Origin of the sequence: Streptomyces sp. NPDC052109, assembly GCF_040680195.1 — a bacterium.
GTDB lineage: Bacteria > Actinomycetota > Actinomycetes > Streptomycetales > Streptomycetaceae > Streptomyces.
The window spans coordinates 1-57,671 of record NZ_JBFAWF010000012.1; the positions used below are offsets into that span (position 1 = coordinate 1).

44 protein-coding genes and 1 pseudogene (1 of these 45 running past the window's edge) are annotated in these 57,671 nt (G+C 72.8%); 19 read left to right on the forward strand and 26 right to left on the reverse strand.

The genetic code is table 11. The features are described from left to right. Window positions 1–376: 376 nt before the first annotated feature. Window positions 377–826 (forward strand): PTS glucose transporter subunit IIA, encoded by a 450-nt coding sequence (locus AB0L59_RS23560; RefSeq protein WP_365586879.1) that lies wholly within the window; start codon window positions 377–379, stop codon window positions 824–826. Between the two features lie 80 nt (window positions 827–906). After that, complete coding sequence (ptsP, locus tag AB0L59_RS23565; RefSeq protein WP_365586882.1) at window positions 907–2,577, forward strand: phosphoenolpyruvate--protein phosphotransferase; 1,671 nt, start codon at window positions 907–909, stop codon at window positions 2,575–2,577. Between the two features lie 69 nt (window positions 2,578–2,646). Here ptsP and AB0L59_RS23570 read toward each other — a convergent pair whose 3' ends face one another. Beyond that, window positions 2,647–3,540, reverse strand: coding sequence for a hypothetical protein (locus tag AB0L59_RS23570; RefSeq protein WP_365586884.1), 894 nt, complete (start codon window positions 3,538–3,540; stop codon window positions 2,647–2,649). Between the two features lie 24 nt (window positions 3,541–3,564). Beyond that, window positions 3,565–4,770: an MFS transporter gene (locus AB0L59_RS23575; RefSeq protein ID WP_365586887.1), complete on the reverse strand. Its 1,206-nt coding sequence runs from the start codon at window positions 4,768–4,770 to the stop codon at window positions 3,565–3,567. Between the two features lie 127 nt (window positions 4,771–4,897). Between AB0L59_RS23575 and AB0L59_RS23580 the strand changes: the two genes are divergently transcribed. Then, window positions 4,898–6,217 (forward strand): aminotransferase class I/II-fold pyridoxal phosphate-dependent enzyme, encoded by a 1,320-nt coding sequence (locus AB0L59_RS23580; protein ID WP_365586889.1) that lies wholly within the window; start codon window positions 4,898–4,900, stop codon window positions 6,215–6,217. Between the two features lie 12 nt (window positions 6,218–6,229). On the opposite strand, the gene AB0L59_RS23585 is transcribed toward AB0L59_RS23580, so the two are convergent. Continuing rightward, window positions 6,230–8,206: an acetoacetate--CoA ligase gene (locus AB0L59_RS23585; RefSeq protein WP_365586892.1), complete on the reverse strand. Its 1,977-nt coding sequence runs from the start codon at window positions 8,204–8,206 to the stop codon at window positions 6,230–6,232. A gap of 215 nt (window positions 8,207–8,421) precedes the next feature. On the opposite strand from AB0L59_RS23585, the gene AB0L59_RS23590 reads away from it, so the two are divergent. Beyond that, window positions 8,422–10,782, forward strand: coding sequence for a glycoside hydrolase family 31 protein (locus AB0L59_RS23590; protein ID WP_365586895.1), 2,361 nt, complete (start codon window positions 8,422–8,424; stop codon window positions 10,780–10,782). 10 nt (window positions 10,783–10,792) lie between these two features. Here AB0L59_RS23590 and AB0L59_RS23595 read toward each other — a convergent pair whose 3' ends face one another. Next, entirely contained in the window at window positions 10,793–11,329 is a 537-nt protein-coding gene (locus AB0L59_RS23595) for an NUDIX domain-containing protein (protein WP_365586897.1), read from the reverse strand. A gap of 46 nt (window positions 11,330–11,375) precedes the next feature. Beyond that, window positions 11,376–12,185: a M15 family metallopeptidase gene (locus tag AB0L59_RS23600; RefSeq protein WP_365586899.1), complete on the reverse strand. Its 810-nt coding sequence runs from the start codon at window positions 12,183–12,185 to the stop codon at window positions 11,376–11,378. Between the two features lie 75 nt (window positions 12,186–12,260). Here AB0L59_RS23600 and AB0L59_RS23605 point away from each other — a divergent pair, with 75 nt between their 5' ends. The 5 genes from AB0L59_RS23605 to glpK all read left to right on the forward strand — a co-directional run bounded on the left by AB0L59_RS23605 (window position 12,261) and on the right by glpK (window position 18,406). Then, a complete protein-coding gene (locus AB0L59_RS23605) occupies window positions 12,261–12,707 on the forward strand; it encodes a zinc ribbon domain-containing protein (RefSeq protein WP_365586902.1) in 447 nt (148 codons plus the stop codon). Further along, window positions 12,704–13,894 (forward strand): lipid-transfer protein, encoded by a 1,191-nt coding sequence (locus AB0L59_RS23610; RefSeq protein WP_365586904.1) that lies wholly within the window; start codon window positions 12,704–12,706, stop codon window positions 13,892–13,894. Before AB0L59_RS23605 ends, AB0L59_RS23610 begins: the two co-directional genes overlap by 4 nt. Window positions 13,895–14,027: 133 nt before the next feature. Then, window positions 14,028–15,677, forward strand: a complete 1,650-nt coding sequence (locus tag AB0L59_RS23615; protein WP_365586906.1) for a GGDEF domain-containing protein — start codon at window positions 14,028–14,030, stop codon at window positions 15,675–15,677. A gap of 344 nt (window positions 15,678–16,021) precedes the next feature. Beyond that, window positions 16,022–16,771, forward strand: coding sequence for an MIP/aquaporin family protein (locus AB0L59_RS23620; protein WP_365586907.1), 750 nt, complete (start codon window positions 16,022–16,024; stop codon window positions 16,769–16,771). A gap of 114 nt (window positions 16,772–16,885) precedes the next feature. After that, window positions 16,886–18,406 (forward strand): glycerol kinase GlpK, encoded by a 1,521-nt coding sequence (gene glpK / locus AB0L59_RS23625; RefSeq protein ID WP_365586910.1) that lies wholly within the window; start codon window positions 16,886–16,888, stop codon window positions 18,404–18,406. Between the two features lie 85 nt (window positions 18,407–18,491). On the opposite strand, the gene AB0L59_RS23630 is transcribed toward glpK, so the two are convergent. From AB0L59_RS23630 to AB0L59_RS23645, 4 genes are all read right to left on the reverse strand, one after another. Continuing rightward, window positions 18,492–19,097 (reverse strand): ATP/GTP-binding protein, encoded by a 606-nt coding sequence (locus tag AB0L59_RS23630; RefSeq protein WP_365586912.1) that lies wholly within the window; start codon window positions 19,095–19,097, stop codon window positions 18,492–18,494. Between the two features lie 322 nt (window positions 19,098–19,419). Continuing rightward, complete coding sequence (locus AB0L59_RS23635; protein WP_365586915.1) at window positions 19,420–19,815, reverse strand: DUF742 domain-containing protein; 396 nt, start codon at window positions 19,813–19,815, stop codon at window positions 19,420–19,422. Between the two features lie 9 nt (window positions 19,816–19,824). Further along, on the reverse strand, window positions 19,825–20,259 hold the full coding sequence (locus AB0L59_RS23640; RefSeq protein WP_365586918.1) for a roadblock/LC7 domain-containing protein: 435 nt from the start codon (window positions 20,257–20,259) through the stop codon (window positions 19,825–19,827). Next, window positions 20,256–23,408: a nitrate- and nitrite sensing domain-containing protein gene (locus tag AB0L59_RS23645; protein ID WP_365586919.1), complete on the reverse strand. Its 3,153-nt coding sequence runs from the start codon at window positions 23,406–23,408 to the stop codon at window positions 20,256–20,258. Before AB0L59_RS23645 ends, AB0L59_RS23640 begins: the two co-directional genes overlap by 4 nt. Before the next feature lie 418 nt (window positions 23,409–23,826). Between AB0L59_RS23645 and AB0L59_RS23650 the strand changes: the two genes are divergently transcribed. Beyond that, on the forward strand, window positions 23,827–24,357 hold the full coding sequence (locus tag AB0L59_RS23650) for a hypothetical protein (protein WP_365586921.1): 531 nt from the start codon (window positions 23,827–23,829) through the stop codon (window positions 24,355–24,357). Between the two features lie 445 nt (window positions 24,358–24,802). Here the strand turns inward: AB0L59_RS23650 and AB0L59_RS23655 are convergent, their stop codons facing one another. From AB0L59_RS23655 to AB0L59_RS23670, 4 genes are all read right to left on the reverse strand, one after another. Next, entirely contained in the window at window positions 24,803–29,458 is a 4,656-nt protein-coding gene (locus AB0L59_RS23655) for a hypothetical protein (protein WP_365586923.1), read from the reverse strand. A gap of 66 nt (window positions 29,459–29,524) precedes the next feature. Beyond that, window positions 29,525–30,403, reverse strand: a complete 879-nt coding sequence (locus tag AB0L59_RS23660; RefSeq protein WP_365586926.1) for a hypothetical protein — start codon at window positions 30,401–30,403, stop codon at window positions 29,525–29,527. A gap of 130 nt (window positions 30,404–30,533) precedes the next feature. Beyond that, the gene (locus AB0L59_RS23665; RefSeq protein ID WP_365586927.1) at window positions 30,534–32,063 is read right to left on the reverse strand and encodes a hypothetical protein; all 1,530 of its coding nucleotides are present in this window, start codon (window positions 32,061–32,063) and stop codon (window positions 30,534–30,536) included. A 101-nt stretch (window positions 32,064–32,164) separates the two neighbouring features. Next, window positions 32,165–32,866, reverse strand: coding sequence for a GntR family transcriptional regulator (locus AB0L59_RS23670; RefSeq protein WP_365586930.1), 702 nt, complete (start codon window positions 32,864–32,866; stop codon window positions 32,165–32,167). Between the two features lie 112 nt (window positions 32,867–32,978). Between AB0L59_RS23670 and AB0L59_RS23675 the strand changes: the two genes are divergently transcribed. Continuing rightward, entirely contained in the window at window positions 32,979–33,818 is an 840-nt protein-coding gene (locus tag AB0L59_RS23675; protein WP_365586933.1) for a putative hydro-lyase, read from the forward strand. A 752-nt stretch (window positions 33,819–34,570) separates the two neighbouring features. Here AB0L59_RS23675 and AB0L59_RS23680 read toward each other — a convergent pair. From AB0L59_RS23680 to AB0L59_RS23700, 5 genes and pseudogenes are all read right to left on the reverse strand, one after another. Next, window positions 34,571–35,398, reverse strand: a pseudogene (locus AB0L59_RS23680) (SGNH/GDSL hydrolase family protein); the annotation flags it as partial. Further along, a complete protein-coding gene (locus AB0L59_RS23685; RefSeq protein WP_365586936.1) occupies window positions 35,395–36,570 on the reverse strand; it encodes a glycosyltransferase in 1,176 nt (391 codons plus the stop codon). The pseudogene AB0L59_RS23680 and the gene AB0L59_RS23685, both read right to left, overlap by 4 nt. Continuing rightward, a complete protein-coding gene (locus AB0L59_RS23690; protein ID WP_365586939.1) occupies window positions 36,567–37,694 on the reverse strand; it encodes a glycosyltransferase family 1 protein in 1,128 nt (375 codons plus the stop codon). The genes AB0L59_RS23685 and AB0L59_RS23690 overlap by 4 nt, the downstream gene beginning before the upstream one ends. A 186-nt stretch (window positions 37,695–37,880) precedes the next feature. Next, window positions 37,881–39,299 carry a HEAT repeat domain-containing protein gene (locus tag AB0L59_RS23695; RefSeq protein ID WP_365586941.1) on the reverse strand — a complete coding sequence of 473 codons (1,419 nt, stop codon included), beginning with the start codon at window positions 39,297–39,299 and terminating at the stop codon, window positions 37,881–37,883. Window positions 39,300–39,600: 301 nt separating this feature from the next. After that, on the reverse strand, window positions 39,601–39,993 hold the full coding sequence (locus AB0L59_RS23700) for an ankyrin repeat domain-containing protein (protein WP_365586944.1): 393 nt from the start codon (window positions 39,991–39,993) through the stop codon (window positions 39,601–39,603). A 311-nt stretch (window positions 39,994–40,304) separates the two neighbouring features. Between AB0L59_RS23700 and AB0L59_RS23705 the strand changes: the two genes are divergently transcribed. Together AB0L59_RS23705 and AB0L59_RS23710 are read left to right on the forward strand one after the other, a co-directional pair. Next, window positions 40,305–40,499, forward strand: a complete 195-nt coding sequence (locus tag AB0L59_RS23705) for a hypothetical protein (RefSeq protein ID WP_067046482.1) — start codon at window positions 40,305–40,307, stop codon at window positions 40,497–40,499. 44 nt (window positions 40,500–40,543) lie between these two features. Further along, window positions 40,544–42,268, forward strand: a complete 1,725-nt coding sequence (locus AB0L59_RS23710) for a hypothetical protein (protein ID WP_365586946.1) — start codon at window positions 40,544–40,546, stop codon at window positions 42,266–42,268. 144 nt (window positions 42,269–42,412) lie between these two features. On the opposite strand, the gene AB0L59_RS23715 is transcribed toward AB0L59_RS23710, so the two are convergent. After that, window positions 42,413–43,921, reverse strand: coding sequence for a PLP-dependent aminotransferase family protein (locus AB0L59_RS23715; protein WP_365586948.1), 1,509 nt, complete (start codon window positions 43,919–43,921; stop codon window positions 42,413–42,415). Window positions 43,922–44,023: 102 nt separating this feature from the next. Here AB0L59_RS23715 and AB0L59_RS23720 point away from each other — a divergent pair, with 102 nt between their 5' ends. The 4 genes from AB0L59_RS23720 (at window position 44,024) to AB0L59_RS23735 (ending at window position 47,513) form a co-directional block, all read left to right on the forward strand. Next, window positions 44,024–44,677 carry a hypothetical protein gene (locus AB0L59_RS23720; RefSeq protein ID WP_365586950.1) on the forward strand — a complete coding sequence of 218 codons (654 nt, stop codon included), beginning with the start codon at window positions 44,024–44,026 and terminating at the stop codon, window positions 44,675–44,677. Then, complete coding sequence (locus AB0L59_RS23725) at window positions 44,674–45,450, forward strand: glycerophosphodiester phosphodiesterase (RefSeq protein WP_365586953.1); 777 nt, start codon at window positions 44,674–44,676, stop codon at window positions 45,448–45,450. Before AB0L59_RS23720 ends, AB0L59_RS23725 begins: the two co-directional genes overlap by 4 nt. A 52-nt stretch (window positions 45,451–45,502) precedes the next feature. Further along, window positions 45,503–46,849 carry an MFS transporter gene (locus tag AB0L59_RS23730; RefSeq protein ID WP_365586956.1) on the forward strand — a complete coding sequence of 449 codons (1,347 nt, stop codon included), beginning with the start codon at window positions 45,503–45,505 and terminating at the stop codon, window positions 46,847–46,849. A 289-nt stretch (window positions 46,850–47,138) separates the two neighbouring features. Next, window positions 47,139–47,513, forward strand: a complete 375-nt coding sequence (locus AB0L59_RS23735; RefSeq protein ID WP_003977404.1) for an RNA polymerase-binding protein RbpA — start codon at window positions 47,139–47,141, stop codon at window positions 47,511–47,513. Between the two features lie 161 nt (window positions 47,514–47,674). Here the strand turns inward: AB0L59_RS23735 and fxsA are convergent, their stop codons facing one another. The 4 genes from fxsA to AB0L59_RS23755 all read right to left on the reverse strand — a co-directional run bounded on the left by fxsA (window position 47,675) and on the right by AB0L59_RS23755 (window position 51,803). Next, a complete protein-coding gene (fxsA, locus tag AB0L59_RS23740; RefSeq protein WP_365586957.1) occupies window positions 47,675–48,232 on the reverse strand; it encodes an FxsA family membrane protein in 558 nt (185 codons plus the stop codon). Between the two features lie 65 nt (window positions 48,233–48,297). Beyond that, entirely contained in the window at window positions 48,298–49,095 is a 798-nt protein-coding gene (locus tag AB0L59_RS23745) for a polyprenol monophosphomannose synthase (RefSeq protein ID WP_365586960.1), read from the reverse strand. A gap of 555 nt (window positions 49,096–49,650) precedes the next feature. Continuing rightward, a complete protein-coding gene (locus tag AB0L59_RS23750) occupies window positions 49,651–51,264 on the reverse strand; it encodes an amidohydrolase (protein ID WP_365586963.1) in 1,614 nt (537 codons plus the stop codon). A gap of 98 nt (window positions 51,265–51,362) precedes the next feature. Next, window positions 51,363–51,803 (reverse strand): Lrp/AsnC family transcriptional regulator, encoded by a 441-nt coding sequence (locus tag AB0L59_RS23755; RefSeq protein ID WP_365586965.1) that lies wholly within the window; start codon window positions 51,801–51,803, stop codon window positions 51,363–51,365. A gap of 244 nt (window positions 51,804–52,047) precedes the next feature. On the opposite strand from AB0L59_RS23755, the gene AB0L59_RS23760 reads away from it, so the two are divergent. Continuing rightward, complete coding sequence (locus AB0L59_RS23760) at window positions 52,048–52,482, forward strand: hypothetical protein (RefSeq protein ID WP_365586968.1); 435 nt, start codon at window positions 52,048–52,050, stop codon at window positions 52,480–52,482. Between the two features lie 22 nt (window positions 52,483–52,504). On the opposite strand, the gene AB0L59_RS23765 is transcribed toward AB0L59_RS23760, so the two are convergent. From AB0L59_RS23765 to AB0L59_RS23775, 3 genes are all read right to left on the reverse strand, one after another. After that, window positions 52,505–53,599, reverse strand: a complete 1,095-nt coding sequence (locus AB0L59_RS23765) for a phosphotransferase family protein (RefSeq protein ID WP_365586970.1) — start codon at window positions 53,597–53,599, stop codon at window positions 52,505–52,507. Between the two features lie 14 nt (window positions 53,600–53,613). Then, window positions 53,614–54,714 carry a hypothetical protein gene (locus AB0L59_RS23770; RefSeq protein ID WP_365586973.1) on the reverse strand — a complete coding sequence of 367 codons (1,101 nt, stop codon included), beginning with the start codon at window positions 54,712–54,714 and terminating at the stop codon, window positions 53,614–53,616. 346 nt (window positions 54,715–55,060) lie between these two features. Next, the gene (locus AB0L59_RS23775) at window positions 55,061–56,269 is read right to left on the reverse strand and encodes an acyl-CoA dehydrogenase family protein (RefSeq protein WP_365586976.1); all 1,209 of its coding nucleotides are present in this window, start codon (window positions 56,267–56,269) and stop codon (window positions 55,061–55,063) included. A gap of 348 nt (window positions 56,270–56,617) precedes the next feature. Between AB0L59_RS23775 and AB0L59_RS23780 the strand changes: the two genes are divergently transcribed. After that, window positions 56,618–57,671: the 5' portion of a glycoside hydrolase family 18 protein gene (locus AB0L59_RS23780; RefSeq protein WP_365586978.1), read on the forward strand. 179 nt of this gene lie beyond the right edge of the window; only the first 1,054 of its 1,233 coding nucleotides appear in the window; its start codon is at window positions 56,618–56,620; its stop codon lies beyond the right edge, outside the window.

Below are 57,671 nucleotides of genomic sequence, written 5' to 3' on the forward strand. Positions count from 1 at the left end.
TGATTTTTGGCACGCTGTTGAGTTCTCAAGGAACGGTCGCTTCCTTCGTACTCACCCTCTCGGGCTTTCCTCCGGGCGCTTCCCTTCGGTGTTTCAAACTCTATCAGGGTTTTTCCGTCTCTCTGACCACCCTCCTGCAGACATGCAGAAGCGGATCCAGAGATAGGATCTGACGAGTTTGGGTTCTGTTGAGTGGGGGCGCTTTCGCGTCCCTCTGCCCAAGCAGGAGTACGACTGTACACGGAGCCTCGAAGGGCGTGCAAATCCATGGGGTTGGTGGTCTAGACCACTAGCTGGTAGCTTCCATACGGAACCGCCACTTCACATGACATACGCTGCTGCTCAGTGCGCAGCTCCACTCCTCGGGAGGCTTCCCATGACCACCGTGACGTCCCCTCTTGCAGGACGTGCCATCGGACTGGCCGCAGTGCCGGATCCGGTCTTCTCCGGGGCCATGGTGGGCCCGGGCACCGCGATCGACCCTGTACGTGAGCCCTCCGAGGCCGTGGCGCCAGTGGACGGCGTCATCGTCTCCCTGCACCCGCACGCCTTCGTCGTCGTGGACGAAAGCGGGCACGGCGTGCTCACCCATCTCGGCATCGACACGGTGCAGCTCAACGGCGAAGGTTTCGAGCTGCTCGTCAACAAGGGCGACACCGTCACGCGCGGTCAGGCCATCGTGCGCTGGAACCCCGCCGTCGTGGAGGCCGCCGGCAAGTCCCCGGTCTGCCCCGTCGTCGCGCTCGAGGCCACGGCCGAGTCCCTCTCCGACCTCCGTGACAGCGGAGACGTGAAGGCCGGCGACAGCCTCTTCGCCTGGAACTGACCACAGTGCCGTCCACCGGACGGCGATTCAGGACAACCACCACGGCGGCGGGACCCGCCGCACTATCGGAGACGGGTGAGATGGAGACAACGCTGCGAGGCGTCGGCGTGAGCCACGGCGTGGCCATCGGCGAGGTTCGGCACATGGGTACGGCGGTGCTGGAGCCGCCGGCCAAGCAGATCCCGGCGGAGGAGGCGGAGCGGGAGCAGGGGCGCGCCCGCCAGGCCGTGGACGCCGTGGCCGCCGATCTGATGGCGCGCGGCAATCTGGCCGGGGGCGAGGCCCAGGCCGTGCTCGAGGCTCAGGCCATGATGGCCCAGGATCCCGAGCTCATGGCGGATGTGGAGCGGCGCATCGCCGTCGGCAGCACGGCCGAGCGCGCGGTGTACGACGCGTTCGCGGCGTACCGGGAGTTGCTGGCCGGCGCGGGTGAGTACCTGGCCGGGCGCGTGGCCGATCTCGATGATGTGCGGAATCGTATCGTCGCCCGGCTGCTGGGCGTTCCAATGCCGGGTGTGCCGGACAGCGACCAGCCCTACGTCCTCGTCGCGCGTGATCTGGCCCCTGCGGACACCGCGCTGCTGGACCCCTCGCTCGTGCTCGGTTTCGTGACCGAGGAGGGCGGACCGACCAGTCACAGCGCGATCCTGGCGCGGGCGCTGGGGGTGCCGGCGGTCGTGGCGCTGCCGGGTGCCGGGGAACTGGCCGAGGGCACGGTGATCGCGGTCGACGGCAGCACCGGAGACATCTTCGTGAACCCGAGCGACGAGAAGAAGGCGCGGCTGCGGGCCGCGGCCGCCGAGCGCAAGGCCGCGCTGGCCGCCTCGACCGGCCCGGGTGTGACCGCGGACGGGTACAAGGTGCCGCTGCTGGCCAACGTGGGCGGTCCGGCTGACGTACCGGCCGCCGTGGAGGCCGGCGCCGAGGGTGTCGGTCTGTTCCGTACCGAGTTCCTGTTCCTGGACGACAGCAAGAGCGCTCCTTCCGAGGAGAAGCAGGTGGAGGCCTACCGGCAGGTGCTGGAGGCGTTCCCCGAGGGCCGTGTGGTCGTGCGGGTGCTGGACGCGGGTGCGGACAAACCGCTGGACTTCCTGACCCCGGCCGACGAACCGAACCCGGCGCTGGGCGTGCGTGGTCTGCGCACCCTCCTCGACCACCCGGAGATCCTGCGCGCGCAACTGACCGCGCTGGCGAAGGCCGCCGAGGGGCTGCCCGTCTACCTCGAGGTCATGGCGCCCATGGTGGCGGACCGCGCGGACGCGAAGGCGTTCGCGGACGCCTGCCGTGAGGCGGGACTGCAGGCGAAGTTCGGCGCGATGGTGGAGATCCCGTCGGCCGCGCTGCGGGCGCGTTCGATCCTGCAGGAGGTCGAGTTCCTGTCGCTGGGGACCAACGACCTCGCGCAGTACACCTTCGCGGCCGACCGGCAGGTGGGCGCGGTGTCCCGGCTTCAGGACCCGTGGCAGCCGGCGTTGCTGGACCTGGTCGCGCTGTCCGCGGAGGCGGCCAGGGCCGAGGGCAAGAGCTGTGGGGTGTGCGGTGAGGCCGCGTCGGACCCGCTGCTGGCCTGTGTGCTGACCGGTCTGGGTGTCACCTCCCTGTCCATGGGTGCCGCGTCCATTCCTTATGTCCGGGCGACACTGGCGAAGTACACGCTGGCGCAGTGCGAGCGAGCCGCTGCGGCGGCGCGTGCCGCGGACAGCGCCGAGGAGGCGCGCGGCGCGGCTCAGGCGGTGCTGTCCGGCGAGTAGCCGTACCCGCGCTTTCGGTGTGCCGGGTCCAGGGGCGTCCCGCCTTCGGGTGGGGCGCCCCTGGTGCGTTCAGTGACGGTGGCCCGGTGTCCTGGTGTCGTCCCCGAGGTCGGGGGGCTCGCAGTAGTCGACGCCGGACTCCGGGGGGATGAGGTCGCCCGTTTCGGCGTCGGTGCAGTAGGCGTCGAACACTTCTGCGGCGGTGAGCGGTTCGAGATCACCGGAGCGCAGTCGCCAGCCGTAGACCCGGTCGGCCGTCTCCGGGGCGCTGATGCGCAGGACGAGTCCGCCGGGGCTTCGGGTCGCGAGGCCGAGTGCGAGGACGCTGGTGAGTTCCAGGGCCTCGGCCTCGTCGAGGTGCATGCCGCCGTGGCTGTCCTGGTCGCCGTGCAGGACGGAGAGCAGGGTTTCGGGGGGGCCCGAGACGCTGCACACGAGGTGCCGGTCGCCGGGTGGTGCGGTCTCGAGGATGCGGAGCAGGAGGTCGGAGGCGCGGGTGAAGGCCGCCCTGCCGATGTCCTCGCCACAGGTGGGGCAGGGGCCGAGGCGGGACAGCAGGATGCTGGCGTACTCCCACGTCGCCTGCCGTACGGCTTCGTCCACCAGGGCGGGTACCAGGGTGGCGAGGGGTCGGCCGTCGTAGGGGATGGTGGGGCCCGTGGCCGCGAGTTCCGCGGTGAAACGGGTCCGGCTGGCCGGGGCTTCCGGGTCGAGGCCGGCTTCCGCGCAGTAGGTGGCGTAGTCCTCGGGGTCGAACAGGGCGAGTGTGGTGTGGGTGCCCTGGGCGGCGCGTGCCCTGAGGACGGCCTCGACCTGGCGCAGGTAGGTCGCGTGGTCGTCGAAGCTGAAGCTGCGGTAGCGCCGCATGGCGCGGAAGTCGTGTTCGTCGGTGAGCAGACCGATGGTGCCGGCGATCTCGCGGCGCAGGACGCGTCGCATGGTCTGGTGGTCGGTGTGCGCCATGTTTCCCCCAAAGTGCGCGGTCGATCAATGCTCACTCACCGTAACCGGCAGCACTGACAACGGGCTCGTCCGGAGCCGGTCGCGGACCAGTCGGTGTTGAAGTGCGCAGGTCGCGGCGATGGTGGCGCCGAAGACGGTCCAGCCGAGCGGGCCGGTGGCGATGGCGGCGGTGGCGGCGAGCGGGCCGAGGCTGCGCTGGCCTGACTGGGCGAGGCCGTGGACGCCGAGGTAGGCGCCCTGGGCGCTGTCCGGGGCGAGGGCCAGGGAGAGTTCCCAGGACACGACGGCATGCAGCATCTCGGCCAGGGTGAACAGCGCGGCGGAGGAGGTGAGCAGGCAGATCGCCCGGGCGGTGCCGCCGGTGGCGGACAGGGCCAGGGTGACGCCGCCGGTGGCGGACGCGGCGGCCAGCGGGACGAGCAGTTTGCGGGCTGCCGCGGTGGTGGTGCCGTGGCGGGCGAGCGGTACCTGGAGGGCGACCACCATCACGTTGTTGAGTACGAGCAGCAGGGGCGCGAGGCCGTGCGGTACGCCCTGGGTGTGGGCGATCCACAGGGGCAGGCCGATCTGGAAGACGGAGTCGTCGAGGAAGAGGACCATGTCGGTCGCCACGTACGCGAGGTAGGTGCGGTCGCGCCAGGGGTTCGCCGGTCTGGCGCTGTGGGGTGTGGTGCCGGCGGCGGGGACGCGGCTGCTGGACGGGGGTTCGGCGCAGGTCAGGGTGAGGAGGGCGATGGCGAGGAAGGAGAGCGCGTCACCGGTGAGGAGCCACCGGTAGGCGGTGGTGGTGCCGACGGTGAGGGCGGCCGCGGCGGCGAGTCCGCCCAGGGCCCAGCCGGCGTTGGACGCGGTGCGGTTGACGGCCTGGTAGCGGACTCGGTCGGGTCCGGCGACGCGGGCGGCGTAGAGCTTGGTGAGGACGCTGGAGGCGCGGTCGCTGAGGCTGCCGACGGCGGATATCGCGAGGAGCGGGAGGTAGTGGCCGGTGGTGAGCAGGCCGAACGACGTGAGAGCGCGCAGGAGTTGGAGGACGATCAGGATCCGGGTGAGGGGGAAGCGGTCGGCGATGCGTCCGCCCAGGGGTGCGCCCGCGATGCCGACGGCGCCGGACACCGCGGCGAGGGTGCCGACCTGGGCGACGGAGAGGCCCGAGACGTAGGTGAAGTACAGGACGGAGACGGATGCCCACAGGCCGCTGCCGATGCGGTCGGTGAAGGTGATGAGGAGCATCCGGCGTCCGTCGCGGCCTCCTGGTATGCGCGACGGCCGGGTCGTGGCCGCGGACTTGGCATCCACTGTTCCCCCTTGGGTGGAGCTCGACTTGCTCCCGGTTATGTACTGATACATAATGGTCAACGTGGCAACACAATATGAGATCAGCGGTGCGACGGCCAAGGGGATTGCCGTGTCCGTCGAACGGGGCGTGGCCGAGGGAGCGTTGGCACCGGGGGTCGCGCTGCCGCCCGTACGGCGGCTCGCGGACGAGTTGGGGGTGAGTCCGGGCACGGTCGCCACGGCCTACAAGGAGTTGCGGCGGCGGGGCATCGTCGTCACGCGCGGGCGCGGCGGCACCGTGGTCGCTCCGGCCCCCGCCGTCGCCTCCCGGCGGCCGCCCAAGGTGCCCGAAGGGCTGCGCGACCTGGCGGGTGGACATCCCGATCCCGCGCTGCTGCCCGCTCTGCTGCCGCCGTCGCGCCTCTCCCCCGGCGCCCGCTCACATCGCTCCGCGCCCCGGCTGGAGCGGCTCGAGGCCGCGGTGCGCGACCGGCTGGGGGCGGACGGCGTCCCCGTGGAGCACGTGACGTTCGCGCACGGGGCGCTGGATCTGATCGGCCGCGTACTGTCGGTCGAGTTGCGTCCCGGTGACGGCGTGGCGATGGAGGATCCGGGCTATCACCATCTGCTGGATCTGGTCGCGGCGTTGGGGCTGCGCACTGTCCCGGTCGCCGTGGACGACGAGGGGATGCGCCCGGATGCGCTGCGCGGGGCGCTCGGGTCCGGGGTCCGGGCCGTGGTGTTCAGTCCGCGGGCGCAGAATCCGTACGGCGGATGTTTCTCCGCGGCGCGTCGCGATGCGCTGGCCGAGGTGCTGCGGGACGCGCCCGAGGTGCTGGTGGTGGAGAACGACCACGCCTCCGAGGTGGCCGATGCCGCGCTGCACACGGTGACGAGTGCGGGGCCGACGCGCTGGGTGCACGTGCGGACCGTGAGCAAGTTCCTGGGGACCGATCTGCGCTGGGCGGCCGCGGCCTGTGACCCGGTCACGCTCGCCCGGCACGACGGCCGGCTGCTGCTCACCTCGGGCTGGGTCAGTCACCTGCTGCAGGAGACCGTGCTCGGCCTCATGACGGACGCGGACACGCGTGCGTTGGTGGCACGCGCGCGTGAGGCGTACGCGCTGCGGCGCACGGCGCTGGCCGGCGAGCTGGCCGCACGGGGCATCGCGTCTCGCGCGGCGAGCGGGATGAACGTGTGGGTGCCCGTGCGCGACGAATCGGCGGTGGTGAACGGACTGCGGTCGTACGGCTGGTGGGTGGCGGCCGGTGCGCGGTTCCGGCTGGCTTCCGGGCCGGGCGTGCGGATCACGGCCGCGGGACTGGAGCCGGCCGACGCCGCGCGCCTGGCCTCGGACTTCGCCGCCGTGCTGGGCGAGTCCGAGGCCACCTATGGAGGGTGATGCCCTTGGGGGTCAGGCGCGCTTGCGGGCGAGTTCCTCGTAGAAGGCGAGCAGGGCGAGGTTGTCGATGGAGCCGGGGTTGACCGCCTTCTCCAGGGGTGTGCCCTGCAGGAGGCGCTTGACGGGGACCTCGATGCGCTTGCCCGTGAGGGTGTGGGGGACGCCGGGTACCTCGATGATCTCGTCGGGCAGGTGACGCGGCGAGAGCTGTTCCCGGATGGCCAGCCTGATCCGGTTCAGGAGGGCCTCGTCGAGTACGGCACCGGGCGCGAGGTGCACGAACAGCGGCATCCAGTAGCCGCCGTCGGGCTGCTCGACGCCGATGACGAGGGACTCCCTGATCTCGGGCAGTCGCTCGACGACCTCGTAGATGTCGGCCGAGCCCATGCGCACGCCCTGCCGGTTGAGGGTGGAGTCGGAGCGACCGTGGATGATCACGGTGCCGCGTGAGGTGACCGTGATCCAGTCGCCGTGCCGCCAGACGCCGGGGTACGTGTCGAAGTAGCTGTCGTGATAGCGGCTGCCGTCGGGGTCGTTCCAGAACCGGATCGGCATGGAGGGCATGGGGTTGGTGACGACCAGCTCGCCGACCTCGTCGATGACGGGCTTGCCGCTGAGGTCCCAGGCCTGCAGGTCGGTGCCGAGACCGGGCGCCTGCAGTTCGCCGGTGTACACCGGGAGGGTCGGCACACCGCCGGCGAAGCAGGAGCAGACGTCGGTGCCGCCGCTGACGGAGGCGATCCACAGGTCGGCCCCGCTCTCTGCGAACTCGTCGTGCAGCCACCGGAAGCCGTCGGGGGGCAGCGGCGAGCCGGTGGTGGCGACGCACTTCACCGCGGACAGGTCGAAGTCGCGCGCGGGGTGGACGCCGGCCTTGCGGCAGGCCATGACGTATGCGGCCGAGGTGCCGTAGAGGGTGGCACCGGTGCGTTCGGCGACCCGCCACTGGGCGCCGGTGTCCGGGTAGCCGGGGCTGCCGTCGTACAGGACGATCGTCGTGCCCGTGAGCAGGCCGGAGACGAGGAAGTTCCACATCATCCAGCCGGTCGAGGTGTACCAGAAGAAACGATCCTCGGGACCGAGGTCGCAGTGCAGGCCGAGCTGCTTGAGGTGCTCGACCAGGATGCCGCCCTGGGACTGGACGATGGCCTTGGGCAGGCCGGTGGTGCCGGAGGAGTACAGCACCCACAGCGGGTGGCCGAACGGGACCGGCTCGAAGACGGGCTCGGCGTCCCCCGCCGTCAGCGCCGACCACTCCAGGGCCCCCTCGGGTGCCTGTGTGCCGAGCAGCGGGATGTGGACGACGGCACGCACGGTGGGCAACTCGCGGCGCAGTTCGGCGACGATCTCGCGGCGGTCGTGCTCCTTGCCGCCGTAGCGGTAGCCGTCGACCGTGAACAGGACGACGGGCTCGACCTGCTGGAAGCGGTCGAGGACGCTGCGGGCGCCGAAGTCGGGGGCACAGGAGGTCCAGACGGCGCCGACGGCGGCCGTGGCGAGCAGGGCGACGACGGCCTGCGGGATGTTGGGCAGATAGCCGCTGACGCGGTCGCCGGGCCGGACCCCGAGGGCGCGGAGTTCGGCGGCGAGGGAGCCGACCTGGCGGCGCAGCTCGGACCAGGTCACCGGGCGCGGTTCGTGGGTCTCGTCGACGCAGAGGAGGGCCGGTTCGTCCGCGCGGTCGGCGGCGGCGCGCAGGGCGTGCTCCGCGTAGTTGAGCGTGGCGCCTGGGAACCACTGGGCGCCGGGCATGGCACGGTCGCCGAGCACGCGCGCGTAGGGTGCCGAGAAGCGGACTCCGAAGTACTCCGTGAGGGCCTTCCAGAAGGCCTCCAGCTGGTCGACGGACCACTGGTGGAGGGCGGGGTAGCCGCCGTCGGCCGGGGCGCCGTGGTGCTCGGCGGCCCACGCCTGGAACTGGGTGATGCGGGCCTGGGCGATCCGTTCGGGATCGGGCTGCCAGAGCGGCTGGGGGTTCGCGGTCGACATGGGGGCGGCTCCCGGGCTGTGCGCGTTGTGGGCGTCGGTGCGCGCACGGGCTGGGGTGTGCGCGTGACGCGGCTGACAGGGACGATGCCATGTGATCGACTTCTACACCAGGGTGCGCCCCACATAGTCCTTGTCGTGAAGATGTGCTCCCGGCAGGGGTGAACGGCAGTTGAACGACACGCGCGCGTGGGGTGCGCAGTGGCAGGGTGAGCAGCATGGACGGTCGTGACCTGGTGCGTTCGGTGAGTGTGGTCGGTTCGGGGAGGGCGGCGCGGGGGTTGCGTACCGTACGGGCCGCGTGGCGCAGGCGGCGGATCGACGCCGCCGGGTTGCCGCGGCGGGGTGCCGAGCGGGCGCGGGTTCCGGGCCAGGTGGAGAGCGTGGAGCCGGGGCCGGGTGGCGGGCTGATCCGGTTCGGGCGGTCCGAGCTGCGGATCACCGTTGCGGTGAACGGGGCGGTGTTCTGGGGATGGGACGGGGCGGGCCCCCAGCCGTCGTACGCGCTCGCGGGCAGCTGTCCGGAGCCGGATCCGCGTGCCGTGCTGGAGCCGGACAAGGACGGCGGCTGGCGGGTGGTCGCCGAGCGGGTGACGGTCACCGTCTCGCGGCACGGTGCGGTGCAGGTGTGCACGCCGGGCGGGGTGACCCTGCGGCGGGATCTGCCGCCGCGCTGGTGGGAGCCGGTCGGCGGGGGCACGGCACGGTGGATGCAGCGGTCGGAGGTGCCGGCCGACGCGCGCTTCTTCGGTCTGGGCGGCCGGGCCTCCGGGCCGAGGCTGCGCAACGGCACGTACCGGCTGTGGAACACCGACCCCGGCCGGGCGTTCGGCCCCGGCGACGATCCGCTGTACCTGACGATGCCGGTGCAGCTGGTGGTGGCCGACGCCGGCACGCATCTGGTGTTCCACGACACCACGTGGGACGGGACGGCGGTCCTGCGCGAGGGCGAGGAGGGCGCCGGATCGGGGCATGACCGGGCGGGGCGCTGCGAGGTGCGGATGGACGGCGGTCCGCTGCGCTGCTGGGTGATGGTGGGCACCCCCGCGCGCGTGCTGCACACCTGGGTCTCGCTGACCGGAGCGCCCGCGCTGCCGCCCGGCTGGGCGCTCGGCCACCAGCACGCGCGCTGGGGGTTCGGCAGCGAGCAGGAGGTGCGCCGGATCGTGGCGGGCTACCAGGAGCGCGGGCTGCCGCTGGACGCCGTGCACCTGGACATCGACCACTACGACGACCACCAGGTGTTCACCGTCGACCAGCAGCGCTTCCCCAAGCTGCCGCAACTCGCCGAGGAACTGGGCCGGGACGGGATCCGGCTGGTGTCGATCGTCGATCCGGCCGTGAGGCCGGCGCCGGGCAACGCCGTGTACGAGAGCGGTGCGGCCGTGGACGCGTTCGTGCGGGACGCCTCCGGGCGCACGGTGCGCGGTGTGGTGTGGGCCGGGGAGTCGGTCTTTCCGGACTTCACGCACACGCGCGTGCGCAAGTGGTGGGGCGGGTTGTACGAGGAGCGGCTGGGGCAGGGCTTCTCGGGCTTCTGGCACGACATGAACGAGCCGACGTCGTTCAACGCCTTCGGGGAGCCGACCCTGCCGCGCTCGGCCCGGCACGCGCTGGAGGGGCGCGGGGGCGATCACCGGGAGGCGCACAACGTGTACGCGCTCTGCATGGCCCGGGCGGGCTACGAGGGGCTGCGCGAGCTGTCGCCGGGGCAGCGGCCCTTCCTGTTCTCCCGGTCGGGCTGGGCGGGGATGCAGCGGTACGGGGGAACCTGGTCCGGGGACGTGGCGACGGGCTGGCCCGGGCTGCGGGCGTCGCTGTCGATGGTGCTGGGACTCGGGCTGTGCGGGGTGCCGTACTCGGGGCCGGACGTCGGCGGTTTCGACGGAAGTCCGTCGCCGGAGCTGTATCTCAGATGGTTCCAGCTCGGCGCGTACCTGCCGCTGTTCCGCACCCACGCGAGTCTGCGGGCGGGGCGCCGGGAGCCCTGGGAGTTCGGTGCCGAGGTGCTGGAGCACGCGCGCGTGGCACTGCGCGAACGGCGACGGCTGCTGCCGTACTTCGTGACACTGGCGCATCTGGCCCGGCGCACCGGCGCGCCCTATGTTCGGCCGCTGTGGTGGGGCGCGCCGGAGGACCGGGCGCTGCGGGACTGCGAGGACACGTTTCTGCTCGGGGACGGTCTGCTGGTGGCGCCGGTGCTGGACCCGGGGGCCGACCGGCGTGCGGTGCAGCTGCCGCGGGGCCGCTGGTACGACACGGTGACGGAGGAGGCGTACGAGGGGCCGGCGCAGGTCCTCGTCGAGGCGCCGCTGTCGCGGACGCCGGTGTTCGCCCGGGCAGGTGCGGTCATCCCCGTGCGCGGTGCCGGCGGCGGCCTGGAGCTGGAGGTGTGGGCACCCGCGCGTGGCCGGACGGGCGGCGGCCTGGTCGTGCCGGACGCGGGCGACGGGTGGGACGAACCGGAGATCGAACGCTACGTCGCCCGCCGGCAGGGCGGCGCGGTGGTGGTCACCCGGGCCCGGGAGGACGGGTCCGCCGAGCCGCCCTACCCGGTGCGGGTACGGGGGCTCGGCTGAGCCACGCCGCTCAGACGTACCGGCCCTCGAACCAGGCCCGCACGGCCACGGTGTGCAGCGGGAAGGCGAGCTCCTCGGGCCTGCGCAGCAGCTGCCAGCCCTCGGTCTCGTCCGTGGGGTCGGAGGGCGGGAGTCCGTCCACCGGGCGCTCCGGAAGGAGTCCGAAGAGCAGCAGGTGTCCGTCCGGCGAGCTCATGGCGTCCACGAGCCGCACATCGCGCGTGGCCGCGTCGATGCCGGTCTCCTCCTTGAGTTCGCGTACGACGGCCTGCTTCCAGTCCTCCCGGTCGTCGATGTAGCCGCCGGGCAGTGCCGTGCCCCCGCGCGCGGGGGCGATGGTGCGGGTGACGACCACCAGGGCCGTGCCCTTGGTGTCGTACACGGGCTGGAGCGCGATCGCGACCGGCAGCGGGTTGCGGTAGGCGACGGCACCGCAGGACGGGCAGGTGCGCGGCCAGCCGGAAACGCCCTCTCCGTAGGGCGCTCCGCAACGGGAACAGTGCGAGTCCGGTGCGGAGTTATCAGTTGGTTGTTGAGTTTCGGACACGCGCGGACTGTATCCGATCAGAGGAGGGACATCTTCCGTAGGTTGCTCAGTCGGCGTCGACGAGCGACCTCCAGGACACGGGGAAGTCGAAATAGGTGTCCGGGTAGGGCTCCGGCTTGTACGTGTAGTGCCACCACTCCTCGGCGAGGTTCACGAATCCGAGGCCCTCCATGGTGTTCTTGAGCAGCAGGCGGTTGGCGCGCTGTTCGCCCTGGATGCGCGGGTCGAGCGTGTGCGCAAGGGTGTCGAAGCAGTCGAATCCGGTTCCCATGTCCACGGAGTTGTCGGGGAATCGGTCGTTCTTGGGCGCGTAGCAGGGCACGAGGGGCTCTCCCGGGTGGTACGGGCGGGTCGGCCTCGCGGGGAGCTTCACGATCGTGAGGTCCATGGTCGAGCCGCGGCTGTGGCCGGATTTCTCCGCGATGTAGCCGTCCGCGAACAGACGGGTCTTGTCGACGTTCGGGTAGAACTCGCCCTTCATCGCCTGGTCGTCGAGGTCCTCGGCCCAGCTGACGAAGCGGTTCACGGCGCGCTGCGGCCGGTAGCAGTCGTAGACCTTGAGGGTGTAGCCCTTGCGCAGCAGTTGGACCTGTGCCCTGTGGAGGGCCTCCGCGGCGGGGCGGGTGAGGATGCAGATCGGCTGCTCGTAGCCGTCGATGCGCTCGCCGACGAAGTTGTGCGGGGTGAAATAGCGGATCTCCTGGATGATCGTCGGGTCCACCGTCGACAGGGCCACGAAGTCCTTGGGAGCCCTGGGTTCCGTCGTCGCGTGTGCGGTGGCGGACAAAGCGGTCACGGCCAGCAGGGCGGCGAGGGCGGTGACGAGACCGCGGACTGCACGGGTGAGTCGTCTCATGTCTCCGCCCTGCCCATTTCCGGATGCCCGTGACACACTTCTGACGAACCGTCAGGTCTCGTGGAAGGAGCGCCTGTGTCTCGGACACGTACACCTGCGGTCGCCGGCTGGTTCATCGGCGACGGGGACGGCTTCCGGCTGCTGGGCACCCGTTGCTCGTCCTGCGCCACGGTGTTCTTCCCACGCGAGGACGTCCACTGCCGCAATCCGCGCTGCGCCGGCGGCCTCCTGGAGGAGACACCTCTGTCACGGAGGGGACGAATCTGGTCGTACACGGATTGTCGATACCGGCCGCCGTCACCCTATGTGAGCAATCCGGAACTTCCGTGGGACCCGTACGCGTTGATCGCGGTGGAGCTGGAGGCCGAGCGGATCGTGGTACTGGGACAGGCGGCTCCCGGGGTCACCGTCGCCGATCTGACGGCGGGCATGGAGGTCGAGGTCGTCCCCGGCGTGCTCCACGAGGACGCGGAGACGACCTGGACGACCTGGCACTGGCGGCCGACGGGGGTGAGGGCGTGACGACCGACGTGGCGGTGCTCGGCGCGGGCATGCACCCCTGGGGCAAGTGGGGACGCTCCTTCGTGGAGTACGGGACGGCGGCGGCCCGCGCGGCGCTCGCGGACGCCCGTGTCGACTGGCGGGACGTCGGCTCGGTCGTGGGCGCGGACACGGTGCGTGGCGGTTATCCCGGGTATGTGGCGGGAGCGACGTTCGCCAAGGCCCTGGGGTGGCAGGGAGCCAGGGTCGCCAGTGTCTACGCGGCGTGTGCCTCCGGGGCACAGGCGATCGCAGCGGCCCGGGCGCAGATCCTCTCCGGGCTCGCGGACGTCGTCCTCGTGGTGGGGGCGGACGCGGCCCCCAAGGGGTTCTTCCGGCCCCCGGGCGGGGAGCGTCCCGACGATCCGGACTGGCTGCGCTTCCGTCTGCTGGGCGCGACGAATCCGACGTACTTCGGGCTGTACGCGCGGCGGCGGATGGCGGTGCACGGGGACACACCGGAGGACTTCGCCCTGGTGAAGGTGAAGAACGCCGCGATGGGCGCACTCAATCCGTACGCGCGTTATCGCAAGCGCGTCACCGCCGAGGAGGTCGCCGCCTCCGCGGTGGTCGCCGATCCGCTGCGGCTGCTCGACATCTGCGCCACCTCCGACGGCGGCGCCGCCCTGGTGCTGTCCAGCATGGACTTCGCGCACCGGCACGGCGTGGCCCGGCCGGTGCGGATCCGGGCGGTGTCGACGGTGACCCCGCGCTTCCCGAACACGGTGCTGGACCTGCCGGACATCGCCACGGACTCGACGGTGGCGGCGGACGCCCCCGATGAGACGTTCCGGGCCTCCATCGCCCGGGCAGCATACGAGGAGGCGGGCATCGGCCCCGAGGACTTGTCCCTGGCCGAGGTCTACGACCTGTCCACCGCACTGGAGCTGCAGTGGTACGAGGACCTGGGGCTGTGCGGCGAGGGCGAGGGAGCAAAGCTCCTGCGGGAGGGGGCGACGGCTCCGGGCGGCCGCATACCCGTCAACACCAGCGGCGGGCTGGCCTCCTTCGGGGAGGCGGTGCCGGCCCAGGCCATCGCCCAGGTCTGCGAGCTGGCCGGGCAGCTGCGCGGCACCGCCGGCGACCGGCAGATCGCCGGGGCGCGCGTGGGCATCTCGGCGAACCAGGGACTGTTCGGGCACGGATCGGCGGTGGTCGCGGTGGCATGACGAGACCGGGGAAGGGCACCCTGTGACAGCTGCGACCACAGAGGTTTCCCACGCTCTGTGACCGACCCGGAATCCTGTGTGAACGTCTCATGAACTGCGCCTGGGCGCACGCGGGCGGAGCCATCATGCTCCCGTGCACTCCTGGACGGACACTCTCCGCTTCGCCTTCCAGCCGGTGGTCAACCTGAGGACGGGCGCGGTCGCCGCCCTGGAGACGCTTGCACGCCCGGAGACCGGAGACATCCTGGCCGAGGCCCGCCGCGACCCCGAACTCGACGGAAGACTCACGGTGTTGGCGCTCCGGGCCGCGACGCAGAAGGAAACCCTGCTGCCGCTGCACCTCAACGTGTTCGCGGCCACCCTCGCCGACCTCGGCGGCCTCACCCCGCTGCACGACGCCGTGCGCGTGGCCGGGCGCCTGCCCTGGGAGGTGACGCTGGACGTGGTCCCGCCCTACACGCACGTACCGCAACGGGCGCTGCTGGAGGCCGTGGCCGTGCTGCGCGAGCAGGGGTTCCGGATCAGCGCCGACGGCATCGGGGACGGCGACGTACCGCTCAGACTGCTCACCGACCTCTCCCCCGACCTGGTCAAGCTCGACGCCTCGCTGCTGTCCCGGCCGGCCGCGGTGCGGGCGATGCGGACGCTGTGCGAGGAACTGGGCGCCCTGGTCGCGGTCGAGGGAGTCGAGACCGAACTGCAGTGTGCGGCAGCGCTGTCGGCCGGGGCGCAGCTGGCCCAGGGCGAGTTGTTCGCGCCGCCGGCCCGGATCCCCGCCGCGGACGTATACGTTCCACCCCGCTCCCCCGGCGCCGTCGGCTTGCCCCGGTCCGGTCCGTCGGTACGGGAGTTCGTACGTCCCGCGGCCGTGCTCCCGGTGACGGCCCCGGCCGGGCAGGTGCGGGCGCTGCTGACCGGATCGCCGGACGTGTCCGGTGTGCTGCTGGTGGACCAGGCCGGCAGGCCCGTGCGGTCGGTGCACCGCTCCCGCTTCCTGCTGTCCATGTCCGGCCGCTACGGACACGCTCTGTACGCCGACCGGCCGGCCTTCAAGCTGGGTGACGCGCCCCGCACCGTCGGCGTCGACGCCACCGCCTGGGAGGTGCTGGACGTCGTCGCGATCGGCGGCCGGGACCGGACCTCCGACGATGTCGCGGTGGTCGACAGGCACGGGCGATGCGTGGGCGTCGTACGGCTCGCGGACCTGGTGCGGGCCCTGGCCGAGAGCCGGGTCGAGGAGGCGGCCGGGCTCAATCCGCTGACCCGGCTGCCCGGTTCGGACAGCATCACCGGCGAGGTGGACCGGTGGATCGCGGACGGCCGCACCTTCACGCTCAGCTGGCTGGACATCGACCATTTCAAACAGGTCAACGACGGTGCCGGATTCGCCGCGGGCGACGAGCTGATCCGGTCGGTGGGGCGGGCACTGCAGCAGGCGGTCTACGGGCACGCGCGCGTGGGGCACATCGGCGGGGACGACTTCCTGGTACTGGCTGAGGAGGAGGCGCTCGATCCGCTGGTCGCCACGGTGCTCGACGCGCCCTGGTCGGCGGCGGGCCGGCCGGTCACGCTCTCCCTCGCGACGGTCGTGTGCGCGCCGGGAAGCGTGGGCGACCACCGCCAGGCCGCCGCCCAGCTGGCTCCGCTGAAGAAGGCGGCCAAGGCGCTGCGCGGCGCGAGCTGGGTGCTCGGGCGCGCCGGGCTGTCCGGCCACGAGGTCCGGCGCGGCGCGGGGGCGGCACCGGCACAGGCCGGATACGTGGCCGCCGAACCAGGGTGGTGAACGTCCTTCCCGAATATGCCCGTTGAAGCCGGCGGCGGGGCCGGGCCGCCGGGCGCCCGGCTGTCACCGTTGCCGTCGGCAACCTTGACGCCCCCGGAACGCCGGTGAACACTTCCCGGTGTCAGCCGACATCGCCGTACATTCTCGGCGTTATCAGGCACTGCGCCACGGGTCTGTCCTGCTCCACGGCCCGTCCCTGCCTGGCGATACGGCTGCGACGGCACGCTCGTCACGGACGCCGGGCGGGGCGCGGGGCCCCCTGTCCTCGGCCGACGTCGCCAAGGGAAATTCCTGCACGGACGGCCGGGGCTGAACCGCCCCCAACCGGCGCCAAGGGAGCCGCCATGAGCAACGGAGACATCTTCGTCGGCGAGGTCATCGGCACCGCGATCCTCATCCTGTTCGGCGCCGGTGTGTGCGCCGCCGTCACCCTCAGGTACTCCAAGGCGCGGGCCTCGGGCTGGGTCGTCATCGCGTTCGGCTGGGGCTTCGGCGTCCTGGCAGGCGCGTACACCGCCGCGCCCCTCTCCGGCGGCCAGCTGAACCCCGCGGTCACCCTCGGCATCGCCATCGACACCGGCAAATGGGGCAAGGTCTGGGTGTATCTGCTGGGCCAGCTCGTCGGCGCGATGCTCGGGGCCGTACTGACGTACCTGGTGTATCTCGCGCAGTTCCAGGCCAACGTCCGCACGGAGGGCACGACCGAGGGAACCGCCGAAGAGCCGGTGCCGACGCTCGGCATCTTCTCGACCATTCCGGAGATCCGGAATCCGCTCGCCAACCTCATCACCGAGATCATCGCGACCGTCGCGCTGGTGCTGCCGATCCTGGCCTTCGGGCTGACCAAGGGCCTCGGCGAGTCCGGCACCACCGCGCTGATCGTGTCGCTGCTCGTCGTGGGCATCGGGCTCTCCCTCGGCGGCCCCACCGGCTACGCCATCAACCCCGCCCGCGACCTGGGCCCGCGCATCGTGCACACCTTCCTGCCGATCCCCAACAAGGGCATCTCCGACTGGGGTTACGCCTGGATACCGGTCGTCGGCCCCCTGATCGGCGGGGCGCTCGCCGGCGCCATCTACAACGTGGCTTTCTGATCCCACCCGTGCGTCACTTCCGATCCCGTACGTCGCTCCCCATCCCGTACGCCGCCTTCACCCCTCACGCGCCCCTCTGACCAGCGACCCGACCCAGCCACCCAGGGGACAGCCATGACGGACACCGCCGAGAAGTACGTCGCCGCCATCGACCAGGGCACCACCTCCAGCCGCTGCATCGTCTTCGACCACAACGGCGCGATCGTCGCCGTCGACCAGCGCGAGCACCGCCAGATCTTCCCCAAGCCGGGTTGGGTGGAGCACGACGCGACCGAGATCTGGTCCAAGGTGCAGGCCGTGGTGGCCGGAGCGCTCGCCAAGGCCGGCCTGCGCGCCGACCAGCTCAGCGCGCTCGGCATCACCAACCAGCGCGAGACGACCGTCCTGTGGGACCGCGCCACCGGCAAACCCGTGCACAACGCGATCGTCTGGCAGGACACCCGCACCGCCGCCCTGTGCACCGAACTGGGCGGCGCGGACGGCCAGGACCGTTTCCGGGAGCAGACCGGGCTGCCACTGGCCAGCTATTTCTCCGGTCCCAAGGCGGCCTGGCTGCTGGACCACGTGCCCGGTCTCAGGGAACGGGCCGAACGCGGCGAGATCGCCTTCGGGACCATCGACTCCTGGCTGATCTGGAATCTCACCGGCGGCACAGAGGGCGGCCGGCACGTCACCGACGTCACGAACGCCGGCCGCACCATGCTCATGAACCTGGACACCCTCCAGTGGGACCCCTCGATCCTGTCCGCCATGAACGTGCCCGAGACCGTGCTGCCCGAGATCAGGTCCTCCGCCGAGGTGTACGGCACGGCGGTCGGACAGCTCGCCGGTGTGCCCGTGGCCTCGGCACTGGGCGACCAGCAGGCCGCCGTCTTCGGGCAGGCCTGCTATGACGTCGGCACCGCGAAGAACACGTACGGCACCGGCAGCTTCCTGCTGCTGAACACCGGCGACCGGCCCGTGCCGTCCAAGAACGGGCTGCTGACGACGATGGGCTACAAGATCGGCGGAGAGGCGCCGGTGTACTGCCTGGAGGGGTCCATAGCAATAACGGGCGCGCTGGTCCAGTGGTTCCGCGACCAGCTCGGGATCGTCCGTACCGCCGACGAGATCGAGACGCTGGCGGCGAGCGTGGAGGACAACGGCGGGGCCTACATCGTCCCCGCGTTCTCGGGCCTGTTCGCGCCCTACTGGCGCTCCGACGCGCGCGGTGTCGTCACCGGCCTCACCCGTTACGTCACGAAGGCCCATCTCGCGCGCGCCGTGCTGGAGGCGACGAGCTGGCAGACCCGGGAGGTCGTGGACGCCATGTATCAGGACTCCGGGGTGCGGATCACCACATTGAAGGTCGACGGCGGCATGACGAAGAACAACCTGCTCATGCAGCACCAGGCGGACGTCCTCGGCGTGCCGGTGATCCAGCCCCGGGTGTCGGAGACGACCTGTCTGGGCGCGGCGTACGCGGCCGGTCTGGCGACGGGAGTGTGGAACGACCTGGACGAGCTGAAGTCGCACTGGCAGCGGGACGCGGAGTGGACACCGGCGATGGAGGCGTCGGTACGCGACCGCGAGTACCGCAACTGGCGCAAGGCCGTGGAGAAGAGCCTCGGCTGGCTGGAGGAGGACGACGCGTGAAGGTGCGTGCCACGCGCGCGTGAGTGCTCCTCACCGGACCACGGCCCGTACCCCTGTCGGCGGGGGTACGGGCCGTGCCGGCCGGTCAGCCCAGGGCGGCCTGCCGGCGGTCGGCCGCGTGGTCCATCGCGTGCTGCACGACGCCGATGAGCACCTCCTTGACCGACTCCCGGTCACGCGCGTCGCACAGCAGGACGGGTACGCCGTCGTCCAGGTCCAGGGCCTGCCGGACGGAGTCGGCGGGGTAACGGGACGCTCCCTCGAAGCAGTTGACGCCGACGAGGAAGGGGATGGCACGCCGCTCGAAGTAGTCGACGGCGGCGAAGCAGTCCTCCAGGCGGCGGGTGTCGGCCAGGACGACGGCGCCGAGCGCACCCTCGGACAGCTCGTCCCACATGAACCAGAACCGTTCCTGCCCGGGCGTGCCGAAGAGGTACAGGACCAGGTCCTCGCGCAGGGTGATCCGGCCGAAATCCATGGCCACGGTGGTGGTGTGCTTGCCCTCCACACCGCTGGTGTCGTCGACCGGGCGCCCGGCCTCGGTGAGCAGTTCCTCGGTGCGCAGCGGCCTGATCTCGCTGACCGCGCCGACGAGGGTCGTCTTGCCCACGCCGAAGCCGCCGGCCACCAGGATCTTGAGCGTGACGGGCTCGACCAGGGGCTTGCCGCGCTCAGAACGCCCGAAGATCATCGGTCTCTTCTCCTGCTTGACGGTCCTGTTGGATGGGGTCGGGCGACGGCCGGACGTGACCGCCGCCGCCAGGGGTTTCAGTGCCGCGTACGCCGCCCTGCCCGGCGCCCGCCAAGCCGTTCGGGCCGCTGGGGCCGACGTCCGCCGGGCCGCCCGGGCGGCGGTCGGTGAGCGCACGGCCCGGCGGCCCCGCCCGGTCGGCGCCTCCGGTCCCCCGTCGGACGGGGAACTCCTCGGGACGGGCCCACGGCTGCCGGGCCCGTGACCCCGGCCCGTGCGGCGGGTGCCGGCCCGTCACGTCAGTGCTCCGTTCCCGAGCCGGTCACAGCGCTCGGAGACCGTTGATCACGTCGCGCAGAATGCTCTCGTCCGGCAGCTCGGCCGGGGGTACCGGACGCGTGACATGGACGAGCTCCGCGTGCACCAGGTCGCCGATGAGGACCCGCACCACACCGACAGGCAGGTCGAGTTCGGCGGCGAGCTCGGCGACCGACTGCGGTTCGTCACGGCAGAGCCCGACGATCTCCACATGCTCCGGCGCCAGCGTCGGATCCGATTCCTTGTCGCCCGCGTCGGGTTCCGCGGCGACCACCGCGATCAGGTCCAGCCGGTGCTGGGCCGGACTCGTCGTACGGCCGCGCGTCATGGCGTACGGACGTACGACCGGCCCGGCCTCGTCGTCGAACCAGTGGTTGCTTCCCTGACCGTCTCCGCTCATGTCATCCCACTACCCGCCTGCGGGCAGGTCGGTGCGCGGGGCGGTGCCCAGGTGCACACCGACCCGCTTGACCAGGAGCGTCATCTCGTAGGCAACCTGACCGACGTCGGAGTCGGCGTCGGACAGGACGGCGAGGCAGCTGCCGTCCCCGGCCGCGGTGACGAACAGGAAGGCGTCGTCCAGCTCGACCACCGTCTGCCGGACGCTGCCCGCGTCGAAGTGACGGCCCACGCCCTTGGCGAGGCTGTGGAAGCCGGAGGCGACAGCGGCCAGATGCTCGCCGTCCTCCCTTGTCAGGTCCGAGGACACCCCCGTCGGCAGTCCGTCGCCGGACAGGACGACGGCCTTGCGGATGCTCGCGACCCGGTCGACCAGGTCGTCCAGGAGCCAGTTGAGCTCCCCCTTGTTCGTCTCCGTGTGGCCGGTCGCCTTCGGTGCGGTCATCGACCGTCCCCCTTAGTCGTTCCTTGTGCTGTGCCGTGGTGGGCGCTGTCGCCCCCGGCGTTCTCCCGCCGGCCGCGCTGCCAGCCACGCTGGAGTGAGGCCATCCGGCTGCGGACCTCCTCGGCGTCGCGGTCGTCGGGCTGCGCGGCGCGCTCGGCACGCCGCGCGGTGTCCTGCTTGAGCTGTGGGGCCAGGCTGGCCTGGCGTACGCGCCGGGGCAGGGAACCGGTGGCCGGCTCGTTGCCCGTACCGGCGGCCGGGCTCGATGGAGCCGTGTCGTGTGCGGGCGTGACCTCGGCGCCGTGACGGGACGGGGTGGTGCCGGATACGACCGCCTCGCCGCTGACGCGGGTCGTCGGGTCGCCGGAGCGGACCGCCTGGTCGCCGGAGCGGTCCGCCGCGCCCCCCGACCCGACCGTGGGTCGAGGCGCGCCACGATCGGAGCGCGACGCCTCGCGGGCGGGCTCGGCGGCACCACCACGGGAACGGCCCCGCTCACCGGCGGGTTCGGCCGCACCGGCGCCGAAACAGGACCTCTCGCCCGTGGCCTCGAGGGCGCCATCCCCGACCGGAGTCCCCCCACCGGCAGACCCGGCCGCGCCGTCGGCCGACCTGCCCGTGGGGCCGGGGCCGTGGTCGGCCGGAGCCGCTTGCCGGGTGCGCCGGGGCAGCGGGGGGATGTCGGCCGCGGTGTCTGTGGTGCCGTCGGCGGGAGCCGTGTCGGGTTCCCCGACCCGGCCGAAGAGTTCGGTGGGGCGCCGGGAGGGCGCGGTGCGGCGGCGGGCCGGCAGCGGCGCCGGTCCGCCGGTATCGGAGCGGCGAGGGCCGGTGGAGGGCTGCTCGTCGGGCTCGTCGCGTCGGGTGCGCTGGTCGGTGACCGGCCTGCCGTGCGAACTGACCAGTTTGGGGGTGTGCCGGCGCGGCAGCGGTATGGGACCGCGGTCGCCGTCGTCGTCGCGTGCCACGTGGTCGGCGGCCGGCGAGGGTGTCTCGTCGTCGGCGCGGGAGCGGGAGCGGCGGTGCCGGAACAGTCCGCCCCGCTCGCTTTCCTCGTCCGCCAGGGCGCCGGGGAAGTCGTCGACGGCGTCGAGGTCCACGGGCGCCTCCAGCTCGACGGGGCCGTCCAGCAGCGACGTCGGCAGGCCGGGCAGCTGCGCCCGTGCGCCGGACCGCCCGGCGGCGCGGACCGCCGCCTGTCCGCTTCCCTTCCCGGAGCGGTCCCGGTCGAGGCGGAAGCCGAGACCGTTGGTGTCCGGTACGTCGTCGCTCAGCAGGGCGTCGGGGATGAAGACGACGGCGGTGGTGCCGCCGTAGGGCGACGGCTGCAGGGAGACCCGGACGTTCTGGCGCTGGGCGAGACGGCTGACCACGAACAGGCCGAGCCGGTCGGTGTCGGACAGTTCGAACTCGGGGGTCTCGGCGAGGCGCAGATTGGCGTCCAGGAGTGCCTCGGCCGTCATGCCGAGACCCCGGTCGTGGATCTCCAGCGTGAAGCCGTTGGCGACGCGCTCCCCGATGACCTGGACGGCCGTGTGCGGGGGCGAGAAGACCGTGGCGTTCTCCAGGAGTTCGGCCACGAGGTGGGTGAGGTCGGCGACGGCCGGGCCGGTGACGGCGACGCGGGGCAGGCGCCGTACCTCGATGCGTTCGTAGTCCTCGACCTCGGCGACGGCGGCCCGCACGACGTCCATCAGCTGCACCGGGCGGCGCCACTGGCGGGAGGGTGCGGCGCCGGAGAGGATCACCAGGCCCTCGGCGTGCCGGCGCATACGGGTGGTCAGGTGGTCCAGGCGGAACAGGTCGGCGAGCTCGTCCGTGTCCTCGGTGCGGCGTTCCATGGTGTCGAGGAGGGTCAGCTGCTTGTGCAGCAGCACCTGGCTGCGGCGGGCGAGGTTGACGAAGACCTCGGAGACGCCGGAGCGCAGTTCGGCCTGTTTGACGGCGGCCTCGACGGCGGCGCGCTGAAGGGTGTTGAGGGCGTGGCCGACCTCGCCGATCTCGTTCTTGTCGTACTCCAGCCGCGGTACCTCGGTCTCGACGTCGACCTGTTCCCCGGCGGACAGGCGGCGCATCACGCTGGGCAGCCGGACGCCGGAGGCCTCGTGCGCCTCCAGGCGCAGCTGGCGCAGGTCGCGGATGAGGCCGCGGCCGATCCGGACGGACAGGACGACGGAGAACACGAGCGCGAGGAGGCCGAGGAGGCCCGCGACGGCCGCCTGCAGGATGACGCTGACGGCCACGGGGCGGGTACGGTCCTGGAAGCGGTCGCCCGCCCGGTCGTCGAGGCTGCCCAGTTCGTGCAGGACACTCGCGGCCGTGGAGTCCCAGCTCTTCGCGGTGACGTCGCGCGGGGTGCCGGGGTCCGCGCCGATGACGCTCTGTTCGGCCGTGCGCAGTGAGGCGGTGGTGGCGTCCGTCCAGAAGCGCTCGTAGCGTGCGCGCTCGGCGGCGGGCAGCAGCGGCAGGCTGACGTCGTACAGAACGGTGCGCTGGGCGACGAGGTCGGAGATGCCGCGGGTCTCGTCGCGGGTGAGCCGGCCGACCACGAGGGAGGAACCGAGCAGCGCGTCCTCGCGGGAGAGCAGCTCGCGAGCTCGGCTGACGTTGACCAGCGCGCGGGCCTGGGCGTCCAGGTCGACGTCGTCGATGCCCTCGAGGGCGGCGAGCAGCGTGTAGCAGGGGTCGACGAGGCGGTCGTAGCGGTCGAGGGCCTGAGCGCGGGTCACCGTGCCGTGCTCGACGCTGCGCCGCAGGCTGCCGAGGCCGTCGAAGCCGTCCAGCGCGGCGGTGAGGCGCTCGCTGTCGCCGGAGTCCATGCCGTCGAAGACGTGAGAGTCGTCCGCGGTCTGCCGGATCCTGGCGATCGCCCGGTCGGTGGCGGCGCGGGTGCGCTGCAGCGCGGAGACGGCGTCGGCGGCGCGTGGGTCGGCGAGGTAGACGAGGGTCTGCCGTCGCTCCTGCTGCAGTGCGCGGATGGTGTCCTCGGCGGGGTAGCCGATGTCCTGCTTGACGTCCGACACCTGGAACAGCCGGGCGACATCGCGCCCTGTGAGTACCGTCGTGAATCCCCAGATGGCGGTCAGGGACACCAGCGGCACGAGAAGCAGCGCCACGATCTTCCGGCGGATCGACTTCCCGCGAAAGCGCATGGCCTCCCCCAGCTCGACCCCCGGCCGGGGGTGCACACGTCGGTCAACAAACGGCGCGAGCCTACTACCGCCCCACACCTAACTCGAAGACATGTCCGGAGGGTGAACTTCCGTTCCGGCGGCGAGACATGGCGAGTTGTCCGGTCATTGCGGGAGATTGCCACCGCGATCCGGGGCCCGGGTCCGACCGGACCGTGATCTCAATGACCGGGCGGTTGGCTGGTTTTTTTCGCAGGACGGGAATCTTCAGACGATCTCGTTCGTCCTTCTCTACGGGAAATGGGGGCGGAATGGGCCACAGGAGCCGCATCCCGCACCCCGGCGGCGTAAAGCAGCGCAAGCCGGGCAGCCACTGGGGAGCCGGAGTCTTGTGACGCCGGGGGCGAGCGGTCTGTTGGCGGTGGGGAGTGACACGGTGATGAGCACGACGGAGCGGCGCGAAGCGCCCGAGCAGAGTGTGGTGGGGTTCCCGGGGGCGCGGCGGGGCCCGGAGGCACCGGATCGCGACATTCCGGCGCGGGAGCGCCACAGGGAGGCCGCCGGACAACAGCAGCAGGACCATCGGCCGTTGTGGCTGGAGGAGCCCGCGAAACGGCACCCTATGCCGGATCCGGTGCGTACGGCGGCGGTCCGGGCGGTTCTGATCATCGCGGTGACGCTGATCCAGGCGATGGTGGCGTTCCTGTGCACGATGGCCGGGTCCTGGCTGGCCTTCCCCATGGTGATCAGCAGCGTGGCGAGCACGCTGGTGGCCACCTGGGCCGCGGTCGACGTGTGGGTGACCCGCCAGGTGTGGAACCAGCGGTACGGCGTCGTCTCCGAGCCGAGCAGCACGGCCCGGTCACTGCGCCGCGAGCGCCGCGCCCACCGGCGCCAGGAGCGGACCGGCCTGCGGGAGCAGGGGCGGATACGCCGCAGGGGCGGAGCCGGGCAGTTCTCGCACTCCTGAGGTGCCCGGGTTCGACGACGCCTTCACCCCCTTCGAACGGCACCGGCGGAAGGCCCGGCGACACTCACCGGGCTGCCCGGCGAACGCGAGGGGCGAGCCCGAGGACCGGCCCCTTCGCCGGCTTCCGATGGTCACGCCTTGGCGTACTCCCCGCCGCCGCGGCTACGCGGCGTGCCGATGGACATGCCCTGCGGACAGGCGCGGATCTCCGGGGTGGTGCCTTCCGCCCTCCAGGACGAACACCGACGCGGAGGCCGCGGCTGTCCCGAGCACGGTTGTCAGACGACGGTAGGGCGTGCGCGAGGCGGCGTTCCTCTCTTCGGACAACCGATCGGGCCTGAACCTGCCCTGAGCAGAGGGGAGTTCGTCGCTGGATCTCTCCGTGCCCGGCAAGTTCCACGCTCGAGGCGGGGGGCAGCCGCAGCGTGCCCGGCCGCGCCCCCGTTCATGGCGTGGCGGAGGCCGGGCGTTTGAACATCCGCGTCGCCGTGATCTCGCTGTGCACCGCCTCTCCGGCCTGGGGCTGCTGCGGCAGCCCCGGCCGGAGGTGTTCCTCCACGCTGATGTACTTCAGCCCCGCCCTGAGGTCGGCGTCGTTGCGCAGGCGGATGACCAGCGGGAACTCGGCCAGGGCGGTCGTGTCGAACAGGCCGGTCGTGTACAGCAGCTGCACACCGAGCGCGTCCGACACGGCCCGCTGGAGCTCCAGCAGGTAGGTGGCGTTGGCGCGGCCGATCGGGTTGTCCAGGAACAGCGTGCCGGCGTGCCGGTGCCTGTCCCTGCCCCGGTCGTTCGAGCGGAGGGCGGCCATCGTGCAGTACAGGGCGATCGCGGCGGTGAGCAGCTGACCGCCGGAGAAGACGTCGCCCATCTGCCCGACGGGGACGCGCTCGGCGCGCAGTACGGCGTCCGGCTTGAGGATCTCGACGGCCACGCCCTTCGGCTGCAGCGCCGCGGCGACTCCGCGCAGCAGCAGGGACATGCCGTCCCGGCGCAGGTCGGAATTCTTCTTCAGGGCCGCGCGCGTGGCCTCGTCGACGACCTCGCCGAGCCGCTCGGTGAGCGTGGCCTGGTCGGGTTCCTCGAAGCGGATGCGCAGGAACTCCTGTCCGGACCACTCGCCGAGGCCTTCGGGGAGGCGGGAGAGCCGCTGGGCGGAGCGCAGGGTGGCGAGGGCCGACTCGACCAGGCCCCGCAGGCGGTCCACGATCGAGTCGCGGTTGCGCTCCAGCTGGGTCAGCTCGTCGGTCAGGACACGGAGCCGGGGCGCGAAGGCGTCCGCCCACTTCTGCGCGTGCTCCGGCAGCGCGGACGCGGGCAGTTCGCGGATCTGCTGCCGGGCGGGGGTGCGGACCTGCTCGTAGCGCGTGGAGTTGGCGTGCCGGACGAGGACGTCGCTCGCCTCGCGCACGGCAGCGTCGGCGGCGGACAGGTCGGCGGCGCAGCCGCGCAGCGAGCGGCGGGCCTCGGCCGCGGAGTGCCGGGCCTCCTCGATGCCGCCGGGATACGGCTCCGGCTCCTCCTGCTCCTCCTCGGGGGCGTGCTCGCGCAGCAGGTCGCGGAGCATCGCGGCGATCTCGTCGAAGCCGCCGGCGGCGTCCTCGGCGGAACGGTGAGCCTCCAGCAGCTCGGCGTGGGCCTCGCGGGCCTCGGCCAGCGCCTCGGTGCGGGCGGCGAGTTCGCCGGTCGCGGTCCGCAGCAGGGCCTGTGCGTGCTCGGCGTCGCGGGGCACGAGTGCCTCGGGCAGCTCGGTGTGCGCCTCGCCGTCCTCGGGGGCGTGCCGCTCCGCCTCGCCGCGCAGCCGGCCGAGCTGCTCGCTCGCGCTGGACATGCGGGTCTCCAGGAGCTGGACCAGCTCCTCGGCGCGGGCGGCGGCGGCTTGTCGGGAGGGACCGTCGGAGCCGTCGGGCGACTGAAGCAGCTGCTCGGCGCGGGTGCGGACCTTGTTGCTGAGCCGGTCCAGTTCGGCGCGGGCGGCGCTCTCGTCGCTCTCGGCGCGGGCCTGCTCGGCGCGCAGATCGGCCCCGACGCCGACCTTCTCGTACACCTGGGAGGCGGCCCGGTAGGCCTCCCGGAGGGCGGGCAGGGACACCTTGGGGGCGTCCGTGTCCTCGACCGGTACGTCGTCGGGGGCGCCGGCGATCTCCGCGCGCTCGGCGCGCAGGGTGCGCGCGGTGCGCCGGGCGTCGTCGGCGGCGCGCTGGGCGGCGCGGCGGTCCTCGTCGGCGGCGCGGGCGCGCTCCAGACAGGCCTGGGCGCGGGCCTCGGACTCGGCGGCCTCGTCGGCGAGTTCGCGCAGTTTCACCTGCCAGCCGGCGCGCTCGCGGAGCCGGTAGGCGAGTCCGGCGAGGGCGTCCGCGGCGCGGCGGGCCTTCTGCGCGGCCTCCTGCCGCTCGTCGCGGATCTGTGCGGCCTCGGCGGCGGCCTCGTCGGCCTCCGCGCGCAGTGTGCGGGCCTCGGCCAGTTCGGCCTCGGCCTCCTCGGCGAACGCCCGGGTCTCCGCGGCGGTCCGGGCCAGTTCGCCGAGGCGTCCGGCGGGGCAGCCGGTGCGCCACGAGGCGAGCCGGGCGGCCAGCTCGCGGTCCTTGCCGAGCCGCGCGGCGAGGGCGCGGATCTCCTCGTCGCGCTCGGTGGCCCGGGCGCGCAGGGCCTGCCGTTCCTCGTCGGCGGCGTGCTCGTCGTGCATGGCGGGGTTCGGTGGCACGAGGAAGACGTCCGCGGAGGCGGCGCTGTCGGCGGGAGGCGGCGCGAGCAGGGCGGCGGCGGTGCCGACGGCGACGGCGGAGCGGGGCAGCAGGGCGGCGTCGCCGAGCGCCTCGCGGGCGCGCGCGTGCGTGTCCGGGTCGGTGATGATCACGCCGTCGACCAGTTCCGGGCGGGCGGCGAGCACGCGCGCGTGGTCGGCGGGGTCGACGGCCTGGGCGAGATAGCGCCAGCCGGGCAGTGCCGGGATGCCGTGTTCGCCGAGGAACTCCACTGTGGCCAGGACGTCCGGGCCCGGCGGCAGCAGTCCCCCGTCACCGAGCGCGCCGAGGATCCTGGAGTCGTCGGCGGCGGCGGTGCGCAGGTCGAAGAGGTGCCGTTCGGCGGTCGACACGGCGTCGTCGAGGAGTGCGCGCAACTCGTCCGCGAAGCGGTCGAGTTCCTCCGGGGCGAGCGGGCCCTCAGCGGGGACGGCGGAGTCGGTCGTGGCTCCCCCGCGCGTGTCGTCGCCCGGCTCCGTCCTCGGGGCGGGCACCCGCGCCCTGCTGGGCGCACCGGGCAGGCTGAGCAGTTCCGCGAGGCGCTCCTCGGCGGTCAGGGACTCGGCGAGGCGCCGCTCGGCCTCGTAGGCGCGCTCGGCCGCCGTCGCGGCGTCCGCCGCGCGGGCCGCGGTCAGTTCCGCGCGGGACTCCGCGGAGGCCGCCTCGCGCGCGTGCTCGGTGATCTTGCGGGCGGCCTCGCGGGCCGCGTCCCAGGCGGCCACGGCGGTCTTCTCGGCGTCGCTGGCGGCGAGCGCGGCGCGGGCCGGGTCGGCGTCCGGCGTGCTGTCGTCGAGCCAGCCCGCGCGGACGGCCTCGGCGGTCTCCTGCTCGACCTCGGCGAGGCGCTGGCGCAGATGTCCGGCCTCGCTGCGGGCGCGCTGTGTCTCGGTCGCGGCGGTGGTCGAGTCGCGGTAGGCGCAGTCACCGGCCTCCTGGAGGGCGGCGGAGCGCTCCTCCTCCTCGTTGGCGAGCGTTTCGGCGCTCTCGGCGGCCGTGTGGAGGGCCCGTACGAGGTCCGCGGCGGCCTTGGCGCGGGCCGCGAGCGCGGGCGCGGCATCCCGCTCGGCCTCCTGGATGGCGGCGGACACGCGTGCGACCCGGTCTGCGGCGGCGCGGTGGCGCAGCACGGCCTCGGCGGCCTGCCAGGCGGAGTGCAGGGTGCGGGCGTCGGCCAGCTCGCGCTTCTGCGCGGCGGCGGACTTCTCGGCGGCGGCGAGGGCCAGCGAGGCGTGCCGGTAGGCGAGTTCGGCGGCGATCAGGGCGCTGCGCTCGCGGGCGCCCTCCGAGTGCGTGACGGCGTAGGCGGCGGCCGTGACCCGCTGGGCGAGCTCGGCGGCCCGCACCCGCTCCTGCACGGCCCGCGCGGACAGCCGCCGGGCCAGGGTGCGGGTGCGGCGCTCGGCGCCGGCGTGGACGTCACGCGCGCGTGAGCGGGCCTCGGCGGCCTCGACGATCCGCCCGAGCAGGTCGACCGACCCGGCCGTGAAGTCGCGTTCGGCGATCAGCTCGGCGCGCCGGCCCAGCTTGTTGCCGAAACCGCTGACGAGGTCGGCGAGGCCGTCTGTGTCACGGGTGTCGGTGACCGCGCGCAGCAGCAGGTCGGTGAAGTCGGAGTCCTTCTTCACCGCGAAGAGACCGGCCGCCTCGCCCTCGTCGGCGTTCATCTCCCGCTGGTAGCGGAAGAGTTCGGGGTCGAGACCGAGGTCGCCCAGGTGCTCGATCCAGCGGTCGTGGATCTCCTCCCAGTGCACCTCCAGGTGCGGGTAGGCCTTGCCGGCCTCCGTGAGGGCGTCGCGGAAGCCCTTCATGGTGCGCCGGCGGCCCTGGGCGCCCGAGGTGCCCTCGACGGGCGGTCGTACGGCGGTGGACTCGGCGACGGGCAGGTTGTCCAGGCTCAGGCCGGGGCCGGGCCGGAACGAGTACCAGGCCTCGGCGAACTTCCGCGGGTCGTTGGACACCTGGCGCCCACGCCACTCGCTCACCTTGCCGACGACGACGCACTCGCCGGTCTGCACGTGCTGCCATTCCAGCGCCACGTGCCCGCAGTCGTCGGCGAGCAGGAACTTGCGCAGCACGCCGGAGCTGGCGCCGCCGAGGGTGTTGCGGTGGCCCGGCAGCATCACCGAGAAGATCAGCTTGAGCAGAACGGACTTGCCACCGCCGTTCTCCAGGAAGAGCACGCCCGCGGGCGCGGGCCGGCGCGGCGGCCCGGACGGCTCCTCCTCGAAGAACTCCGCCTGGGTGGGCGCCGGGTCGGGCACGGGCTCGCCGACACCCCGCAGGTCAAGCACGGTGTCGGCGTAGCGCGCACCGGCGGGACCGATGGAGTAGAGGCGGACCCGGGACAGCTCGTACATGGCGGACTCTCGTAAGTCTGGTGAAAGGTGCGGTGGTTCAGGGATCTTCGAGGAGCTCGGCGGCCCTCAGGAGTGGAACGGCAGCCCGGCGTCGGCCACCAGTTCCAGGTCCTCGGTGTCCTCGGCGGGCAGCAGGCTGGCCGTGCCGTCGGTCACCGGTACGACACCCAGCTCCAGCAGTTCGGCCATGGCGGCGCTGCCGGCCATGTCACGGACCTGGAGCTGGTAGCGGGCGGTGGTGCGGTAGGTGCCGCCGCTGTCGTCGCCGGTGCGCTGCAGGAAGCCCGAGTCGGTGAGGAAGGCCAGGGCCTTGGCCACGATCCCCGTGGTGGAGGCGGCCGGGCGGCGGGCGTCCTTGGTGGCACCGGTGGCGCTGCGTCTGGCCCAGATCCGCCAGGCGGCCTCCAGTCCGGGCGCGCCGGTCGCCGGGTCGGTGTTCTCGCCCAGTTCCTCGGCCCGCTCCTCCAGGCGCCGGCAGGCCTGTCGTACGAAGGCGTCGACGCCGTTGACGGTGACCCGGCCGATGTAGGTGTCGTCGGCCAGGTCCTCCGGACGGGGGAAGGCCAGTGCGGCCGCGGCGAGATGGGCGAGTCCGTGCAGGAAGCGGTCGCCGGAGTCGGCGGCGGTGCGACGCGCGTAGTCGCCCATGCGGACGGCGAAGACCGAGTCCTCGGCCGCCGTCACGGCCATCCCCGCGCGCGGGGACACCTCCAGCACGACGAGCCCCAGACCGGCGGCGACGGCGTCGGCGAGCCGCGCGAACGCCGGGTCGTCGCGGTAGCGGCGCAGCAGCTCGGCGTACTCCTGGTCCCGCGCGGGCTGCAGCTTGGGCTGCAGCCCGAAGGCGACGAGCCGCGCCGCGTCGGCGGCGTCGGCGGGGGTGACGGCGGCGGGCGCCGACGGCGCGGACGGCTCCGCGTCACTCCACTCGACGTGCTCGCTCACGACTGCAACTCCTCTTCTTGACAACGGGGCTGGGCACGCGGGCCCGTATGGGGCGCGGGGCGGTATGGACATGCGGCTCCGCCGCGGGGGGCGCGGCCGGCCACGACGGACGCGCAGCCGGCGTGCGGCATCAGGCCGCCTCCGTCCGGTCCGCCGCCATCCCCGCGGCATCCAGCAACGCGGTCCCCACGATCAGATCCGCCCCACCGAACTCGCGGTCGTCCAGCTCCGTGCCGTCGTCCACGGCGAAGAGCAGCTTCTCCTCGCCCTGCCGGTAGGCGGTGCCGACGGCGGGACTGGCCGCATGGACCGCCAACAGGGCCACCAGGTAGGCCAGATCGGGGTCACCGGTCCGCCGGGCCTCGGCCAGGAGGCCCGACAGTCTGCGCGGTGCGTCGGCCGGGAGGTCCAGCAGCTCCATGGCGGCGGCCAGTTGCTCCTCGCTGAACCGGCTGTCGTCCGGCGTCGCGATCAGATCCGGCTCCGGCATCTCCGCGCCCAGGTGCTCGCGCTCCACCGGCGGGGTCAGCAGTATGTCGACGAGGTCGGCCACGCGGACGGACACCGGCGTCCGCAGGCCCGTGCCGTGCGTGAAGAACGCGTCCGTGACCCGGATCGCCTGCTCCAGGGGCAACGGCAGGAGAGGGGCGACGAGATGGCCGTAGAGGTCCGTCCCGGACGTCGCCATGGGCGTCGCGAAGGCCTGCCGGTCCTGTTCGGCGCGGAACAGCGGGCCCGCCTCCAGCAGCCGGGACTGGAGCTGGGTGTGCCGCCGGATGCAGTCCTTGACGATGTCGACGAGTTCGGCGGCGCGGCGCTTGTGCTCGGGCTCCTCGGTCTCGTCGCGGGCCTTGCGGATGTTGGTGAGGATCGCGTTCTCGTGGCGGTAGCGGTCGGCCACGTGGTCCAGGGCCTCGGCGATCATGTCGGGCACCGCGCTGAGCCAGTCGACCGCGCGGACGTTGCGCCGGGTGGCCTCCAGGGCGCGTCGCAGGCTCTCCGAGTACTGCACCGTGCGGTAGCGGGCCTGCTCGGCGGCGAGCTGGGCGTCGGCGAGCCGGCCGCGGTTGATCAGCACCTCGAGCTTGACCTCGGCGGCGATCTGGGCGCTGGTGACGTCGGTGTCGAGGGCGCCGACCAGGACGTTGACCGCCTCGTCCGTGGTCCGCAGATAGACCGTGCCGCCCGGGCCGGGGACCTCCTCGATCAGTTTGAAGTCGTAGTCCCGGCGGACGTACGTGCCGTCGGGCGCGAAGGTGCCGTAGACGGCGCGGAAGCCGCGGTCCACACTGCCGACGTTGATCAGGTTCTCCAGGACCCAGCGGGCCACGCGCTCGTGTTCGGCGGTGGGCCGCTGCGGGGCCTGGGCGGCGATGCGCGGGACGAGCCGGGCCACGATCTGCTCGTGGTCGGCGCCGGTGTCGAAGTCCATGTTGAGCGTGACCAGGTCGATGGCGGCGAGGGCCACCTCGGCCATGCCGTACACCGAGTACTCACCGGCCAGGTTGGCCTTGCGCGCGTCGAGGTCGTGCAGCGGCGCGGTGCAGGCGAGCGCGCGCAGCCGCCGCGCCAGCCCCTCGTCGGCGGCCGGGCCCGGAGCCGGGCGCGGCCCCGCGCTGAGCTGGGGCGGAACGCTGTCCGTCGATCCAGGCGAAGTCACGGTGCACAGACTAGGTCCTCGGTCTGACATCGACACAAACGAGACGCTCCGCCGGTTCGGCCGGCACGGCCGCGGGTCGTTCCTCGGGCGCCGCGCGCCCTTTACGGGGTGCCTTCTTGGCCGACGCGCCGCCGGTACACCTCCACGACCCGCTCCAGCGAGTCCACGAGGTACGTCTCCAGCAGCCGCTCGGCCTCGCGCCGGTCGCCGTCCTGCAGCGCCCGCAGGATCTCGCGGTTGCGGGCGAGGTAGGGCTCGTGCAGCCGGCGGGGGTCGTCGACGACATGGAAGGCGAGCCGCAGTTCGGCGAAGACGCTGCGCATCAGTTCGTCGGTGCGTTCGCTGCCGGCGAGGGCGACCAGCTCCCGGTGGAAGTGGATGTTGGCGGTGCCCAGCGCCTTCCAGTCGTGTTCCGCGGTGGCCCGCTCTCCCTCGGCCACGGCCGCGGCCACCCGCTCCAGCCGGTACGGCGGCTCGCCGAGCCCGCGCACGACGGCGCACTCGACCAAGGAGCGCGTGCGGTAGATGTCCTCGACGTCCTCCACGGTCAGGACCCGCACGAACACGCCGCGGTTGAGTTCGTGGACCAGCAGCCGTTCGTGGGTGAGCAGCCGGAACGCCTCACGCAGGGTGTTGCGGGAGACCCCGAGCGCCCCTCCGATGCCGTCCTCCGACAGCCGGGTTCCGGGCGGGAAGTACCCGTCGGCGATACGGCCCCGGAGGATGTCCGAGACCCGCTCCGCCGTGCTCGTACGCCCCAGGAGCGCACGGTCGTCGGCCAGTGCCGTCAGCTGCTCTGCCATGCCGGGAATTCAATCGCACGCACCGGAACGAAACAACATGGGTATTGAAGGATCGTTGAACGATCCTCTACGGTGCTCGGGACGGCACTGTTCACCTCCCCCAGGAGCCGGCATGACGCGGACAACTCGCACCGAAGACCTGCCCGTCACCACCGTGGACGAGCACGCGCACGCGTGGAGCCCGAAAACCGCGCGGGCCCGCTTCCGAGGAGGCCTTTCGGGCCCCACGGCCGGTGTCGCGGCAGGCCACACCCAGGCCAACCTGATCTCGGTGCCCGCCGACTGGGCCTACGAGATGCTGCTGTTCTGCCAGCGCAATCCCAAGGCGTGCCCCGTGCTCGACGTCACAGACGCCGGCTCCCCCCAGACGGTCCTCGCGGACGGCGCCGACCTGCGCACCGACCTGCCGCGCTACCGGGTGTGGGAGGACGGCGAGTTGGTCGAGGAGCCCACCGACGTGCGCGCGCACTGGCGCGACGACCTGGTGTCGTTCCTGCTCGGGTGCAGCTTCACCTTCGAGTGGGCACTGGCCCGGGCGGGCGTGCCGATCAGGCACGTCGAGCAGGGCCGCAACGTGCCGATGTACGTCACCACGCGTGCGTGTCGGGCGGCGGGCAGGTTGCGCGGGCCGATGGTGGTGTCCATGCGACCGGTGCCGCCGGAGCACATCCGTGCCGCGATCCGGGAGAGCAGCCTGCTGCCGGCCGTGCACGGCGGTCCCGTGCACTGCGACGACCCCGCCGCGCTCGGCATCGAGGATCTCGCGCGGCCCGACTTCGGCGACCCGGTGACCCTCGCACCCGGGGACATCCCGGTCTTCTGGGCCTGCGGGGTGACCCCGCAGGCGGCGGTGATGGCCTCCCGGCCGCCGTTCGCCATCACCCACGCCCCGGGTCAGATGTTCCTGACCGACGCCCGCGACGAGCAGTACCGGCTGGTGGGCATCGTCTGACGTCGCGGGGGCCGCCGTCCTCGCGAACGGCACGGCCCGGCCGGACGACACGGCCCGGAGGTGCCACACGCGCGTACTGCACGCACTTGCCCTTCGCGGGGGGGCAGACGTGCGATTCGTACCGGCGCAGGCCGCGACACGGAGCCCGGAACCTCCCCGCGCGCGTACACGGGCCTCCGCCGAGCGCGTGCACGCGACGTCCGCCACGCACGCGTACGCCGCAACCGCGGGCCACCGCACCGGACGGCTGCCGAGCGACACAGCCGCGGGCCCGGCCCGGTGAACGCCCCGGCGGGGCCTGGCCCCGGCACGGTCCAGGTCCCGACCGGGCCGGGCGGCCGGCGTTCGGCGGGCACCCGAGCGGGCCGCGACCGCCGGACGCCACCCGGTGCTCCCTGCTCCCGGTGCTACCCGGGGACCGCGCTGGTCCGCGCCGCCTGCGTCCCGACGGCCGCACAGGCCGCCTCGGGCACTGGGCCCGTCTCGGCCGCGTCCGCAACGGCCTCGCGCGCCACAGCGGCGACCGGCGCCACTCGCGCGCTACCGGGCATCGCGGCCTCGGAGGCCACCATGCCCGCAACGGAGGCCGCCCGGATCGTGCTCGGAATCGCCACCTCGCAGGTCGCGCCCGCGACCGAGGCGGACACCCGCGCCGTACCCGCGGCCGCGACCGCGGGTGCGGAACCCGGCAGGGCTGCCGGACTCGTGTCGGCCGGGCGCCGCTGAGCCTCGGCGTCCTGGCCCGTGCCCTCCGTCAGGGCCGCCAGCGCCGCGGTCACCGCCGCCGAGGCACGCAGGTCGAGGCGGGCACTGGTGCCCCGGGCCCGGTGGTGGATCTCGTCGGCGGCCAGGCGCAGCAGCTGGGGCAGCAGGTCCTTGCAGCGCCGGACCACCCAGGCAGTGCCGGCCGTGGCCAGCCACAGCAGGCTCGCCGTGCGGGTCGGGGCGGGGAACTCCGGCTCGGACGACGGCGGCCGTCCCGTGCCCCGGCCCGCCTCGGTGAGGAGGCCGTGGAAGCGCACGGCGAGCTGCCGGTGCCCGCGCTCCCCGGGATGCAGCCGGTCCGCGCTCCACAGGGCCCGGTCGGTGATCCAGGTGCCGTCCGCGGCGTGCAGGTGGACGGCCCCGTAGCGTTCGGACAGCGCGTGGACGACCGCGTTGACGGCCCGTTGCCGGCGGGCCAGCGGGCGGGCCAGGGCAGCGGGCAGTCCCAGCATCGCGCCGGGGTCGGGCAGGCAGGCGCTGAGCACGGTGGCGCCCTCGCGGGTGAACGCCGCGTACACCGTGTCGAGGTGGGCCGCCACCGCCTGGATGTCGAAGGTGTGGCGCAGCGTGTCGTTGACGCCGATGACCACGGACACCACGTCGGGGCGGAGTTCGAGGGCGGCCGGGGTCTGCCGCTCCAGCACGTCCCGCGTCTGCGCGCCGCTGACCGCGAGGTTGGTGAACTCCACGGCGTCGGCGGTCTCGGCGAGCGAGGGCGCCAGCAGCGCGGCCCAGCCCCGCCAGCCGTCCCCGACGGGATCGCCCACGCCCTGGGTCAGCGAGTCCCCGAGGGCGACGAAGCGGACGGGTCTCATGCCACGCCCTCCGACACGGTGCGGGGGAGGCCGGTGGGGCGGAGCACCTCCGCGTCGTGGGCCTCCAGGAAGGCCTCGACGGCCTTTCCCCAGCCGAAGCACTCGGCACGCGCGCGTGCCGCCTCCCGCCGGACCCGCTCGCCCCGGTCGAGGAGCAGCTCCACGGCGTCCGCGAACGCCTCGCCGCGGTCGGCGGCGGTCGCCCCGGCCGAGCCGATGACCTCGGGCAGGGCGGAAGAGGCGCTGGCCACGACGGGCGTGCCGCAGGCCATGGCCTCCAGCGCGGCGAGCCCGAACGTCTCGGCCGGCCCGGGCGCGAGAGCGACGTCCGCGGTCGCCTGCAGGGCGCCGAGCACGGCCCGGTCGGAGACGTGTCCGAGGAACGTCACCGGCAGTCCGTGTTCCCGCGCGCGCTGCTCCAGCCGGGGCTTGAGCGGCCCGTCCCCGGCCACCACGAGCACCGCCTGCCGGCCGCGCCGCAGCAGCGCCTCGAGGGCGTCCAGGGCCGTGCCGGGCCGCTTCTCCACGGACAGCCGGGAGCACATCACGAGCAGCACCTCGCCGCCGCGTGCGTGCAGGGAGCGCAGGCCCGGGTCGCGCAGCGCGGGGTGGCGTTCCATCAGGTCGACGCCCAGGGGGGCGCGTACGACGTTGCGCGCGCCGATGCGCACGAACTCGCGCTCGGCGAACTCCGTGGTGCACACCACCCGTGAGTAGACGTGCGCGGTACGGGTGTTGAGGGCGTCGGCGGCCCGGCGGGAGAGGTTCTCGGACAGGCCCCAGGTGCGCAGCACGCCGTCGGCGGTCTCGTGGGAGACCATCACGGCGGGCACGCGCGCGCGGCGGGCCCAGCGGCCGGTCCAGCGCAGGGTCGTACGGTCCGAGACCTCCAGGCGGTCCGGGGCCAGCTCCTCCAGGAGAGCGGCCACGCGCCGCTTGTCGGTGAGGACGCGGTAGCCGCCGGTGCCGGGCAGCAGCGGGCCGGGCAGGGTGATGACCCGGCCCTGTTCCGTCTCCTGGTCGGTGTGCCGTTCGCCGGGGACTATGAGCACGGGTTCGTGGCCCGCCGCCTTGAAGCCCCTGCCCAGCTCGCGCAGGGCGGTGCGCAGGCCGCCGGAGGCCGGGGCGACGAAGTTGGCGAGCCGGACGATGCGCAGGGGCCGGCCGGTCATGCCGCCACCGCCGTCTTCCGTGCCGCGAGGACGTCGTCGTAGTGAGCGATCAGCTGGTCGCCGACGGCGGCCCAGGTCCGGCCCTCGACCATGGTGCGGGCGGCGAGGCCGTAGTGGGCGCGCCGCTGGGGGTCGGCCGCCAGTTCGCGGACGGCCTCCCGGACGGCCGCGGCGTCGCGCGGCGGGACGAGGAGTCCGGTGCGGCCGTGGGCGACCAGGTCGAGCGGACCGCCGGCGGCGGGGGCGACGACGGGGACGCCGCTGGCCATGGCCTCCTGGACGGTCTGGCAGAACGTCTCGAAGGGGCCGGTGTGCGCGAACAGGTCCAGCGAGGCGAAGATCCGCGCGAGGTCGTCGCCGGTGCGGCGGCCGAGGAAGACCGCGCCGGGCAGGGCCTCGGTGAGGTGGGCGTGGCTGGGGCCGTCGCCGACGACCACGACCTTGACGCCCTCCAGACCGCAGGCGCCGGCGAGCAGTTCGACGTGCTTCTCGGGGGCGAGCCGGCCGACGTAGCCGACGATGACCTCGCCGTTGGGGGCGAGTTCGCGACGCAGTGCCTCGTCACGGAGGTCTGGCCGGAAACGTACGGTGTCCACGCCGCGCGGCCACAGCCGGACCCGGGGTACGCCGTGGGCCTCCAGGTCACCGAGGGCGGCGCTGGAGGGGGCGAGGGTGCGGTCGGCGGCGGCGTGCACGGAGCGGATCCGCCGCCATGCGGCCGCCTCGCCGGCACCCATGTAGGTGCGGGCGTAACCGGCCAGGTCGGTCTGGTAGACGGCGACGGCGGGGATGCCGAGCTTGGCGGCGGCGGCCATGCCGCGGACGCCGAGGACGAAGGGGCTGGCGAGATGGACCAGGTCGGGGCGGTGCTCGACGAGCGCCGCGGCGAGGCGCCGGCTGGGAAGGGCGACGCGGACCTGGGGGTAGCCGGGGAGCGGGAGGGAGGGGATCCGGACGACCGGGCACGGGGCGTCCGTGTCCGGTCCGCTGCCCGGAGCGGGGGCGGGGGCGACGACGAGCGGATGGTGACCGCGATCTACGAGGTGCCGGGCGGTCTGGAGCGCGCAGTGGGCCACGCCGTTCACATCGGGGGGAAAGGATTCGGTCACGATGACGACACGCATACGGGTGTTGTCGCCGCGCGGGGCGTGGCCGCGTCGACTTCGATCTTTCCGCCCGGGGAACGTCCTGTGAGCGTTGGGCTGCACACCCGAGCAGGTCAGACGGCCGTCATGACCGCCTGACCTGCGGGACACCCGGTGTTCACACGGCGGGCGGTCGTCCGCCCGGACCGTGTGCGTGCGTGGGGGTCAGCCGAGGGCGGCGTCGGGTCCGAAGCGGCTGCGGACCGCCGTCTGCACCTCAGCCTCCTCGGCCGGATCGGCGGCCAGGCGGCGCAGGCGTTCCACGACCCGGGCGTCACCGGTCTCGGCGTGCCGGGCGGCGAGTTCCCGGGTGGTCTCCTCGCAGTCCCACAGGCATTCGACGGCGAAGCCGGTGGCGAAGGAGGGGTCGGTGGCCGCCAGGGCGCGGGCGGCGCGGCCACGGAGATGGGAGGAGGCCGTCTCCCGGTAGATGTGGCGCAGGACGGGTGCGGCGCAGGCGATGCCGAGGCGTCCGGTGCCGTCGACGAGGGTCCACAGCGTGGGCGCGTCGGGGCCCTCGCCGCGCACGGCCTCGCGGAGGGCGCCGAGCACCAGGTCGCGGTCCTGGACGCCGCCACGGCAGGCGAGCATGCGTCCGGCGGCGGAGCCGAGTGCGTCGGGGCGCTGGGCCCAGCGGCGCGCGTGGTCGACGGCGGCTACGCTGCGCATCCGTTCGAAGGCGTCGACGGCGGCCTCGACGACGACGGTCGTGCCGTCGGCGACGGCGGCCTCGATCAGGTCGAGGGCGTCGGGGTCGTTGCCGTCGGCGAGATAGCGCAGTGCGGTGCAGCGGGCGCCGTCGATGCCGGTCCGGGCGGCCTGCACGATCTCCGGCCGGTCCTCGGGGCCGGCCACGGCGACCAGGCACCGGGCGGCCGGCACATGGAGGGCGGCGCCCCGGTCCATGCCCTGCTGGGCCCATTCGAAGACGGCGCGCACGCTCCATCCGGGCCGGGGGCCGGTGGGCCGCAGCTGGCGCTGCCAGCGGTCGAAACAGCCGGTCTCCTGGGCGGTCCGCACGCGGGTGGCGATCCCTTCGCGCGCGTCCTCGGCCCACAGGCGCCAGGGCCTCGGCTCGAAGGCGTCGCGTACGGCGGCGGCCAGCTCGGCCTCCCCCTCCGGGTCGGTGCCGAAGCGGGCCAGCACGGGCGCGGCGAGGGCGCGCAGTCCCGCGTCGTCGTCCCTGAGGGCCAGCTCGTCCAGGGCCCAGGACCAGTTGGAGCCGTGGGCGGCGTACCTGCGGAGCAGTTCGAGCGCGTCCTTCCTGCCGTAGGAGGCGAGGTGCCCGAGGACGGCCAGGGCGAGGCCGGTACGGGACTCGTCGGTGTCGAGGACGTCCTCGGGGTCGAAGAGGTGCGCCTCGATCGCGTCCAGCTTGCCGTTCAGGTCGAGGTAGAGCCGGGCGTAGTAGAGGGAGCGGTTCTCCACCTGCCAGTCGTGGCGGGGATCGCGCAGCACACAGTGGTTCAGGGCCGCGAGTGCTTCGGCGCGCGGGGCGGTGAGCGCGTGCAGTGTGCCGTCGCCGCGGCCCCGCTGGAGCAGGCCGAGCAGCGTACCGCTGGGCGCTATGACCGGATCGAACATGGGAAACAGCCTCACATCAAGCGTCGACGCAACCGGGAAACACGCATTACCTGGCCGCGTGACACAACGTCGGAGCCCCCGCCGTCTCTTGCTTGCCGAAGACCATCTCTCTCTGCCTCTCGTCGGTGGCCCATGCGGACCGCATCACGGCCCGCGCGGTGCGGCAACACCTGCCCAGCCATCGCGTCCGTGAATCACGTCGTCATGATGACCCGGCCGTTCGCGCTGCCGCGACCGTATTTCCGGCGGCCCTTTACCGCCTCCCCCGTTTTTCGTGTCGTAGCTGGTCAGGACATGCGCGTCAGTGCGCGCCGAACAGCTCCAGGAGTTCCGCCTTGCCGAACATGCGGGCGGTGTCGACGGCCGACGGCGTCCCCGCCGCGGGGTCGGCTCCGCCTTCCAGGAGGGCCTTGATCACGTCCGTCTCACCCTTGAAGACGGCACCCGCGAGCGGGGTCTGGCCCCGGTCGTTGATCTGGTCCGCGACGGCACCCCGGGCGAGCAGGGCACGCACCGAGTCGGCGTGACCGTGGTAGGCGGCGAGCATCACCAGGGAGTCGCCGCGGTCGTTGGTGAGGTTGGCCGGAACGCCGGCGTCGACGTACGCCACGAGCGCCTCCGTCTGACCCCGCCGGGCCAGATCGAAGATCTTGGTCGCCAGCTCCACGACCTCGGGGTCGGGGGCTTCACTCATCGGCGGACCGCCTCTCCTGGAACTTCGGGGACTGCAGGGAGCGTACGGCAGCGAGCGGAACACGGCCGTACGAGTGAATCGCCAGCGTACTGGCTCGCGCGGCACATGACCCGATGTGCCCGAGGTAAAGATCAGCAGCGACCCCCGATCGAGGCAACCGTGCGGCTCACCGAGGGACGAAGCCGCTCCACCGATCGGGCGAAATCTGGCGGATTTCACCCAGTTGCACCTTTAAGCATATAGACACATCCTGTGATCCTGGAAGAACTCAGGGTGACTGTCCCCCACCCGCGACACCAGGAGGCCCGAAAATGATCCTCTCCGTCTCAGGCGTCATGCTGCTCGGCGTCGTCGTCTTCCTCTTCTTCCGCAAGGACGGCCTCAAGGGCTCGCACGCATGCACGTCGGCCCTGTTCGGCTTCTACCTGGCCAGCACGGGCATCGCCCCCAGCATCAAGGCCGGCGGCGAGAGTCTGGCGAGCCTCCTCGGCGGCATCAAGTTCTGACCCCGCCCGCCCCACCCGCACGCACGCACCATCAGGAGACAGCAGTGGCCCGGCGCCCTCTCCCCCGCATTCTGAGCAAGGACAGCGCCCAGATCGCCCGGACGCAGCTCGCCCGGAGCAGGGAGCTGGCCCGGACGGCGGCCGACAGTGCCACCGACGTGCTGCACCCGCTGATCACCGTCACGCGCGGCCTGCGCCGACTGGCCTCGGCCGGGCGGCGCAGATGGGCGGACATGCCCAAGGACAAGCGGGGGCCACTGCTGTTCCTGGTGGCCTCGGTGATCCTGGTCGTGGCGCTGATGCCGTACGGACCGCTGCTCGCCGTCATCACCGTGATGGCCGCGGCGGCCTGGGAGGGCCGCGACCGCACCCCGCCGGCCCCCGAAGGGCCCGACGAGTCCCAGACCGAACGGCTCCGGTCCCTCTACGAGTCCCTGGTGCCGTACTTCTCCAGCCCCGAGGACCCGGCACCGCTGTACGCGCACGGCGGGGAGTGGGAGAAGGCGCTCACCGCCCACGAGTTCGACGACGCCGGGCGCGTCGGTCATCTCGTGATCCGCTACCCCGCCTATTTCCCGGACGGCGAACCCGCGGCACGCGCGCGGATCGAGCAGGTGCTCACCGCGAAGGCCGGCCGGGGCCGCGAGTACCACTTCGCGTGGGACGAGGAGGGCAACCAGCTCACCGTCACCGTCCTGCCCCCGCTGCCCGCCGACATCCCGGCCCAGCACTTCGTCACCGCGCCCGGCGAGACCGTCCTCGGCTTCACCGACGCGAGCGAGGTCCAGCGCACGCTTCCCCTCTCCTACGGAGAGGAACAGATCGACGTACCCCCGGTCGTCTGGCGCACCGGCGTCCGCTCCACCGAGCCGCACCTGCTGGCGATGGGCCACCCCGGCAGCGGCGCCTCGACCCTGCTGCGCTCCATCGCCCTGCAGGCCCTCCGTCACGGCGACATCCTGATCGTCGACGGCGGCGGCACCGGCGAGTACGCCTGCCTGACCGGCCGGGACGGAGTGCTGGCCGTGGAGTGCGCGCTGCCCGGCGCGCTGGCGAGCCTGGAGTGGGCCGCGCAGGAGACCGAGCGGCGGCTCATCGCCGTCAACCTGGCCCGGCAGGCGGGCGACCCGCCGCCGGCCGACGCCCGGCGCGCGCTGTGGATCCTGGTGGACCGCCCGTCGGTCTTCGCCCATCTCGCCACGGCGGACGGCCGCAAGGACCCGCAGACGCTGCTCCAGGTGCCGCTGCGGCACGGCCGGGCGGCCAACGTGACCGTCGTGGTGGCCGAGCAGTTCGACAGCGCCGAGGTCTTGAGCGACGCGGTACGGCAGCACACGCGCGCGCGTGTCGTGCTCGGGCCCGCGGCGCCGCGGCAGGTGGAGGCGGTCCTGGGCACCCCGCCGCACACGACGCCGCTGGGGCATGTGCCACCGGGGCGGGGGTACGCACGGCTGGGCTCGGGACCGGTGCACCGGCTCCAGGTGCCGCGTACGCCGGATCCGTACGACGACGCGACCAGTGACGCCGATCGGCAGGCGGTGCTGGCGTTGCTGCCGGCGCGGGTCACCGCCGTGGAGGCCGAGCCGGCGGAGGAACCCGTGCCGACGGAGGAACCCGTGCCGACGGAGGAACCCGTGCCGATGGAGGAGCCTGTGCCGATGGAGGAGCCTGTGCCGCCGGAGAAACCTGTGCCTGCGGAGGGGCCGGTGCCGGCGGACCTCACGAAGCCGGCAGTGGCCGCGGAGGCGGTGGCTGCCGAGAGTGCGTAGGACGCCCGGTGTCGCGGCCGCCGGGGTGGGGTCGCCTGCCGGTGCCGGCGGGGCGCCGCCTGCTCCCAGGGCGCGCGGGGAACCGCGCGGCCAGTCCCACGCGCCCGCACTCACCACGAGGACGCGCCCGACCCGATGGGCGAACTAGGCGACAAACGTACGAGGCGCCTCCGCACCCCCCGTCCCCCCGGTCTCCACCAGGCGAGCCGCCGCGGCGAGCCGCACCGCCGCCTCCTCGGCCACCGCTCCCCCCACGGTGAACGGGAGCCGGACATAGCCCTCGAAGGCGCCGTCCACGCCGAAGCGGGGACCGGAAGGAACGCGGACGCCGGTCCGCTCCCCCGCTTCGGCGAGCCGGGAACCGGACAGACCGCCCGCGCGGACCCACAGGGTCAGACCGCCCTTCGGCAAGTCGAACTCCCATGTCGGCAGTTCCCGCCGGATCGCCGCGACCAACGCGTCCCGGTTCTCCCGGGCCTGCGCCCGGCGCAGCTCCACCGCCTGTTCCCAACCGCCCGTGCTGAAAAGCCAGTTGACGGCGAGCTGTTCCAGGACCGGCGTCCCGAGATCGGCGTACGCCCGCGCGGCGACCAGGCTGCGGATGACGTCCGGCGCCGCCCGCACCCAGCCGATGCGCATGCCCGCCCAGAAGGCCTTGCTGGCCGAGCCGACCGTGATGACGGTCGAGCCGGCCGGGTCGAAGGCGCAGACCCGGCGCGGCATCCCCGCGTCCGCGCAGTCCTCGTCCAGCCACAGCTCGGTCATCGTCTCGTCGGCGACGAGCACCGTGCCGGCCGAGCGCGCCGCGTCCACCAGCCGGCGCCGCTGGTCCTCGTCGGCGAGTGCGCCGGTGGGGTTGTGGAAGTCGGCGACCACATAGGCGAGTCGGGGCGCGGCCTCGCGCAGGACCTGGCGCCAGCGGTCCACGTCCCAGCCGGAGAGGCCCTCGGCCATCGCGACCGGGACCAGCCGGGCTCCGGCCTCGCGCATCAGCTGGAGGATGTTGGCGTAGGAGGGCGACTCCACGGCGATCCGTTCACCGCGGCCCGCGAAGAGATGACAGATCGCGTCGATGGCGCCCATCGCGCCGGTCGTCACCATGATCTGCTCGGGCATGGTGGGGATCCCGCACGCGGTGTACCGCTCGGCGATCATCGAGCGCAGCGCGGGCAGCCCGGCGGGGTAGTCGCCGTGCGTGTGGGCGTAGGGCGGCAGTTCCTCCAAGGCGCCCTGCACGGCGCGGGTGAGCCACGGCTCGGGGGCCGGGAGCGAGGCGCAGCCCAGGTCGATCACCGAGCCCAGCGCCTCGGGCGGCAGCGGCTCGAGACCACGGGCGGGCAGCGGGTTGCCGGCCGGCACGGCGGTCCAGCTGCCGGCGCCGCGCCGGGACTCCAGGAAGCCCTCGGTGCGCAGCGCCTCGTAGGCGGCCGCGACCGTGGTACGGCTGACGGACAGGGCGAGGGCGAGTTCGCGCTCCGCGGGCAGCCGGGCGGCCACCGGGACGCGGCCTTCGAGCACCAGCAGCCGGATGCCGTCGGCGAGGGCGCGGTAGGCGGGCGGACGGCGGGTGCCGGGGCCGGCCGGGCGGTCCTGCTGGGACTTGAGGAGCCGAGCGAGCTGTGCGGCCCCCATCGCAGAGGTCCACTGCGCCATGAAGATCAGTCCACCTTCCCGGAATTGGCCATGGATGGCGATTCATCCCAAGCCACAGAGTGACATGCGTCAGGCCACCGCCACCACCCAGGGGGGTATCTCATGTCCACTCGGCGCCGTCTCGGACGACGGTTGACCCAGCTGTACGCCGGGCTCGCGCTCTACGGCGCCAGTTCCGCCCTGCTCGTCGAGGCGGGCCTCGGCCTGGAGCCCTGGAACGTGCTGCACCAGGGCCTCGCCGAGCTCACCGGACTGACCATCGGGGTGGTGTCGATCATCGTCGGCGCGGCGGTGCTGCTCCTGTGGATCCCGCTGCGTCAGCGTCCCGGCCTCGGCACGGTCTCGAACGTCTTCGTCGTCGGCCTCGCCATGGACGGCACGCTCGCACTCGTCCCGGACGCGCACTCCCTCGCCGTGCGCGTCCCGCTGCTGCTCTCGGGGATCGTGCTGAACGGCGCGGCGACCGGCCTGTACATCGCGGCGCGCTTCGGTCCGGGTCCCCGCGACGGGCTCATGACGGGGCTGCACCGGCGCACCGGCCGCTCGATCCGGGCGATGCGGACGGGGATCGAGGCCATGGTGGTGGTGACCGGGTTCCTGCTGGGCGGCACCATCGGTGTCGGCACCGTGCTGTACGCCGTGTCCATCGGGCCGCTGGCGCAGCTGTTCCTGCGGGTGTTCGCCGTCGCGTCGGCACCGGACCGCAGCACGGTCGTTGCCGCCGCGACACCGGAGCGAGCCATACTGCCCAGGTGAGCCTCACGACACCACCCGTACGCCACCCCTATCTCGACCATCCCGGCCCGATCGCCTTCGCCCACCGGGGCGGGGCCGCCGACGGGCTGGAGAACACCGTGGCGCAGTTCCGTCACGCGGTGGAGCTGGGCTACCGCTACATCGAGACCGACGTGCACGCCACGGCCGACGGCCGGCTCGTCGCCTTCCACGACTCCACGCTGGACCGGGTCACCGACGGTGCCGGCCGCATCGCCGACCTGCCGTGGGAGGACGTACGGCACGCGCGCGTGGGCGGCCGTGAACCGGTGCCCCTGTTCGAGGAGTTGCTGGAGACCTTCCCCGACGTCCGCTGGAACGTCGACGTCAAGGCGGAGCCCGCGCTGCGCCCCCTGCTGGACCTGATCGAGCGCACCGGCGCCTGGGACCGGGTCTGCGTGGGCTCGTTCTCCGAGGCCCGGGTGCTGCGTGCCCAGAGGCTGGCCGGGCCGCGGCTCGCCACGTCGTTCGGCACGCGCGGGGTGCTGAACCTGCGGCTGCGCTCCTGGGGCCTGCCGGCCGCCGTGCGCCGGTCGGCCGTCGCCGCGCAGGTGCCCGAGGCACAGTCGGGCGTCCCGGTCGTCGACCACCGCTTCGTCCGCGCCGCCCACGCCCTCGGGCTGCAGGTGCACGTGTGGACGATCAACGAACCCGAGCGCATGCACCGGCTCCTGGACCTGGGTGTCGATGGCATCATGACCGATCACATCGACACGTTGCGCAAGGTCATGGAGGACCGCGGCGTCTGGGTCTGACCGGCCGGGCGCCCGGCCGAGCCTTCGCAGGAGCGGGGAAGCGAGGGCACGGGTGGAAACCGACACAGTACGGACGCCGGCGGCGGACGAGACCGCCGGCCTGAGGCGCGAGCAGCGCGGCTGGTACTTCTACGACTGGGCCTGCTCGGTCTATTCGACGAGCGTGGTGACGGTCTTCCTCGGGCCCTACCTCACCGCGGTGGCCAAGCGGGCCGCGGACGCCGACGGCTATGTGCACCCGCTGGGCGTCCCGGTCCGGGCCGGGTCCTTCTTCGCGTACTCGGTGTCCCTGTCGGTCATCGTCGCGGTCGTGGTGATGCCGATCGTGGGCAGCGCGGCCGACCGCACGGGCCGCAAGAAGCCGTTGCTCGCGGCGGCGGCGTACACCGGGGCCGCCGCGACCACCGGCATGTTCTTCCTGGACGGCGACCGGTACCTGCTCGGCGGGGCCCTCCTGGTCGTGGCCAACGCCGCCCAGTCCGTCGGGATGATGCTCTACAACTCCTATCTGCCGCAGATCGCCCCGCCCGAGGAGCGCGACGCGGTCTCCTCGCGAGGCTGGGCCTTCGGCTACGCGGCGGGCTCCACCGTCCTGGTCGCCAACCTGGTCCTGTACTCGGGCCACGACTCCTTCGGTCTGTCCGAGACCGCCGCGGTCCGCATCTGCCTGGCCTCGGCGGGCCTGTGGTGGGGTGCCTTCACGCTCGTACCGCTGCGCAGGCTCCGCGACCGGCACGTGCGCGTGGAGCGCGGTACGGCACCCGGGCTCAGGCAGCTCGCGGCGACGGTCCGGGACATGCGCCGGTACCCGCTGACGCTCGCCTTCCTGCTGGCCTACCTCATCTACAACGACGGCATCCAGACGGTGATCACGCAGGCCTCCGTCTACGGCTCGCAGGAACTGGGGCTCAGTCAGTCGACGCTCATCGTGGCCGTGCTGCTGGTGCAGGTGCTGGCCGTGGCCGGCGCGCTGGCGATGGGGCGGCTGGCACGGACGTACGGGGCCCAGCGGACCATCCTGGGCTCGCTGGTGGCCTGGACGGTGACCCTGGCCGCCGGCTACTTCCTGCCCGCGAAGGCACCGGTGTTCTTCTTCGTGCTGGCCGCGGGGATCGGCCTGGTGCTCGGCGGCAGCCAGGCGCTGTCCCGCTCGCTGTTCTCGCATCTCGTGCCGCCCGGCAAGGAAGCCGAGTACTTCTCGGCGTACGAGATGAGCGACCGCGGGATGAGCTGGCTCGGGCCGCTGCTGTTCGGCGTGACCTACCAGCTGACCGGAAGCTATCGCTCCGCGATCATCTCCCTGGTGGCCTTCTTCGTCATCGGCTTCACCCTGCTGGCGCGCGTCCCGGTGCGGCGGGCGATCGGTGAGGCGGGCAACCCGGTTCCGGAGAGGATTTAGCGCCGATTTAGCGCTCAACACAAAAGGGCGGTAGTGTACGCCTTTGGCCTGCCAGGCGTACCGTTACTGCGCGTCAAAGATGCCGAAACGCTGGGTGACATCTGCTAGCAGATGTGACAAACCGGGCGCCGGTGGGTACGACATTGGTCAGCAAGGCTGCGGCTACGACGGCGACGCATGACCCGGAACGGGACACGGAACGGGAATCTTTACCGCCGACCGGACGTTGACCGGATGACGACGACAGCGACACCTGTCCTGTGGGCGACAAGCCCGGGAGGCACGATTCATGAGTGAGCGAGCTCTTCGCGGTACGCGCCTCGTGGTGACCAGCTACGAGACGGACCGCGGTATCGACCTGGCCCCGCGCCAGGCCGTGGAGTACGCATGCGAGAAGGGGCACCGGTTCGAGATGCCCTTCTCGGTCGAGGCGGAGATCCCGCCGGAGTGGGAGTGCAAGGTCTGCGGGGCCCAGGCACTCCTCGTCGACGGCGACGGCCCTGAGGAGAAGAAGGCCAAGCCCGCGCGTACCCACTGGGACATGCTGATGGAGCGGCGCACCCGTGAGGAGCTCGAAGAGGTCCTCGAGGAGCGCCTGGCGGTTCTGCGCTCGGGGGCGATGAACATCGCGGTTCATCCTCGGGACAGCCGCAAGTCGGCCTAGTCCCTGCGGGGCCGGGCCGAGACACAGCGCACACCACCGCGGGCGCCGTACGTGATCCACGTACGGCGCCCGCGGTTTTCGTACGGCGGCGGAGACCTATGGCCGCGGAGACGTTCGGACCCAAGAACGTGTGGCCCCGGAGCCCTGTGTCCCGAGCGTCCTCACCGCGTCAGCGGCGGCCACTGCCGCTGCTCGCCGGGCTCAGGCCGGTCCTCACGGATGACCTCGCCCTGGACCACCCTGCCGTCGGGGCGGTGGATCCGGGCCTGCTGAAAGGCATCGCCGAGGCTGCCCGGGGCCGCCGTGCGCAGCCTCTTGTCCAGGGTGTTCTCGAAGTACCGGCTCACGGTCTTCTGCACCGGAGGGAGCAGCAGGAGCAGGCCGACCGCGTCGGAGGCCAGGCCGGGGATCATCAACAGCAGACCGCCGAGCATCATCAGTCCGTTGCCACCGCCGCGCGCCGGCGAACCGCCCTGCTGCAGCGCCTCGTTGAGGCTCCGGAAGGCACGGCGGCCCGCCCGCTTGATGACCACGGAGCCGGCCATGAAGCCCGCGACGAGCAGCAGGAACACGGCGAGCCCGCCGGCCGCGCCCGCGACCAGGGTCAGCAGCCAGATCTCCAGTACCAGCCAGGCGGCGACCCCAAGCGGCAGATACCTGCGCAGCCGGGAGCGCCGGGGCCGGGCGGTGTACGGAGAGGTGGGAGCGCCAGTCGTCATGGCCCCAGTGTGCCTGGCCGCGGCTCAGTGCGGGATAAGGGGACGACCGACCACGGTCGACGAGCCTACGAGGCCCGCTTGTTCTTGCCGGTGAGCTTGGCGACCCGGTCCCCCGCGCCCCAGGCGGTGACCCGCCACAGCGCCTCGACCAGGATGTCCTTGCTCATCTTGGAGTCGCCGAGTTCGCGCTCGACGAAGGTGATCGGGACCTCGACCACGTGGTAGCCGGCCTTGACCGCGCGGCGGGCCAGGTCGACCTGGAAGCAGTAACCCTGCGAGGCGACCTCGTCCAGGCCCAGGCCCTGGAGGGTCTCGCGGCGGAACGCCCGGTAGCCGCCGGTGATGTCGCGCAGCGGCAGGTCGAGGGCGAGCCGGGAGTAGAGGCTGCCGCCGCGGGAGATGAACTCGCGGGACTTGGGCCAGTTCACCACGCGGCCGCCGGGCACCCAGCGGGAGCCGAGCACCAGGTCGGCGGTCTTGAGGGCGGTGAGGAGCCGGGGCAGTTCCTCGGGCTGGTGGGAGCCGTCGGCGTCCATCTCGACCAGCACGCCGTAGTCGCGCTCCAGGCCCCAGCGGAAGCCCGCGAGGTAGGCGGCCCCGAGGCCTTCCTTGCCCTTGCGGTGCATGACCTGGACGTTCTCGTCCTCGGCGGCCAGCTCGTCGGCGAGCTTGCCGGTGCCGTCGGGGCTGTTGTCGTCCGCGATCAGCACGTGCGCCTCGGGGACGGCCTTGCGTACCCGGCCGACGATGGTCTTGATGTTCTCCGCCTCGTTGTAGGTCGGAATGATCACCAAGGCCGTGCCGAGCGGACCGAACTGCCTCCCCTGGGCCTTGGCCGCGAGGGTCCCGTCGCCGTCGTTCACTGCTGCCCCTTCATGTCGTACGCAGGGGACCACCATAGTGGCCACCGCACAGGAAGACGTGACAGCTCGTTCGTATGGCGGTGTCGATTCCACAAGAGTGGGGTAAGAATGTGTTTTTTCGGTACCTCAGCGGTGCCCCGCTCTCGCCGCACCACCACGACGGATGGGGGCCCGGCGCCCTTCGGGCCGACCTGGGACCCGCTGGCTGCGGATCGACCGAAAGCCGTTGTCTACTGAGCGCACGGGCCCCACCCGGGTCACACCTTGCCGGGCCGGAACGTTCCCTCGGCGGCGCGGGCGCTGAGCCTGGCTGCCAGCGACGGTGCCCCGGTGCGGCACACCGTCCCTGACCCAGCGGCGCTGCGACGAGTGGCGGGAACGCTCCCGGTCGGGCGTCCGGTGGTGGACTCGGACGAACCTACCGGCCCTCGGCAGTCGACTGTCAACAGCCCTCTGACCTGCGGCGACGGTCCGGAAGACGGGGGCACCCCAGAGGATGCGCAGGTCGGGCGGCGGGGCGGCGGCGACCGACGGCCACCTCGCCCCGCCCGTAGATCACTCGCCCGGCCGTACGAACACCGTCCGCCCGCCCACCACCGTGCGCAGGCAGACGGGCAGGTCGCGGCCGGGGGTGAGGTCGGGCAGACCGGGCGTGCCGGAGCGCGGGTCGGTCGACCAGCGGGCCACCCGGTCGTCGGGGGCCTGGACGACCAGTTCGTCGGTGCGCCAGACCGCGTAGTCGGCGGGCGCGCCCGGCACCAGGACGCCCGCGTCGTCCCGGCCCACGGCCCGCCAACCGCCGCGGGTGTGCGCCGTGAAGGCGGCCCGGACGGAGACCCGGTGCTCGGGCGTGTGATGGAAGGCGGCGGCGCGGACGGTGCCCCACGGGTCGAGCGGCGTGACCGGGCTGTCGGAGCCGAAGGCGAGGGGCACACCGGCGCGCAGCAGGGCCGCGAAGGGGTTGAGGGTGCGGGCCCGCTCGGCGCCGAGACGCCGGGCGTACATGCCGTCCTCGCCGCCCCACAGCGCGTCGAAGGCGGGCTGCACGGAGGCGATCAGGCCCAGTTCGGCGAAGCCGGCGACGGTCTCGGGGGTGAGCATCTCGGCGTGCTCGACGCGATGGCGGGCGGCGCGGATCCGGGCCGGGCCGAGCTTTTCAGCGGCGGCGCGCACGCCCTCCACGACGGCGCTCACGGCGGCGTCGCCGATGGCGTGGAAGCCCGCCTGCAGGCCCGCCTCCGTGCAGGCGGCCACGTGGGCCGCGACGGCGTCGGCGTCCAGGTAGGCGGTGCCGGCGTGGCCGGCGTCGGCGTACGGCGTGTGCAGGCAGGCTGTGTGCGAGCCGATCGAGCCGTCGGCGAAGAGGTCGCCCGCGGCGCCCGCGGCACCCAGGTCCCGGGCCCTCTCGACGTTCTGCTCGGCCCAGTAGCCGACGACACGGGGACCGGGCACCTCGGCGGCCAGCCTCAGCAGGCCGGTGAAGTCGTCCTCGGAGGAGATCTGCGGACCGCCGCACTCGTGCACCGTGCCGATGCCGAGGGAGACCGCGCGGGCGAGAGCGGTGCGCTGGGCCTCGGCCCGCTGGGCGGGGGTGACGGCGGCGAACGCGGCCTCGCGTACGGCGTGATGGGCGTCCCGGGTCAGCGGGGCGTCCTCGCGGGCGGCCACGCCGGGGACCAGGTCGAGCAGGGCGGTGGTGACGACCGCCGAGTGCACGTCGATGCGGGAGAGGTACAGCGGGCGGCCGCCGGTGGCCTCGTCCAGCTCGGCGCGCGTCGGCGGGCGGCCGCCGGGCCAGCGGGCGGCGTCCCAGCCGTGGCCCAGCAGGACGCGGGCGTCGGGGCGGGCGGCGGCGAAGGCACGGACCAGATCGAGGGCCGCTTCCAGAGAGGGGGCGGCGGACAGGTCCAGGCCGGTCAGGGCGAGGCCGGTGCCGGTGGTGTGCACATGGGCGTCGGTGAAGGCGGGGGTGACGAGGGCGCCGTCGAGGTCGATCACCTCGTCCACACCGTCGACGAAGGCGTCGGCGGCACCCTCGGAGCCGACCCAGGCGACTTGTCCCGCCTCGACGACCATCGCCGTGGCGAAGGGGTCCGCGGGGCTGTGCACCTCGCCGCGGCGCAGCAGGACGGTCTTGGCGGGCTCGGGCTCGGCGGTGCGGTCGCTCATAGCGGACAGTTTCTCCTGTCGCCGGGGAGGAGCCGCACCTGGGGCATGCCGGAAGGGCACCCGGCGGCGGGGAACGGCGGGTGCGGCGCGCCGCCGGCTCAGATCCTCGGCGGGCGCGCCTCGTACGGCGTCGACAGGACCACCGTCGTCCGCGTGGAGACCCCCGCCAGGCCGCGGAGCCGGGCCAGGAGTTCCTCCAGCTCGTGCGGCGTCGACACGCGCACCTTGAGGATGTAGTTCTCGTCGCCGGCGACGCTGTGGCAGGCCTCGATCTCGGGGACGCCGGCGAGGCGGTCCGAGATGTCGTCGGGGGCGCTGGGGTCGAACGGTTTCACCGAGATGAACGCGGTGAGCGGCAGCCCGACGGCCTCGGGGTCGACCACCGCGGCATAGCCGCGGATGACGCCACGCTGTTCCAGCCGGCGCACGCGCTGGTGCACGGCCGACGTGGACAGGCCCGTGGCCTTGCCCAGGTCTGTGTAGCTCATCCGCCCGTCCTTGACGAGCAGCTGCACGATCTGTCGGTCCAGCTCCTCCATGGCGCCAAAACCTACAGGGCGCTTGATCTCCTCGGATAGCCGAGAGCGCAGGTCATAGCCGGTTCGATACAAAAAGCACCGCATAAGACCCGCAGCACGCACCTGCACACGGCATGTGACGAACGCCACACGTCACGAACGGGCTCCGTGATGTTCTCGTGATTACCGCCGAGAGCGGACGGGAAGTGCTTGCTGTGGTCGAGGCCGCAGCGCCGTAACGGCCCAGCCTTAGGGGGAGAATCCCATGCAGAGTGTCCATCGCCCTGGTCGATCCGCGTCCAAGCGGCAGCAGCCGGTCGTCGAGCCCGAGCCGGAGGGCGTCGAACCCGACGCCCTCGACGACGAACCGGACGCCTACGACACCTTCGAGATGTACCGGGTGATCTGCCCGGACTGCGCCCAGCCGATCGCGCTGCTGGCGGACGAGGCGGTCCTGCCGGAGCACGCGCTGTGCGCCTCGCCGTGGAACCCGTTCGGGCTCACGGTCTGTGCGGGTACGGGCCGCTCGGCGGCCGACGCCCGCCCCGCGGACGAGTCCTTCGAACCGCAGGAGCAGGACACCGCCCTGCTGCTGACGCTGCCCCAGGGTCTGAACTGGCGGACGCAGCCCTTCTCGCACGTCGGTGGCCCGGGCTCGCGCCCTATGCGCGTGTCGGCGATGCGCCGCGAGGCCGCCTGAGTCCCTTCCGGCCGGGCCCGGTTCAATCCCAGTAGCTGCCCTGCACCAGGGCGCGCAGACTGTCGTGGTGCAGGATCAGTGTGTCCGGGTCCGCCGGGACGTCGACCTCCCCGAAGTACGCCTGCCGGTAGGCGATGCGCAGCATGACGATCGCGTGCCGCAGGGCGGCGTAGAGGGTGTGGAACTCCATGTCGCGCGGGGTGTGGCCGGTCAGGCGCGCATAGCGGGCCTCGACGCGGTCGCGGCGCAGGAAGTCCGGCAGTCCGCGCTGCCCGGAGGCGACCGTGAGGTCGTGGAAGAAACGGTGCAGGTAGACGGTCCAGCCGAGGTCGACCTCGCGAGGCGCGAGCGCCGCCATCTCCCAGTCCAGGACGGCGACGGGGTCGAAGCCGTCGTAGACGATGTTCCCGATGCGCGCGTCGCCCCAGCTGAGGACGGGGTCGCCCGGCTCGCGCGGCCACAGCTGCTCCAGCCGGTCGAAGGCGGCCTCGATGAGCGGTGAGCGGGGCAGGCCGTCGATCACCCAGGCGTAGTAGGCGCGTTGGGCCGTCACATGGCGGCGCAGGGCGTCTCCGGCACCGGGCCTGGCGAGGAACCGGGCCTCGGCGACGGGCACCTGGTCGTGCAGCCGGGCCAGCAGCCCGACGGTGGCGGCCTCCAGGTGGGCACGTTCGGCGTCGCTCGCCGCGTGCAGCCAACTTCCCTCGTAGGTGTACGGCATGACGTCCGGCGGCACGCGCCCGGCGACCCGCTCCATGACGAAGAACGGCGCCCCGAGCGGGCCGGGGTCCTCCTCCAGCCACAGGACGCGGGGCACGGGCACGTCCGTGCGCTCGGCCACCAGGCGCAGGATGCGGTACTGACGGGCCATGTCGTACTCCGGGAAGACGGTGTACGCCGCCGGGTCCGCCGCGAGCCGCAACGCGCAGGCCCTGAAGGGCGCCTCGGGGTGCTCGAGGTCGAACAGGAGGGTCTCGCTGGACATGCCGTTGGAGGCGGGGACGGTGACGCCGGTGGCCTCGGCGCCGGGCAGCCGGGTGCCGAGCCAGGCGGTGAGGCGGTGGGCGAGTTCCCCGGGGTCGCGGGTGGTGGTACGGGGACGCGGTGTCGTGACCATGCCGGGCTCCTCCCTCAGGGCGCGACCGAGTCGAAGCCGGTGAAGCCGCTCGGGTCGTGCCGGCCGAACGAGCCGTGCTCGAAGATGCCGTGGCCGGTCTGCCCGTCGAGCCGGAAGCGGGCGGAGTGGTCGGTGACGCCGTAACCGGCCAGGGGGTGGGGCAGGGTCATGTCGTAGGTGCGGCGGTCGGTCCAGCCGGGGCCCCGCCACGTGCCGTGCTGCCAGTCGTCCGCCGGCGGATAACCCGCGCCGAGCGCGAGCGGCGAGGAGGCCAGGATCTCGACGTCCAGTTTGTGTGACTCGCGCGCATCGCCCAGATGGATGACCGCCCGTTCCGGGTGGCGGGTGCCCGAGCGGTATCCGATCTCCGCCTGGGGCCAGCCGAGTTGGCGGTCGCGCCGCCCGGGGCGGACCAGGGTGGCGTCGTTCAGGGAGCGGTGGCCGTCGGCGTCCTCCTGGGTGATGACCATCAGGAAGCGGTCCTCGAAGCGGACCGGGCACCAGATCCAGTGGAAGCCCTCGGCGGGGTGGTCGGCGGCGAGCCGGCCGCCGTCCTCGCCGGGGACCGGCCGGACGCCCCAGCTGCGGTCCCGGGTGCCGGTCCAGTCGTCCCCGGTGACCCTGAACTCCGCTCCCCCGGCCCGGATCACGCCCTCCGCGGTGCCCGCCTGGACGAAACGGCAGCCTTCCAGGGTGAGCCGGTCGCCCCGGCGTTGGAGGTGGTGCGGCTCCCAGAGGGCGGGGAAGGCGGCCGTCCAGGTGAGGTCGTACGACAGCCGCTCGTCCTCGCAGATCAGGCGCAGCTGCCGCAGGGGCCGGGGCACCTCGATGCGCAGCGGGCCGACGGCGAGCCGCATCCGGTCCTCGTCCAGGGCGTCCGAGGCGCGGACGGCGTGCAGGCTGTCCCCGGTGCGCAGGGTGGCGTAGGCGTCGATCACGCCGAGGTTGGGGTAGACGCCGAGGCCGAGGATGAGCAGGGCACGGCCCGCGTGGTCGAAGACGTGGAAGATGCAGCGGTCGTAGGCGTTCCGGTCGCCGGTCGCCACGTGCTTCATGGACAGCGGCACCTGGTGCACCGGGTACTCGTCGAGCGGTACGGGACGGTCGTCGGCCACGGGCAACCCCCTGATCGATGGTCGGCTGACGGTACGTCAGTCGACCTGAGGAGGCCAGAGCGGGAACCGGATGCGCCTGAACTGACGCTCGATTCCGCCGGGCGGTGACCTGTCCGGCCGTTGTCGCGTTGCCCAGGTATGACCCCCATGCACTCGGTCACCGGGCGTCAGCGCCGCGTCTTCGTCCCGCGCCCCGCAGAATCGGTTCCGCCGCCGCCCGCGCCGCAGGACCCGCCCATCTACCGTGATCTCATGCGGACCTGGGCCGACCGGGGCCGGACCCTGCCGGGCCGCCACGACCCGGAGTGGATCAGGCTGGCGGCCCCGACGGTCCGCACCGGACAGTTCAGCGAGCTTCGGGTCCCGCCACGTGACGGGCGATGACCATCCGCTGGATCTGGTTGGTGCCCTCGACGATCTGCAGGACCTTGGCCTCCCGCATGTAGCGCTCGGCCGGGAAGTCGGTGGTGTAGCCGTAGCCGCCGAGTATCTGCACGGCGTCCGTGGTGACCTTCATCGCCGCGTCGGTGCAGTGCAGCTTGGCCATGGCGGCCTGCTTGGCGAAGGGCTTGCCGGCGTCGCGCAGCCGGGCCGCCGCGAGGTACAGCGCGCGGCCGGCCTCGATCTGCGTGGCCATATCCGCGATCATGAAGCGCAGGCCCTGGAAGTCGGCGATGGGGCGCCCGAACTGACTGCGCTGGGTGGCGTAGGCGACCGCCTGGTCCAGCGCGGCCTGAGCGAGGCCGATCGCGCACGCGGCGATGCCGAGCCGTCCTGAGTCCAGGGCCGACAAGGCGATGAAGAAGCCCTGGCCCTCCTCGCCGATCCGCCGGTCGTCACCGACGCGGACGCCGTCGAAGTGGACCTGTGCGGTGGGCGAGCCCTTCATGCCCATCTTCTTCTCGGGCACCGCCCCGCTCAGCCCGGGCGCGTCGCCGGGAACCAGGAAGGCGGTGATCCCGCGCGGGCCGTCCTCACCGGTGCGGGCCATCACGGTGTAGAAGTCGGCGATGCCGCCGTGCGTGATCCACGCCTTGGTGCCGTTGATCACCCAGTCTCCCCCGCGCTCGGCCGCGCTCGCGCGGGAGGAGCCCGCATCCTCACGGACGGCCTTCGTGCGCAGCGACGCGGCGTCGGAGCCGGAGGACGGCTCGGAGAGGCAGTACGCGCCGAGCAGGCCGCCACCGAGCATGGCGGGCAGATGCTCGACCTGCTGCTGCTTGGTGCCGTAGGTGGCGAGTGCGTAGGAGGCGAGCGTGTGCACGCTGACACCGAGGCCCACGGTGAGCCGGGCCGCGGCCAGCTCCTCCAGGACCTGGAGGTAGACCTCGTAGGGCTGGTCGCCGCCGCCGTACTCGGAGTCGTAGGGCAGACCGAGCAGGCCCGATTCGGACAGCAGGGTGAAGACCTCGCGCGGGAAGCGTTCCGCGTCCTCCTCCTCGGCCGCCTTCGGCGCGATCTCGCGCTGGGCGATGTCCCGGACGAGCGCGAGCAGATCCCGCGCCTCCTCCGTCGGCAGCTGACGCTCCACCGGCTGCGGGTGACGGTCGGACATGGCGTCGGTCTCCTCCCTGTTTCGGGCACCGGCGGTGTGGCCCGTCGGGTGGGGGCGGCTCCGCCTGGTCGTTCCGGAATGGCCACAGGCGTCCGCTCCCGGGTCTCGGAAGCGGCTGACCAGCGGCTGTGCGCTGTGAGTATGCCCGATCCGCGACCTCCCGTCACCAGTTAACGACCGCTCACTTCAAGAATCCAGTCGGAACTCTTCGCAGCGCCGGATTCACTCGCGACATTGGTCCGAACCATTGACCGAAGTGGTCTAGTCCTCCTACTCTGCATGACCAACGCTTTACCGCGTTCATGCCAATCAGCGCGCGTTCCCCTCTCCCGCACGAGGAGACACCCCATGCACATTCCCCACCGCTCCCGGCTGCGGGCACTGGTCTCGGCCGCGTGTACCACCGCCCTGGGCGCCGGGCTGCTCGCCGGCGCGGGCACCGCCACCGCGGCGGCCCCGGCCGCGCCGCACGTCAAGGCCGGCTCGAAGGTCGTCGGCTACTTCACCGAATGGGGTACGTACGACCGCAAGTACTACGTCAAGAACATCGAGACCTCGGGCTCCGCGGCGAGGCTCACCCACATCAACTACGCGTTCGGCAACGTCACCGGCGGCAAGTGCGCCATGGGCGACTCCTACGCGGCCACCGACCGCGCCTACACCGCCGCCGAGTCGGTGGACGGCGTCGCCGACACCTGGGACCAGCCGCTGCGCGGCAACTTCAACCAGTTGCTGAAGCTGAAGAAGAAGCACCCGGGTCTGAAGATCCTCTGGTCCTTCGGCGGCTGGACCTGGTCCAGCGGCTTCGGTGAGGCCGCGCAGAACCCGGCCGCCTTCGCCCAGTCCTGCTACGACCTGGTGAAGGACCCCAAGTGGGCGGGGCTTTTCGACGGCATCGACATCGACTGGGAGTACCCGAACGCCTGCGGCAACACCTGCGACACCAGCGGCCGGGAGGCGTTCAAGAACGTCATGGCCGCGCTGCGGTCGAAGTTCGGCTCCGGCAAGCTGGTCACGGCGGCGATCACGGCCGACGCCTCCGGCGGCGGCAAGATCGACGCCGCGGACTACGCGGGCGCGGCACCGTACGTCGACTGGTACAACCCGATGACGTACGACTACTTCGGCGCCTGGGACGCGAGCGGCCCGACCGCCCCGCACTCCCCGCTCACCTCCTACAGCGGCATCCCGAAGGCCGGCTTCGACACCTCGTCGACCATCGCCAAGCTCAAGGGGCTCGGCATACCGGGGTCCAAGCTGCTGCTCGGCATCGGCTTCTACGGCCGCGGCTGGACCGGGGTCACCCAGGCGGCACCCGGCGGCACGGCCACCGGCCCGGCGGCGGGGACGTACGAGCAGGGCATCGACGACTACAAGGTGCTCAAGACCAAGTGCCCGGCGA

Coding starts and splice junctions, on each gene's coding strand:
- AB0L59_RS23560 (WP_365586879.1), top strand. CDS start 377: ATGACCACCGTGACGTCCCCTCTTGCAGGACGTGCCATCGGACTGGCC.
- ptsP (WP_365586882.1), top strand. CDS start 907: ATGGAGACAACGCTGCGAGGCGTCGGCGTGAGCCACGGCGTGGCCATC.
- AB0L59_RS23570 (WP_365586884.1), bottom strand. CDS start 3,540: ATGGCGCACACCGACCACCAGACCATGCGACGCGTCCTGCGCCGCGAG.
- AB0L59_RS23575 (WP_365586887.1), bottom strand. CDS start 4,770: ATGCTCCTCATCACCTTCACCGACCGCATCGGCAGCGGCCTGTGGGCA.
- AB0L59_RS23585 (WP_365586892.1), bottom strand. CDS start 8,206: ATGTCGACCGCGAACCCCCAGCCGCTCTGGCAGCCCGATCCCGAACGG.
- AB0L59_RS23590 (WP_365586895.1), top strand. CDS start 8,422: ATGGACGGTCGTGACCTGGTGCGTTCGGTGAGTGTGGTCGGTTCGGGG.
- AB0L59_RS23600 (WP_365586899.1), bottom strand. CDS start 12,185: ATGAGACGACTCACCCGTGCAGTCCGCGGTCTCGTCACCGCCCTCGCC.
- AB0L59_RS23620 (WP_365586907.1), top strand. CDS start 16,022: ATGAGCAACGGAGACATCTTCGTCGGCGAGGTCATCGGCACCGCGATC.
- glpK (WP_365586910.1), top strand. CDS start 16,886: ATGACGGACACCGCCGAGAAGTACGTCGCCGCCATCGACCAGGGCACC.
- AB0L59_RS23630 (WP_365586912.1), bottom strand. CDS start 19,097: ATGATCTTCGGGCGTTCTGAGCGCGGCAAGCCCCTGGTCGAGCCCGTC.
- AB0L59_RS23635 (WP_365586915.1), bottom strand. CDS start 19,815: ATGAGCGGAGACGGTCAGGGAAGCAACCACTGGTTCGACGACGAGGCC.
- AB0L59_RS23640 (WP_365586918.1), bottom strand. CDS start 20,259: ATGACCGCACCGAAGGCGACCGGCCACACGGAGACGAACAAGGGGGAG.
- AB0L59_RS23645 (WP_365586919.1), bottom strand. CDS start 23,408: ATGCGCTTTCGCGGGAAGTCGATCCGCCGGAAGATCGTGGCGCTGCTT.
- AB0L59_RS23650 (WP_365586921.1), top strand. CDS start 23,827: ATGAGCACGACGGAGCGGCGCGAAGCGCCCGAGCAGAGTGTGGTGGGG.
- AB0L59_RS23655 (WP_365586923.1), bottom strand. CDS start 29,458: ATGTACGAGCTGTCCCGGGTCCGCCTCTACTCCATCGGTCCCGCCGGT.
- AB0L59_RS23670 (WP_365586930.1), bottom strand. CDS start 32,866: ATGGCAGAGCAGCTGACGGCACTGGCCGACGACCGTGCGCTCCTGGGG.
- AB0L59_RS23675 (WP_365586933.1), top strand. CDS start 32,979: ATGACGCGGACAACTCGCACCGAAGACCTGCCCGTCACCACCGTGGAC.
- AB0L59_RS23685 (WP_365586936.1), bottom strand. CDS start 36,570: ATGACCGGCCGGCCCCTGCGCATCGTCCGGCTCGCCAACTTCGTCGCC.
- AB0L59_RS23690 (WP_365586939.1), bottom strand. CDS start 37,694: ATGCGTGTCGTCATCGTGACCGAATCCTTTCCCCCCGATGTGAACGGC.
- AB0L59_RS23695 (WP_365586941.1), bottom strand. CDS start 39,299: ATGTTCGATCCGGTCATAGCGCCCAGCGGTACGCTGCTCGGCCTGCTC.
- AB0L59_RS23700 (WP_365586944.1), bottom strand. CDS start 39,993: ATGAGTGAAGCCCCCGACCCCGAGGTCGTGGAGCTGGCGACCAAGATC.
- AB0L59_RS23705 (WP_067046482.1), top strand. CDS start 40,305: ATGATCCTCTCCGTCTCAGGCGTCATGCTGCTCGGCGTCGTCGTCTTC.
- AB0L59_RS23715 (WP_365586948.1), bottom strand. CDS start 43,921: ATGGCGCAGTGGACCTCTGCGATGGGGGCCGCACAGCTCGCTCGGCTC.
- AB0L59_RS23720 (WP_365586950.1), top strand. CDS start 44,024: ATGTCCACTCGGCGCCGTCTCGGACGACGGTTGACCCAGCTGTACGCC.
- AB0L59_RS23735 (WP_003977404.1), top strand. CDS start 47,139: ATGAGTGAGCGAGCTCTTCGCGGTACGCGCCTCGTGGTGACCAGCTAC.
- fxsA (WP_365586957.1), bottom strand. CDS start 48,232: ATGACGACTGGCGCTCCCACCTCTCCGTACACCGCCCGGCCCCGGCGC.
- AB0L59_RS23750 (WP_365586963.1), bottom strand. CDS start 51,264: ATGAGCGACCGCACCGCCGAGCCCGAGCCCGCCAAGACCGTCCTGCTG.
- AB0L59_RS23755 (WP_365586965.1), bottom strand. CDS start 51,803: ATGGAGGAGCTGGACCGACAGATCGTGCAGCTGCTCGTCAAGGACGGG.
- AB0L59_RS23760 (WP_365586968.1), top strand. CDS start 52,048: ATGCAGAGTGTCCATCGCCCTGGTCGATCCGCGTCCAAGCGGCAGCAG.
- AB0L59_RS23765 (WP_365586970.1), bottom strand. CDS start 53,599: ATGGTCACGACACCGCGTCCCCGTACCACCACCCGCGACCCCGGGGAA.
- AB0L59_RS23775 (WP_365586976.1), bottom strand. CDS start 56,269: ATGTCCGACCGTCACCCGCAGCCGGTGGAGCGTCAGCTGCCGACGGAG.